Annotated in this window: 58 protein-coding genes and 1 pseudogene (2 of these 59 running past the window's edge); 22 read left to right on the plus strand and 37 right to left on the minus strand. The window is 53.4% G+C overall.

The window, feature by feature from the left end:
• From fabF to yceD, 8 genes are all read right to left on the minus strand, one after another.
• Positions 1-111, minus strand: partial view of a beta-ketoacyl-ACP synthase II gene (fabF, locus tag AAGR08_RS11200; RefSeq protein ID WP_097094246.1) — the 5' end (the start) only. It extends 1131 nt beyond the left edge of the window; only the first 111 of its 1242 coding nucleotides appear in the window; the start codon lies at positions 109-111; its stop codon lies beyond the left edge, outside the window.
• An 86-nt stretch (positions 112-197) separates the two neighbouring features.
• Positions 198-434 (minus strand): acyl carrier protein, encoded by a 237-nt coding sequence (gene acpP, locus AAGR08_RS11205; protein ID WP_097094247.1) that lies wholly within the window; start codon positions 432-434, stop codon positions 198-200.
• A 153-nt stretch (positions 435-587) separates the two neighbouring features.
• Positions 588-1322 (minus strand): 3-oxoacyl-ACP reductase FabG, encoded by a 735-nt coding sequence (gene fabG / locus AAGR08_RS11210; protein WP_097094248.1) that lies wholly within the window; start codon positions 1320-1322, stop codon positions 588-590.
• 10 nt (positions 1323-1332) lie between these two features.
• A complete protein-coding gene (fabD, locus tag AAGR08_RS11215) occupies positions 1333-2265 on the minus strand; it encodes an ACP S-malonyltransferase (RefSeq protein WP_345826883.1) in 933 nt (310 codons plus the stop codon).
• Between the two features lie 16 nt (positions 2266-2281).
• Entirely contained in the window at positions 2282-3235 is a 954-nt protein-coding gene (locus AAGR08_RS11220; RefSeq protein ID WP_345826884.1) for a beta-ketoacyl-ACP synthase III, read from the minus strand.
• The gene (gene plsX / locus AAGR08_RS11225; RefSeq protein WP_097094251.1) at positions 3236-4276 is read right to left on the minus strand and encodes a phosphate acyltransferase PlsX; all 1041 of its coding nucleotides are present in this window, start codon (positions 4274-4276) and stop codon (positions 3236-3238) included. It abuts the gene before it with no gap.
• A gap of 26 nt (positions 4277-4302) precedes the next feature.
• Positions 4303-4473, minus strand: a complete 171-nt coding sequence (gene rpmF / locus AAGR08_RS11230; protein ID WP_007885783.1) for a 50S ribosomal protein L32 — start codon at positions 4471-4473, stop codon at positions 4303-4305.
• A gap of 14 nt (positions 4474-4487) precedes the next feature.
• Entirely contained in the window at positions 4488-5009 is a 522-nt protein-coding gene (gene yceD, locus AAGR08_RS11235) for a 23S rRNA accumulation protein YceD (RefSeq protein WP_097094252.1), read from the minus strand.
• 140 nt (positions 5010-5149) lie between these two features.
• On the opposite strand from yceD, the gene AAGR08_RS11240 reads away from it, so the two are divergent.
• Positions 5150-5734 carry a nucleoside triphosphate pyrophosphatase gene (locus AAGR08_RS11240; protein ID WP_345826885.1) on the plus strand — a complete coding sequence of 195 codons (585 nt, stop codon included), beginning with the start codon at positions 5150-5152 and terminating at the stop codon, positions 5732-5734.
• Positions 5735-5745: 11 nt separating this feature from the next.
• On the opposite strand, the gene rluC is transcribed toward AAGR08_RS11240, so the two are convergent.
• Positions 5746-6702, minus strand: a complete 957-nt coding sequence (gene rluC / locus AAGR08_RS11245) for a 23S rRNA pseudouridine(955/2504/2580) synthase RluC (protein WP_097094254.1) — start codon at positions 6700-6702, stop codon at positions 5746-5748.
• 572 nt (positions 6703-7274) lie between these two features.
• Between rluC and rne the strand changes: the two genes are divergently transcribed.
• Positions 7275-10550, plus strand: a complete 3276-nt coding sequence (gene rne, locus AAGR08_RS11250) for a ribonuclease E (protein WP_345826886.1) — start codon at positions 7275-7277, stop codon at positions 10548-10550.
• 176 nt (positions 10551-10726) lie between these two features.
• Here rne and flgL read toward each other — a convergent pair whose 3' ends face one another.
• The 11 genes from flgL to flgB all read right to left on the minus strand — a co-directional run bounded on the left by flgL (position 10727) and on the right by flgB (position 20708).
• Positions 10727-11695, minus strand: a complete 969-nt coding sequence (gene flgL / locus AAGR08_RS11255; protein ID WP_097094256.1) for a flagellar hook-associated protein FlgL — start codon at positions 11693-11695, stop codon at positions 10727-10729.
• A gap of 18 nt (positions 11696-11713) precedes the next feature.
• On the minus strand, positions 11714-13357 hold the full coding sequence (flgK, locus tag AAGR08_RS11260; protein ID WP_097094257.1) for a flagellar hook-associated protein FlgK: 1644 nt from the start codon (positions 13355-13357) through the stop codon (positions 11714-11716).
• 119 nt (positions 13358-13476) lie between these two features.
• The gene (flgJ, locus tag AAGR08_RS11265) at positions 13477-14418 is read right to left on the minus strand and encodes a flagellar assembly peptidoglycan hydrolase FlgJ (protein ID WP_345826887.1); all 942 of its coding nucleotides are present in this window, start codon (positions 14416-14418) and stop codon (positions 13477-13479) included.
• Positions 14418-15524 (minus strand): flagellar basal body P-ring protein FlgI, encoded by a 1107-nt coding sequence (locus AAGR08_RS11270; RefSeq protein ID WP_097094259.1) that lies wholly within the window; start codon positions 15522-15524, stop codon positions 14418-14420. Before AAGR08_RS11270 ends, flgJ begins: the two co-directional genes overlap by 1 nt.
• 12 nt (positions 15525-15536) lie before the next feature.
• Complete coding sequence (locus AAGR08_RS11275; protein WP_097094260.1) at positions 15537-16247, minus strand: flagellar basal body L-ring protein FlgH; 711 nt, start codon at positions 16245-16247, stop codon at positions 15537-15539.
• A gap of 62 nt (positions 16248-16309) precedes the next feature.
• A complete protein-coding gene (flgG, locus tag AAGR08_RS11280) occupies positions 16310-17092 on the minus strand; it encodes a flagellar basal-body rod protein FlgG (RefSeq protein ID WP_097094261.1) in 783 nt (260 codons plus the stop codon).
• A gap of 17 nt (positions 17093-17109) precedes the next feature.
• Complete coding sequence (locus AAGR08_RS11285; protein WP_097094262.1) at positions 17110-17868, minus strand: flagellar basal body rod protein FlgF; 759 nt, start codon at positions 17866-17868, stop codon at positions 17110-17112.
• A gap of 20 nt (positions 17869-17888) precedes the next feature.
• Positions 17889-19178: a flagellar hook protein FlgE gene (flgE, locus tag AAGR08_RS11290; protein ID WP_097094263.1), complete on the minus strand. Its 1290-nt coding sequence runs from the start codon at positions 19176-19178 to the stop codon at positions 17889-17891.
• Positions 19179-19203: 25 nt separating this feature from the next.
• Positions 19204-19875 carry a flagellar hook assembly protein FlgD gene (flgD, locus tag AAGR08_RS11295; RefSeq protein WP_097094264.1) on the minus strand — a complete coding sequence of 224 codons (672 nt, stop codon included), beginning with the start codon at positions 19873-19875 and terminating at the stop codon, positions 19204-19206.
• 12 nt (positions 19876-19887) lie between these two features.
• Entirely contained in the window at positions 19888-20292 is a 405-nt protein-coding gene (gene flgC / locus AAGR08_RS11300) for a flagellar basal body rod protein FlgC (RefSeq protein ID WP_097094265.1), read from the minus strand.
• 2 nt (positions 20293-20294) lie between these two features.
• On the minus strand, positions 20295-20708 hold the full coding sequence (flgB, locus tag AAGR08_RS11305) for a flagellar basal body rod protein FlgB (protein ID WP_097094266.1): 414 nt from the start codon (positions 20706-20708) through the stop codon (positions 20295-20297).
• Between the two features lie 153 nt (positions 20709-20861).
• Here flgB and flgA point away from each other — a divergent pair, with 153 nt between their 5' ends.
• The 3 genes from flgA (at position 20862) to flgN (ending at position 22369) form a co-directional block, all read left to right on the plus strand.
• On the plus strand, positions 20862-21521 hold the full coding sequence (gene flgA / locus AAGR08_RS11310; protein WP_097094267.1) for a flagellar basal body P-ring formation chaperone FlgA: 660 nt from the start codon (positions 20862-20864) through the stop codon (positions 21519-21521).
• A gap of 105 nt (positions 21522-21626) precedes the next feature.
• Positions 21627-21932, plus strand: a complete 306-nt coding sequence (gene flgM, locus AAGR08_RS11315; protein WP_345826888.1) for a flagellar biosynthesis anti-sigma factor FlgM — start codon at positions 21627-21629, stop codon at positions 21930-21932.
• Between the two features lie 5 nt (positions 21933-21937).
• Positions 21938-22369 carry a flagellar export chaperone FlgN gene (flgN, locus tag AAGR08_RS11320; RefSeq protein WP_345826889.1) on the plus strand — a complete coding sequence of 144 codons (432 nt, stop codon included), beginning with the start codon at positions 21938-21940 and terminating at the stop codon, positions 22367-22369.
• A 32-nt stretch (positions 22370-22401) separates the two neighbouring features.
• Here the strand turns inward: flgN and murJ are convergent, their stop codons facing one another.
• The 4 genes from murJ to rimJ all read right to left on the minus strand — a co-directional run bounded on the left by murJ (position 22402) and on the right by rimJ (position 26234).
• Positions 22402-23940, minus strand: a complete 1539-nt coding sequence (gene murJ / locus AAGR08_RS11325) for a murein biosynthesis integral membrane protein MurJ (protein WP_345826890.1) — start codon at positions 23938-23940, stop codon at positions 22402-22404.
• A 163-nt stretch (positions 23941-24103) separates the two neighbouring features.
• Positions 24104-24982: a Gfo/Idh/MocA family oxidoreductase gene (locus tag AAGR08_RS11330; protein ID WP_345826891.1), complete on the minus strand. Its 879-nt coding sequence runs from the start codon at positions 24980-24982 to the stop codon at positions 24104-24106.
• Position 24983: 1 nt separating this feature from the next.
• Positions 24984-25625 (minus strand): DUF480 domain-containing protein, encoded by a 642-nt coding sequence (locus tag AAGR08_RS11335; protein ID WP_345826892.1) that lies wholly within the window; start codon positions 25623-25625, stop codon positions 24984-24986.
• 15 nt (positions 25626-25640) lie between these two features.
• Complete coding sequence (gene rimJ / locus AAGR08_RS11340) at positions 25641-26234, minus strand: ribosomal protein S5-alanine N-acetyltransferase (RefSeq protein WP_097094273.1); 594 nt, start codon at positions 26232-26234, stop codon at positions 25641-25643.
• Positions 26235-26479: 245 nt separating this feature from the next.
• Here rimJ and mdtH point away from each other — a divergent pair, with 245 nt between their 5' ends.
• The 9 genes from mdtH (at position 26480) to AAGR08_RS11385 (ending at position 33482) form a co-directional block, all read left to right on the plus strand.
• On the plus strand, positions 26480-27682 hold the full coding sequence (mdtH, locus tag AAGR08_RS11345) for a multidrug efflux MFS transporter MdtH (protein ID WP_345826893.1): 1203 nt from the start codon (positions 26480-26482) through the stop codon (positions 27680-27682).
• Between the two features lie 136 nt (positions 27683-27818).
• A complete protein-coding gene (locus AAGR08_RS11350; protein WP_097094275.1) occupies positions 27819-28382 on the plus strand; it encodes a lipoprotein in 564 nt (187 codons plus the stop codon).
• Positions 28383-28516: 134 nt separating this feature from the next.
• Complete coding sequence (gene pyrC, locus AAGR08_RS11355; RefSeq protein ID WP_345826894.1) at positions 28517-29563, plus strand: dihydroorotase; 1047 nt, start codon at positions 28517-28519, stop codon at positions 29561-29563.
• Positions 29564-29631: 68 nt separating this feature from the next.
• Complete coding sequence (gene dinI / locus AAGR08_RS11360; RefSeq protein WP_097094277.1) at positions 29632-29877, plus strand: DNA damage-inducible protein I; 246 nt, start codon at positions 29632-29634, stop codon at positions 29875-29877.
• A gap of 143 nt (positions 29878-30020) precedes the next feature.
• On the plus strand, positions 30021-30290 hold the full coding sequence (locus tag AAGR08_RS11365; protein ID WP_097094278.1) for a hypothetical protein: 270 nt from the start codon (positions 30021-30023) through the stop codon (positions 30288-30290).
• Positions 30291-30570: 280 nt separating this feature from the next.
• Positions 30571-30825 carry a biofilm formation regulator BssS gene (gene bssS, locus AAGR08_RS11370; RefSeq protein ID WP_097094279.1) on the plus strand — a complete coding sequence of 85 codons (255 nt, stop codon included), beginning with the start codon at positions 30571-30573 and terminating at the stop codon, positions 30823-30825.
• A 106-nt stretch (positions 30826-30931) separates the two neighbouring features.
• A complete protein-coding gene (solA, locus tag AAGR08_RS11375; protein WP_345826895.1) occupies positions 30932-32047 on the plus strand; it encodes an N-methyl-L-tryptophan oxidase in 1116 nt (371 codons plus the stop codon).
• A gap of 282 nt (positions 32048-32329) precedes the next feature.
• Complete coding sequence (locus AAGR08_RS11380; protein ID WP_345829902.1) at positions 32330-32905, plus strand: cytochrome b; 576 nt, start codon at positions 32330-32332, stop codon at positions 32903-32905.
• A gap of 1 nt (position 32906) precedes the next feature.
• A complete protein-coding gene (locus AAGR08_RS11385) occupies positions 32907-33482 on the plus strand; it encodes a YceI family protein (protein WP_345826896.1) in 576 nt (191 codons plus the stop codon).
• Positions 33483-33517: 35 nt separating this feature from the next.
• Here the strand turns inward: AAGR08_RS11385 and AAGR08_RS11390 are convergent, their stop codons facing one another.
• Positions 33518-34573: a rhodanese-related sulfurtransferase gene (locus tag AAGR08_RS11390; RefSeq protein WP_097094283.1), complete on the minus strand. Its 1056-nt coding sequence runs from the start codon at positions 34571-34573 to the stop codon at positions 33518-33520.
• A 266-nt stretch (positions 34574-34839) separates the two neighbouring features.
• Here AAGR08_RS11390 and AAGR08_RS11395 point away from each other — a divergent pair, with 266 nt between their 5' ends.
• The 3 genes from AAGR08_RS11395 (at position 34840) to AAGR08_RS11405 (ending at position 37106) form a co-directional block, all read left to right on the plus strand.
• A complete protein-coding gene (locus AAGR08_RS11395; RefSeq protein ID WP_097094285.1) occupies positions 34840-35763 on the plus strand; it encodes a Kdo(2)-lipid IV(A) acyltransferase in 924 nt (307 codons plus the stop codon).
• A gap of 558 nt (positions 35764-36321) precedes the next feature.
• The gene (locus AAGR08_RS11400) at positions 36322-36588 is read left to right on the plus strand and encodes a hypothetical protein (RefSeq protein WP_097094286.1); all 267 of its coding nucleotides are present in this window, start codon (positions 36322-36324) and stop codon (positions 36586-36588) included.
• A gap of 119 nt (positions 36589-36707) precedes the next feature.
• A complete protein-coding gene (locus AAGR08_RS11405) occupies positions 36708-37106 on the plus strand; it encodes a MysB family protein (RefSeq protein ID WP_097094287.1) in 399 nt (132 codons plus the stop codon).
• Between the two features lie 3 nt (positions 37107-37109).
• Here AAGR08_RS11405 and AAGR08_RS11410 read toward each other — a convergent pair whose 3' ends face one another.
• The 3 genes from AAGR08_RS11410 to AAGR08_RS11420 form a co-directional block, all read right to left on the minus strand.
• A complete protein-coding gene (locus AAGR08_RS11410) occupies positions 37110-37349 on the minus strand; it encodes a YceK/YidQ family lipoprotein (RefSeq protein WP_097094288.1) in 240 nt (79 codons plus the stop codon).
• Positions 37350-37493: 144 nt separating this feature from the next.
• Positions 37494-40043, minus strand: a complete 2550-nt coding sequence (gene mdoH, locus AAGR08_RS11415) for a glucans biosynthesis glucosyltransferase MdoH (protein WP_097094289.1) — start codon at positions 40041-40043, stop codon at positions 37494-37496.
• A complete protein-coding gene (locus AAGR08_RS11420) occupies positions 40036-41571 on the minus strand; it encodes a glucan biosynthesis protein (protein WP_176519187.1) in 1536 nt (511 codons plus the stop codon). Before AAGR08_RS11420 ends, mdoH begins: the two co-directional genes overlap by 8 nt.
• Positions 41572-41849: 278 nt before the next feature.
• Between AAGR08_RS11420 and mdoC the strand changes: the two genes are divergently transcribed.
• On the plus strand, positions 41850-42974 hold the full coding sequence (gene mdoC / locus AAGR08_RS11425) for a glucans biosynthesis protein MdoC (protein ID WP_345826897.1): 1125 nt from the start codon (positions 41850-41852) through the stop codon (positions 42972-42974).
• A 31-nt stretch (positions 42975-43005) separates the two neighbouring features.
• Here mdoC and AAGR08_RS11430 read toward each other — a convergent pair whose 3' ends face one another.
• Positions 43006-44469, minus strand: coding sequence for a phospholipase D family protein (locus AAGR08_RS11430; protein ID WP_345826898.1), 1464 nt, complete (start codon positions 44467-44469; stop codon positions 43006-43008).
• Positions 44470-44622: 153 nt separating this feature from the next.
• Between AAGR08_RS11430 and AAGR08_RS11435 the strand changes: the two genes are divergently transcribed.
• Positions 44623-45771: a beta-glucosidase gene (locus AAGR08_RS11435; RefSeq protein WP_345826899.1), complete on the plus strand. Its 1149-nt coding sequence runs from the start codon at positions 44623-44625 to the stop codon at positions 45769-45771.
• Here the strand turns inward: AAGR08_RS11435 and AAGR08_RS11440 are convergent.
• The 7 genes from AAGR08_RS11440 to AAGR08_RS11470 form a co-directional block, all read right to left on the minus strand.
• Positions 45768-45941: a hypothetical protein gene (locus AAGR08_RS11440; protein ID WP_176519118.1), complete on the minus strand. Its 174-nt coding sequence runs from the start codon at positions 45939-45941 to the stop codon at positions 45768-45770. The genes AAGR08_RS11435 and AAGR08_RS11440 overlap by 4 nt on opposite strands.
• 39 nt (positions 45942-45980) lie before the next feature.
• The gene (locus AAGR08_RS11445) at positions 45981-46124 is read right to left on the minus strand and encodes a hypothetical protein (RefSeq protein WP_007893692.1); all 144 of its coding nucleotides are present in this window, start codon (positions 46122-46124) and stop codon (positions 45981-45983) included.
• 130 nt (positions 46125-46254) lie between these two features.
• Complete coding sequence (locus tag AAGR08_RS11450) at positions 46255-48456, minus strand: TonB-dependent siderophore receptor (protein ID WP_345826900.1); 2202 nt, start codon at positions 48454-48456, stop codon at positions 46255-46257.
• A 232-nt stretch (positions 48457-48688) separates the two neighbouring features.
• The gene (locus AAGR08_RS11455; RefSeq protein ID WP_345826901.1) at positions 48689-50059 is read right to left on the minus strand and encodes an efflux transporter outer membrane subunit; all 1371 of its coding nucleotides are present in this window, start codon (positions 50057-50059) and stop codon (positions 48689-48691) included.
• On the minus strand, positions 50056-51147 hold the full coding sequence (locus AAGR08_RS11460) for an HlyD family secretion protein (RefSeq protein WP_345826902.1): 1092 nt from the start codon (positions 51145-51147) through the stop codon (positions 50056-50058). The genes AAGR08_RS11455 and AAGR08_RS11460 overlap by 4 nt, the downstream gene beginning before the upstream one ends.
• Positions 51144-52814 (minus strand): MFS transporter, encoded by a 1671-nt coding sequence (locus AAGR08_RS11465; protein ID WP_097097556.1) that lies wholly within the window; start codon positions 52812-52814, stop codon positions 51144-51146. Before AAGR08_RS11465 ends, AAGR08_RS11460 begins: the two co-directional genes overlap by 4 nt.
• Positions 52815-52816: 2 nt before the next feature.
• Entirely contained in the window at positions 52817-53248 is a 432-nt protein-coding gene (locus tag AAGR08_RS11470) for a MarR family transcriptional regulator (protein WP_097094297.1), read from the minus strand.
• Between the two features lie 485 nt (positions 53249-53733).
• Here AAGR08_RS11470 and AAGR08_RS11475 point away from each other — a divergent pair, with 485 nt between their 5' ends.
• The 3 genes from AAGR08_RS11475 (at position 53734) to AAGR08_RS11485 (ending at position 56183) form a co-directional block, all read left to right on the plus strand.
• The gene (locus tag AAGR08_RS11475; protein WP_097094298.1) at positions 53734-53991 is read left to right on the plus strand and encodes a biofilm/acid-resistance regulator YmgB/AriR; all 258 of its coding nucleotides are present in this window, start codon (positions 53734-53736) and stop codon (positions 53989-53991) included.
• A 151-nt stretch (positions 53992-54142) separates the two neighbouring features.
• Positions 54143-55642 (plus strand): SulP family inorganic anion transporter, encoded by a 1500-nt coding sequence (locus AAGR08_RS11480; protein ID WP_345826903.1) that lies wholly within the window; start codon positions 54143-54145, stop codon positions 55640-55642.
• Positions 55643-55904: 262 nt separating this feature from the next.
• Positions 55905-56183, plus strand: coding sequence for a hypothetical protein (locus AAGR08_RS11485; protein ID WP_345826904.1), 279 nt, complete (start codon positions 55905-55907; stop codon positions 56181-56183).
• Between the two features lie 335 nt (positions 56184-56518).
• On the opposite strand, the pseudogene AAGR08_RS11490 reads toward AAGR08_RS11485, so the two are convergent.
• A pseudogene (locus AAGR08_RS11490) lies at positions 56519-57671 on the minus strand (IS3 family transposase) (it continues 20 nt past the right edge of the window).

The following is a 57671-nucleotide window of genomic DNA, read 5'->3' on the forward strand; positions in this document are numbered from 1 at the left end:
CAGGCTAATGCCGCTCTGACCGGCAAGGAGAGCACTCCAGGTAGACTCTACGGTATTGCCGACAGGAGACAACATGCCAAGACCAGTCACAACTACACGACGCTTAGACACGCACGTCCTCCAGGGAGGGAAAAAATAACGCTATGTGGGGCAAACATAAAACTCAGGCGGTCGAGATGACCGCCTGAAGATATTCATTAGCCTTTATGGCTATTGATGTAGTCGATCGCTGCCTGAACGGTAGTGATTTTCTCAGCTTCTTCGTCTGGAATTTCAGTATCAAACTCTTCTTCCAGAGCCATTACCAGCTCAACGGTGTCAAGAGAATCTGCACCCAGGTCTTCTACGAAAGAAGCAGAGTTGATCACTTCGTCTTCTTTAACACCCAGCTGCTCAGCTACGATTTTCTTAACGCGTTGTTCGATATCGCTCATACTATTTAATTTCCTATCAAAACTCGCTTTCGCGATGGTTTTCGTAGTGTATAAAATGTTGAAAAAGATGCAACAAAATCCCGGCTGGTCTAACCACGATTTTGCGTTATTCTGCGGTGTTTACCGCAGATAAAGCAAATCATTTCGTGATTATCAGACCATGTACATACCGCCATTGACATGAAGCGTCTCACCCGTGATGTAGGCTGCTTCGTCAGAGGCTAAGAATGCAACAGCATTGGCAATCTCCTGCGGGTCGCCTAAACGGCCTGCTGGAACTTCTGCCAAAATACCCGAACGTTGATCATCGTTCAGTGCACGCGTCATGTCCGTCTCGATAAAGCCCGGAGCCACGACGTTTACAGTAATGCCACGTGACGCAATTTCTCGCGCCAGTGATTTGCTAAAGCCAATCAAACCTGCTTTTGCTGCCGCATAGTTTGCCTGACCCGCGTTACCCATGGTTCCAACTACAGAACCGATGGTAATGATACGGCCCACGCGTTTTTTCATCATGGCACGCATAACCGCCTTAGAAAGGCGGAACACCGATGTCAGGTTGGTATCAAGGATATCCGCCCACTCATCGTCTTTCATGCGCATCAACAGATTGTCACGCGTAATGCCTGCATTATTGACTAAAATGTCCACTTCGCCAAATTCAGCACGAACTTGTTCGAGCACGCTCTCAATTGAGGCCGCATCGGTTACGTTCAGCAGCAGGCCTTTGCCCTTGTCGCCGAGGTAAGCACTGATTGCTTCCGCACCGCTTGCACTGGTGGCGGTTCCGACCACTTTTGCACCGCGCGCAGCCAGCGTTTCCGCAATGGCGCGACCGATACCACGGCTTGCACCGGTAACCAGCGCTACTTTACCTTCAAAGCTCATGTTTTTCCTCTTATTCCTGTGAAAGGGCTGCGCTCAGTGAAGCAGGATCGTTCACTGCAGCAGCGCTCAGGCTATCCACAATACGTTTGGTCAAGCCGGTCAGCACTTTGCCTGGGCCAACCTCGAGCAGCTGCTCAACGCCCTGCGCAGCAATAAACTCGACCGATTCGGTCCAGCGCACTGGGCTGTAGAGCTGACGGACCAGCGCGCTACGAATTGCCGCGCTATCGGTTTCACATTGCACGTCAACATTGTTCACAACCGGTACGGTAGGCGCGTTGAAAGTGATAGCTTCTAATGCAACCGCCAGTTTATCCGCTGCGGGTTTCATTAGCGCGCAGTGCGACGGCACGCTAACCGGCAGCGGCAGCGCACGTTTGGCGCCTGCAGCCTTACACGCTGCGCCAGCACGTTCAACCGCTTCTTTATTACCGGCGATAACCACCTGGCCTGGCGAGTTGAAGTTAACCGGTGAAACCACCTGGCCTTGCGCACTTTCTTCGCAGGCTTTACGGATCGATGCATCGTCCAGGCCAATAATGGCTTGCATCGCGCCGGTACCTTCCGGTACGGCTTCCTGCATCAATTTCCCGCGCAGCTCAACCAGCTTGATAGCATCAGCGAAATTCAACACGCCGGCACAAACCAGCGCTGAGTATTCACCCAGGCTATGACCTGCCATCAGCGTGGGTTTTACCGCATTTTTGCTTTGCAATACGCGATAAATAGCCACAGAAGCGGCCAGCAACGCAGGTTGCGTCTGCCAGGTTTTATTCAATTCTTCAGCTGGCCCCTGCTGGACCAGCTGCCACAAGTCATAACCCAGCGCGGCGGAAGCTTCACCAAAAGTGGCTTCAACCTGCGGGTTTTCAGCAGCCAGGTCGGCTAACATGCCGACGGTCTGCGATCCCTGTCCAGGAAAAACATAAGCAAATTGCGTCATCTTTCGTTCCTGTCAATCAAAAGCGAACCAGTGCGGAACCCCAGGTGAAACCACCACCGAAGGCCTCCAGCAAAATCAGATGTCCCGGCTTGATACGGCCATCGCGCACCGCCTCGTCCAGTGCACTTGGCACGGAAGCGGCCGAGGTATTACCGTGACGATCCAGTGTGACTACGACTTTATCCATGCCCATACCGAGTTTTTTGGCCGTTGCGCTAATGATGCGCAGGTTCGCCTGATGCGGAACCAGCCAGTCGAGCATTTCACGATCAAGGTTGTTAGCCTGCAGGGTTTCGTCAACGATGTGTGCCAGTTCAGTTACGGCCACTTTGAAGACTTCATTACCCGCCATTGTCAGGTAAGCGGGCTCATCCTGATGGGCGCGATCCTGATACGGCAGCGTCAGCAATTTGCTGTAGCGTCCATCGGCATGCAGATGAGTAGAGAGGATACCCGGCTCTTCGCTCTGACTCAGAACCACAGCTCCCGCGCCATCGCCAAACAGAATGATAGTGCCACGATCGTTGGGATCGAGCGTACGTGCCAGCACATCTGCACCGATCACCAGCGCATGCTTAACCACGCCATTTTTAATGTATTGATCGGCAACGCTCAACGCATAGGTGAAGCCCGCGCAGGCGGCAGCCAAATCAAAAGCAGCACAATCTTCAATCTCCAGCATTTGCTGGATCATGCAGGCTGAGCTTGGGAAAGCGTGACTCGAGGACGTAGTGGCCACAATAATCAGGCCAACGTCATTCGCATGCACACCCGCCATCTCAAGCGCACGCTGTACTGCGGTGAAGCCCATGGTGGCAACCGTTTCTTCCGGAGCGGCAATACGACGCTCACGGATGCCGGTACGGGTGACAATCCACTCGTCCGTCGTCTCGACCATTTTTTCCAGATCCGCATTGGAGCGAATCTGCTCAGGCAAATAGCTGCCCGTACCGATAATTTTGGTAAACATCTACGCTTTGTCACTCCTGGCTAATACAGTGTCAAGGCGCGCCGCAATCCTCTCTGGGACTTGCTTTCGCACCGTCTGCTCTGCCTGCTCTATCGCCACGGCAAATGCACGTTGATTCGCCGCACCGTGGCTTTTGATCACTGTCCCGCGCAATCCTAACAGACAAGCGCCATTGTACTGGTCGGGGTTGAGGTGGCCGAAACGCGTTGCCAGACGCTTTTGAATCCAGCGCCCCAGCAATCTTAGCCACCAGGCCCGTTTTTTTCCTTCCTCTGACGATTTCAGCAGAGAGAGGAACATTCTTACCACGCCTTCCATGGTCTTCAACGTGACGTTACCCACGAAGCCATCACAGACCAGCACATCCGTTTTGCCGGTGAGGAGATCGTTCCCCTCAAGGTAACCAATATAGTTGATTTGCGGTGACGCTCGTAGCACCGCAGATGCGGCGCGGATTGTTTCCAATCCTTTGGTCTCTTCCTGACCAATGTTCAACAGTGCAACCCGAGGCTGAGCGATCTCCAGCACTTCTTCGGCCATGACCGCGCCCATAATGGCAAACTGCACCAGCATATCGCTATCAGACTCAACGTTAGCACCGAGATCAAGCACCACCGTTTTGCCATGCTGCTGATGCGGCAACACCGTCATCAACGCCGGACGCTCAATCCCATCCAGCGGCTTAAGCAACATTTTCGCCAGACCCATCAGCGCGCCGGTATTTCCCGCACTAACGCAGGCTTGCGCTTTACCTTCTTTGACCAACTCTAACGCCACACGCATCGAACTGCCGCGGCTATTACGAATTGCCTGAGAAGGTTTGGCATCACTTGCAATAACCGATTCGGCAGGAATGACCTGCACACGCCTCTGTAACGAGGAATCCGCTTTGGCAAGAAATGACGAGATGATGTCGGGATCGCCGACCAGAAGTAGAACCAGCTCCGAATGAGAGGCCAGTGCCTGCAAGGATGCAGGCACTGTCACGCAGGGACCGAAGTCCCCGCCCATGGCATCAACTGCCAGGGTCAAACGTGTCAAGGTATCGCCTTGTGTAATCGCGAGGATTACTTGGTGATAACCTTGCGACCGCGGTAGTAACCATCCGCAGTGATATGGTGACGCAGATGAGTTTCGCCAGAAACTTTATCTACTGACAGAGCAGCAGTGGTCAGAGCATCGTGTGAACGACGCATACCACGCTTGGAACGGGTTGGTTTATTCTGTTGTACGGCCATGGACCTTACTCCTATTACTTACGCTTTAAACTGGCTAATACGGCAAACGGATTTGGTTTTTCTGCCTCGGGAGGCAATTGACCAAATACCATGTCCGCGTCGGACACTTCACAGTGTTCAGAATCATGCACCGGAACCACGGGCAGCGCGAGGATGAGTTCATCTTCGATCACCGCCAGCAAGTCGATCTCACCAAAATCATTGACATCAACTGGCTCGTAGGCTTCCGGTAGTGCCTCGGCCTGCTCATCAGAAGAGACAGGACTGAAGCAATAGCTTACGTGAACATGACGTGGAAACGACTGGTTGCAGCGTTGACATGACAAAGTCACCTGCACTTCGGCTGTTCCTTGCAGAACGGCGAGGCGCTGGTTGTCAACCGCAAACGACATATCGCATTCAACATCACTGTCCACACTCACGACCGTTTCGGCCAAGCGCGCCACCAATTCAGGTGCATAAACACCATGATAATCAAGGCGTTTTTGCGCGGCGCGGACCGGATCGAGCGTCAGGGGTAATTTTACCTTTTGCATAGGGCGCGCATATTAACTTTGTAACGTCATAGAGTCAAAGAAAAAGGCCGGTTTACGGCATCTTTCACCCGTTAGTCGCATCCAGTGCGGCGCATAGTTTAAAATGACTGTCATCTTTACGCTATCTATTCTGAAAAAAAATGATGACACCTTTAGTTTTAGCATCCACCTCCCCTTTTCGTCAGGCATTGCTGGCCAAACTGGGTCTGCCTTTTATAACAGCCGCCCCCAACAGTGATGAAACGCCGTATCTCAATGAATCTGCGCCAGAACTGGTGCAGCGCCTGGCATTAGCCAAAGCTCAGGCGCTGGCTGAGCATTACCCTGATAGCTGGATTATCGGTTCAGATCAGGTGTGCGTTCTGGATGGTGAGATTGCGGGTAAGCCTTATACCGTGGAGCAGGCTTGTCGGCAGTTGGCGGCGGCGAGCGGCAATGCGATCACATTTTACACGGGTTTGGCGCTCATCCAGCCGCAGAGCGGCAAACAATCCGTGATTTGCGAACCTTTTACCGTACATTTTCGCACGTTAAGTCACGCAGAGATTCACGCGTATGTTGAGAAGGAGATGCCGCTTCAATGTGCAGGCAGTTTCAAAAGCGAAGGATTAGGTATTTGCCTGTTTGAAAGACTGGAAGGCCGCGATCCCAATACCTTAGTTGGCTTACCGCTGATTGCGTTAAACGAAATGTTAAGAAGTGCGGGCATCAACGCATTGAGTTGATACCCTGGTCATCAGGCTTTTTTCTGACGCAGCTGGGCAAGGCAGTGCTTCAAAGCGCCATCCAATGGCGCTTCCATTCGCAAGAGTTCGCCGGTATTAGGATGGGTAAAAGTCAGCGCGGCAGCATGTAAAAAAAGTCGCGATAGGCCGGTTGAGCCCAGTTGCGCATCAAATTCACGGTCGCCATAACGATCGTCAAAAGCGATCGGATGGCCGCCGTGCAGCGTATGGACGCGGATCTGGTGCGTACGGCCCGTTACCGGACTTGCTTTGACTAAGGTCGCAAAACCGAATCGCTCTTCAACTTTAAAACGCGTCTCCGAAGGCTTGCCTTCTGCACTCACGCGCACCACGCGTTCGCCGCTCTGCAAAATGTTTTTCAGCAGCGGTGCCTGAACAACTTTCAAATGCGATGGCCAATCACCGCGTACCAGCGCCAGATAATCCTTTTGCATGCCCTTCTCGCGCAGTTGCTCATGCAGCGAACGCAACGCCGAACGCTTTTTAGCCACCAGCAAGATGCCAGAAGTGTCGCGATCGAGTCGGTGAACCAGCTCAAGGAAGCGCGCTTCTGGACGTAAGGCGCGCAGTCCTTCAATCACGCCAAAACTTAAGCCGCTGCCACCGTGTACCGCCGTACCTGATGGTTTGTTCAACACCAGTAAATAATCATCCTCATAAAGGATGGCATTGGTGAGCGCAGCTACTTTATCCAGCTTAGGTGAAACCGCCTGCTCTTCGCGTTCAGCAACGCGCACCGGTGGAATACGGAGCTCATCGCCGTCTTCCAGCTTATATTCAGGTTTAACCCGCTTTTTATTCACCCGCACTTCGCCTTTACGCAAAATGCGATAAATCATGCTTTTCGGCACGCCCTTGAGCTGGGTACGCAGAAAATTATCAATACGTTGTCCGGCATTTTCAGCCGTGATGGCGACATACTGTACGCCCGGATTCTCTGTTTTCATGGCGGCGATTCTAAATAGTGTACCCGGATAGCGCCACCCCTTTTTCTGTGCTTAACTCTCTCTTTGTCGCACAGTTAAACGGTGAAAATGGCGACATTTTCACCGATGCGATGATTAGCCCTGCAAATGAACAGGTTATGGATGAATAAACTTCGCAGCTTGGCAAAAGTCGCCTTGCTATATGTTGGTGAGCAATGGAATAATGCAGGGGTTTCTGCCCTGGAAAGATTCAGGCAGGAAAAAGAGCGAAATAAGTCATTTTGCCGGATTGAACGGACACGCAGCAATGGCGTAAGACGTAATGTTAAATCAGGCACTTAGCGGGCTGCGGGTTGCGGCCTGGACGACAGACTAGGATGCGTGGATTTCTGAATACTCTGTAGCACTTCCACCTTCAGGCGCTGGATTTCCTTATGAAAAACAGGCCACCGACAAGATTTGCGCCCCTTTAGCCGCCGACAACCGTGAGGTTGACGTCAGTGCATTAAGACACGGGGCCATCGGTTGATTCTCGTCCAGGGTAACGATGCCCGCAGCTACATCACTCATGTGAGAATAACGAGTAAGTCACGATGAAAAGAATGTTAATAAACGCAACTCAGCAGGAGGAGTTGCGCGTTGCCCTGGTTGATGGACAACGTCTGTACGATCTGGATATTGAAAGTCCTGGACACGAACAGAAAAAAGCCAACATATACAAAGGTAAAATCACCCGCGTTGAACCGAGCCTTGAAGCTGCATTTGTCGATTACGGTGCAGAACGTCACGGTTTCCTCCCTCTAAAAGAAATTTCCCGCGAATATTTCCCATCCAACTACAACGCACATGGTCGTCCGAATATCAAAGATGTGCTGCGTGAAGGTCAGGAAGTTATCGTTCAAATTGATAAAGAGGAACGCGGTAATAAAGGTGCAGCACTGACAACCTTTATTTCGTTAGCCGGTAGCTATCTGGTATTGATGCCGAACAATCCTCGTGCTGGCGGCATTTCTCGCCGTATCGAGGGCGACGATCGTACCGAGTTGAAAGAAGCCCTCTCCGCGCTGGAACTGCCAGACGGTATGGGGTTAATCGTCCGCACCGCTGGCGTCGGTAAATCTGCCGAGTCGCTACAGTGGGATCTCAGCTTCCGTTTGAAACACTGGGAAGCAATCAAAAAAGCCGCAGACAGTCGCCCGGCACCTTTCCTGATCCATCAGGAAAGCAACGTGATCGTGCGCGCTTTCCGCGACTATCTGCGTCAAGATATTGGTGAAATCCTCATCGATAACCCGAAAGTTCTGGATCTGGCGCGTCAGCATATTGCTGCCCTCGGCCGTCCTGACTTTAGCAGCAAAATCAAACTGTACACCGGTGAAATCCCGCTGTTCAGCCATTACCAAATCGAATCGCAGATTGAATCTGCTTTCCAGCGTGAAGTTCGTCTGCCGTCAGGCGGTTCAATTGTTATTGATAGCACCGAAGCATTGACCGCTATTGATATCAACTCCGCACGCGCGACCCGCGGTGGCGATATCGAAGAAACGGCTTTCAATACCAATCTGGAAGCGGCCGATGAGATTGCGCGTCAGCTGCGTCTGCGCGATCTCGGCGGTTTAATTGTTATCGACTTCATTGATATGACGCCAGTGCGCCACCAGCGCGCCGTGGAAAATCGTCTGCGTGAAGCGGTGCGCCAGGATCGTGCTCGCATCCAGATCAGCCACATTTCCCGCTTCGGTTTGCTGGAGATGTCGCGTCAGCGTCTCAGCCCATCATTGGGTGAATCCAGCCATCACGTCTGCCCTCGCTGTAGCGGTACCGGCACCATCCGTGATAACGAATCACTGTCGCTGTCGATTCTGCGTCTGATTGAAGAAGAAGCGCTGAAAGACAACACCAAAGAAGTCCATGCGATTGTTCCCGTCCCGGTGGCGTCCTACCTGCTGAACGAAAAGCGTGATGCAGTCAGCGCCATTGAGAAACGCCAGGGCGGCGTGCGTGCCATCATCGTGCCAAACGATCAGATGGAAACGCCACACTACTCTGTGCTGCGCGTACGCAACGGCGAAGAGACGCAAACTCTTAGCTATCATCTGCCGAAACTGCACGAAGCGGAAATGGCGCTGCCTTCTGAAGAAGAGCACGCTGAGCGTCGTCGTCCGGAGCAGCCAGCACTGGCCGCTTTCGCAATGCCAGATGCACCGCCAGCACCGGTTGAAGTGGTGAAAGACGTTCAGCCTGCAGCGGAAGCGAAAACCAAACCCGCAGTTGCCGCTCCGGCTGTCACCAGCACTGGTTTCGTTGCCCGTCTGCTGAACGGTTTGAAGAAGATGTTCGCCGGTGATACACCAGCTGCAGCGCCTGCTGAAACTCAGCAAGAAGCACCAGCGGCGGCTGAATCTGAAAATACCCAGCAGCGTGGCGAACGTCGCAACAATAACAATCGTCGCAACAACCGTCGCGAACGCACTCCGCGCAATGGTGAGAATGGCCAGCAGGTGCGCGAAGGTCGTGAACCTCGCGAGCCGCGTGAAGCGCGTGAGCCACGTGAATCCCGCGAACCGCGTGACAATCAGGATAATCGTCGCAACAAGCGTCAAAATAGCGAGCCGCGTGAAGCTCGTCCTGTGCTGAGCGATGAAGCCCTTGAGCAGCGCGATGAGCAGCAGCAGCAGCGCCGCGAACAGCGCGCCGAGCGCCAGCGTCGTCGTCAGGAAGAGAAACGTGCGCAACAGCAGGATCAGAAAGTCGCTGAACCCGCAGTAAAAGCGGATGTCATCGATGAAAGCGTTGCTCAGGAAGAAGAACGTGTACAAGTGATGCCACGTCGTAAACAGCGTCAGCTGTCTCAACGTGTGCGGGTTGGCGAAAACAGTGAAATTGCAGCCGAAACGCCCGCTCCGGTTGTGCATGAAGCTGCTGTAGAAACTGCGCCACGTACCCAGTACCACGAGCAACCTGAAGCCAGTAATGACGAGCAAGATGATAGCGATAACCGTGACAACGCCAATATGCCGCGTCGTTCACGTCGTTCACCGCGTCACCTGCGCGTGAGTGGTCAGCGCCGCCGCCGTTATCGTGATGAGCGTTACCCAACGCAGTCTCCGATGCCGCTGGAGTCTGCTGCTGCCTCCCCAGAAATGGCCTCAGGAAAAGTGTGGCTTAACTATCCGGTGGCACAAGCGCAGGAAGAATACACCACGCAAGATGCCATGCATGAAGTATCGGATTATGGCTACCAACAAGCCGCAGCAACCGTGGAACAACCCGCTGAAGTTGCCGCTGTTGAACCGGCCGTTGAGCAGGCAGCTGCAGAAGAGGCAGTACATCAGGCTGAACCGCAGGCGCATATTGATGTGCCAGTGGTAAACACTGATGACGTCTCGCCAATTGCTGCGCCAGTCAACGAAGAGCCCGCGGTGATTACTGCTGCCGATGAACCTGTTGCACAGCAAATTGCTGCTGAAGCTGAGCCTGCGGCAATCGTTGAAGAAGCGAAGCCAGAAGCCAGTGAAGTGGCTGCGGTGGTTGAGCAGGCACCGGCAGATGTTTCGCCAGCAGTGGAAGCTCAGGTTGAAGAGGTTCTGGCTGCGCCAGTGGCGGCTGTTGCTGAAGTCACGCCGGTAACTGAACCTCATGCGCCAGTTGCGGCACGTGACACTGCAGTAACCACAGCTGAAACACGCTTTAAACATCATGCAACTGCACCGATGACCAAAGCGCCTGCACCAGCGTGGCAACCGGAGCCGGCTCGTCACAGCGAATGGGTTCGTCCACCGTTCGACTTTGATGGACGGGGTTCTGCGGGTGGTCATAGCGCCACGCATCAAGCCACCGCACCGGCAACACGCCCGGAAAGCGCGTAAGCTTTAGCAAGTCAGTAAACATCAAACCCCGGCGAGTCCGGGGTTTTTTATTGGCTGACATTCAACCCCTTCATCACTTAGCGTGTTTCTTACCGGCAAAAAAAATCCCACAGCCTCAAAGGCGGTGGGAGAAACTAAGCGCACCCGGTTAAAGTACGCTCAAAGATTCAGGTCAATCAGGAATTCAGTTGGAATAGCGACATCTTCGACATATCGGTAAACGTCTTATACGACGCCTGCAGAGCCGTTTGTTGCATGGTATAGCTGGAGATGGCCTGAGTGTAATCCACCTGCACCAGATCGGTCATTTGCGAAGCCATGATGGTGTCGCGATCGTCGCCCTGCGCATCCAGCGTATCCAGTTCAGCTAACTGTGAACCCACGGCAGAACGGACCGCCAGCACGTTATTCAGTGAGTTGCTCAGACCACGGTTGGACTTATCCATCGCGTCCTGGAAAACCTGTTTAGTCGCATCATCGGCATCATCCTGCGGCGTCTTTAACGCGGCAATCGCGCTATCGAGCATATTAAACAGGTTTTTTTCGCTGGCGCTGCCGTCCGGCTCCGCCTTTGAGTTGCTGGTGAGCGACATAAATACGGAAGATCCCGTGCTGCTGACGGCCATGGTACGCCCATCATCAACTTTTTGCGTGATGGGATCGGCGCCACCTACATAGGTCACGCCCGCCGGGGCGCCGGCATCACTAAAAGGCGCGACATCCGTTTGATAGCCCGCAAAGATGTAGCGACCATTACCGTCACGGCTGTTCGCCTGGTTCAACAGCTGGGAGCGAATACCTTCCAGTTTGGTGGCGATCGACGCGCGGTCGTCGTCACTCAGGGTGCCGGTAGAACCATAAACGATCATGGTTTGCGCATCCTGAATGCTGCTGGTAACGCTAGAAAGTGCATTCTCTTCCATCGACAAGCTTTGATCGGCAAAGCTGCGCGCCGTCGCATATTGACTACTTTTCGCCTGTGACTGCGACAGCACTACCGCACGCGAGGCCGCGATAGGATCGTCAGAAGGATTGTTAACGCGCAATCCGGTTGAGAGCTGCTGCCCCACTTTTAGCCAGGAGGATTGCGAATCGGTAATACCGCGCACCTGCTGGTCGAAAATCATATTGGTACTAAGACGCATGGTTTTTATCCTCTATGCTTAGCCGCGGATGTCCATCAGCGCATTAAAAATGGTACTCGCCGTTTGCAGCACTTGCGCATTTGCCATGTAGAACTGCTGATATTTCGTCAGGTTGGAGTACTCCTCATCGAGGTTAACGCCAGAAACGGATTGCTGACGATCGCTCAGCTGGGTTACTACGTTCTGCTGCGTCGTACTGGCGGTTTCCAGCGTGCTGGTTTTGTTACCCACGGTGCTGACAATACTGGCGTAGGCCTGCGCAATAGTGGCGTTGCCATTCACCAGCTTACTATCCTGAAGATCTAACAATTTCTGCGCGTTACGGTTATCACTTTCACCGCTGGTAGCGCTGGATGCCGCGGCAATCTGCGATTCATCGGTGATCGCCACCGACATGCCAGCAATCACATTCTGCACTGGCTTAACCAGGAAGCTGTCTTTGGCATTCGGTGCTGGCGTCGTGCTCACCGTCAGTTTCAGCCCGTCAAAGTTGAGCGTGCCATCGGTCGCATCCGGCGTAACGTTAAACTTTACGTTATCTGACATGCGGGTAACAGACCAATTACTGCCGTCATAACTCACGGTATAGTTGGAGGCCTTCATCGCGCTGGTGTCTGACCACGCCGCGGTTACCGTGGCCGATGAGGTGTTTTTGCTGTTACTCGCTACTGTGGGCGAGCCGATGTTAAAGAAATTGCCGCCAGCAGCGCCAGTACTATCAAAACCCTGGCTATGGACGGTGTTGAAGCTGGTGGTGAACGCTGCCGCTAACTGGCCAAGTTGGTTCTGCGCCGTATCCAGATCCTGAGTACGGAATGCCAGTAAACCGCCCAGTGAACCGGTAGTTAAGGTTTTCTCTGGGATCTCCACGTTGCCAGCTTGCTTATCCACGTAGCCAACGGTGGTGCGTGAGGGATCGCTGCTGGAAGGCATAGCCACCAGACTGGTGGCGTTTTTACCATTGACCAACGTCACGCTGCCCATGGAAACGATGTAACTGCCGTCCTGCTGGGAGACGTTTACGCCAACCACATTATTCAGGCTATTCACCAACTGATCGCGCTGGTCCAGCAGATTGTTAGGTGCCGCGCCACCGCCAGTGGTCAGCTTGGCAATCTGTGTATTCAGATCGGCAATCTGGCTGGTAAAGGTGTTGATTTGATCAACATTCGAAGCGATATCGGTGTTTACGCTGGTTTGCATGTTATTGAGATATTGCGCGGTGGTCTGGAACTGGTTTACCAGGCCTTGCGCATAGCTCAGCATTGACTGACGTGCCGACGGATCGTTGGCGTTACTCACCACGTTTTGTACGTTAGTGAAGAAGCTCTGGATCGACGTCGACAAGCTGGTGGTCGACGTCGACAGCAGGTCATCAATGTTGGAAATCTGATTATATTGGGTATTAACGGCGCTGTAGTTGGCGCTGGAGCCGCGCAGCTGAGCGGTGATGAACTCATCGTATTCACGCTGTACACCCGAAAGCGTGACGCCGTTGCCGTAATAGCTATTGCCCTGCAACGTGCTATTCGACTGCGACAAAATCGCCGTCTGACGCGAATAGCCCGCTACCGTATAATTGCTGATGTTGTTACTGGTGGTGCTTAATGCAGCCTGTGCGGCGCTCAGCCCACTCATCGCTGAGTTAATTATGCTGGACATCTCGGTTCCTTAATTTCCCGTTAACCGGGCTGGCAGTCATCAGTGCGATTGCGCGAACGATGAGCGCCCGCGGCATGTGATAGTTATCGGCTTGCTTAAGTGAAACTTGAGGCAAAAAATCAGAACAAATCAGTGATATCGTTGCTGTACGCCTTCATCACTTTTTCACCCATGTTTTTGAATTGTTGGATCATTCCTACCAGCTTCTGCGCATATTTCGGATCGGTGGCGTAACCGGCCGCCTGCAAGGCGCGCGCGCCCTGCTCGGCGCTTGGCGCGTTCGCTACGGCGGCATAACGCGGATTGCTGGAAAGCAATTTGACGTAGTCGCTGAGTGCTTCCATATAGGAGCCGTAGACGCGGAAGCTGGCACGTACTTTTTTCGCTTCGCCACCTTCGTATTCGGTGGTCATGATATCGGTGGTGGCGCCTTTCCAGTCGCTGCTCGCCTTGATACCAAATACGTTGTAGCTCGGCTTGCCGTCGCGCGTGAGGATTTGCCGCTGGCCCCAGCCAGACTCCAGCGCGGCCTGCGCCAGAATCAAATGATGTGGAATACCACTCTGTTGGCTTGCCACCTGCGCCGGTTGGGCGAGCTGCGCGATAAAATCGCTGCTATCACTGGGTAAACTGCCCGGAGAAATCGGTAGACGCGGCACCGCTTTTCGCACCATCTGCTCCAGCTGATTGGACGGCAGGTTGCTATAAATGAAGCTATTATCCAGTTTCATGGGCACCGTGCCGGCGGTTTCATCCGGTTCTTGCGCCGGCTGCATCTGTTTAACAATCAGATCGGCCATGCCCAGGCCGCGCTTACCGATCTCCTGCGCAATCTGCTGATCGTACATTGAGGTGAAAAGCCGCGTCTGGTCGTTACTCAGCAAACCATCTTGCGGTAGCGCTGCGCGCATGCTTTTCATCATCATCTGCACAAACATGCCTTCCACCTGTTTTGCCACCTGCATCGCCTTCCCTTTCGGGTCGGCGCTGGCTTCACGTTTCAGGTCGTTCAAAGAGCGGCTGTCGTAAGCCGCATTCATCAGCGATTGCGTATCGGTCATCAGATAATTTCCAGTTTGGCGCGCAAGCAACCCGCGCTTTCCATCGATTGCAAAATCGACATCAGCTCAATCGGTGACGCACCCAGCGCATTAAGCGCACGTACCACATTGTTCAGGTTGGCGCTGGAGTTCACGCGCTGCAGCGCGCCGCCGCTCTGGCGTAAATCAATCTGCGTGTTGTTGGTTGTCACTGTCTGCCCACCCGCCAATGGCGTATCGGGCTGACTAACGTTTTGCTGTTGATTAACCGTCACCGACAAATTACCTTGCGCCACCGCACAGGTATTCAGCGTCACTTCGCGGTTCATTACCACTGAACCGGTACGTGAGTTGATGATCACTTTGGCATCTTCCAGCGGCACGGAAACATCAAGGTTCTGAATCTCCGCTAGCAAACGCACCTGTGAACTGTTGTTCGGTGAAACGCGGATTTGCACGGTACGCGCGTCCAGCGGCTGAGCAGAACCAATGCCGCGTGCATTAATGGTGTCGGCAATGCGCTGCGCCATGGTGAAATCTTCACTGTTCAGCTGCAGGTTAATGGTGTTCTGGCTACCAAAGTTGCTCTGCAGCTCACGCTCTACCGTTGCACCACCGGTAATGCGGCCACCGTTAAGCTGGTTAACCTGAACGCTGCTGCCGCCGGCAGATGCACCGGCGCCACCAACCAGAATATTGCCCTGTGCCAGCGCATAAACCTGGTTATCCACCCCTTTCATCGGCGTCATGAGCAGCGTACCGCCGCGCAGACTTTTCGCATTACCGAGTGAAGAAACCACTACGTCGATGTTTTGTCCCTGACGTGCAAATGACGGCAGCTTGGCTGTCACCATCACCGCCGCCACGTTTTTCAGCTGCATGTTGGTGCCGGTTGGCACGGTAATACCCAGCTGAGAGAGCATGTTGCTGACCGTTTGCGTAGTAAACGGGGTTTGCGTGGTCTGGTCGCCGGTGCCATCCAGGCCGACGACCAGGCCGTAGCCAATGAGCTGGTTGTCGCGCACACCCTGCACGGAAGTCAGATCGCGGATGCGGTCAGCATGCGCCATAGCGCTGAAGCCGAGCAGTAAGCCCAGGCTCAGGCGGAGCAGAGTCGTCATATTCATTCTCATTACCTCTTACATCGGCGAGACGTTCAGGAAGAAGCGTTGGAACCAGCCCATCGTCTGCGCTTCATTGATATAACCATTTCCGACGTACTCAATACGTGCATCGGCCACCTGCGTTGACAACACGGCGTTGCTGGCGCTGATGGTGCGCGGGTTAACCACGCCAGAGAAGCGGATAAATTCCGTGCCCTGGTTAATTTCGATCTGTTTCTCACCCACCACGCGCAGGTTGCCGTTTGACAGCACCTGATTCACGGTGACGGTGATAGTGCCGGTAAAGGTGTTATTCGCCGTGGCGCCACCTTTACCTGCGAAGTCATTTTTGCCATTCGCATCAAGCGTGGCTTTTTCGCCGCCCGCACCCACCAAACCACTCAGGCCGGTTGGCACGCCCGTGACGCCGAAACTGTTGCTGCCATCGCGGCTGGCGTTGGCGGAAGAACTTTTGCTGGCGCTGACGTTTTCCTGCAAGGTGATCGTCAATGTGTCGCCAATGTTGCGTGGACGGCGATCCTCAAACAGCGGCTGATAGCCGTAGTTCAGCGGTGCGACGCCCTGGAAAATAGAACCGTTCACCACTGGCGGTGCGGATGGCGTCGGCTCTGCCGTTGTCGATCCTTGTACCAGCGGCGTGCGCGGAACCAGCGCACAACCGTTAAGCGTCAGTAGCAATGTGGCTACTAACCAATGACCAGGCTTGAGAATCACTTGCTTCGCCACGGAGTTATGACCTTTTTCATGTTCTTAATCGGGCCAGCAAAGCCGACCCAACGATACCAGGATTAAATCTGGGTTAACTTCGCCAGCATCTGATCGGAGGTACTGATCGCTTTGCTGTTAATTTCGTAAGCGCGCTGCGTCTGAATCATGGTCACCAACTCTTCCGCCACGTTGACGTTTGAGGTTTCGACATAACCCTGATACAGCAGACCGGCACCGTTTTGGCCCGGCGTACTCTGCGTGGCCGCACCCGATGCCTGCGTTTCCTGATAAAGGTTTTCGCCCTGGCTATTTAAGCCCGCATCATTCATGAAGGTGCTCAGCGTCAGCTGTCCCACCTGCGCCGGGTTGGTTTGGCCCTGTTGCGTCACGCTCACGACACCGTCACGCGAAATGGTGATGCTGGTGGCGTTAGCCGGGATGGTGATGCCTGGCTGCACCGGGTAACCGGCATTCGTCACCAGCTGTCCGTTTTGGTCAACCTGGAAAGAACCATCGCGGGTATACGCCGAGGTGCCGTCCGGCATCTGCACTTCAAAATAACCCTGGCCGTTGATGGCCACGTCTTTCGAGTTGCTGGTCTGCGACAGGTTACCCTGCTGATGCAGACGCTCGGTGGTGACTGGACGCACACCGGTACCGATCTGCAGGCCCGACGGCAGCGTGGTTTGCTCCGACGACTGCGTACCCGGCTGGCGCAGCGTTTGGTACATCAAATCTTCGAATACCGCGCGCGAACGTTTAAAGCCGTTGGTGCTAACGTTCGCGAGGTTGTTGGAGATGACGTCCATATTGGTTTGCTGAGCGTCAAGACCGGTTTTCGCGATCCATAAAGAACGAATCATGGTGTTTTCCTTACGCCTTAGCTGCTCATGTTGAGCAGCTGGTTGGCTTTTTGTTCGTTTTCATCAACGTTAGAGATCACTTTCATCTGCATCTCAAAACGTCGGGCGTTGGCGATCATATCGACCATGGTTTCCACGGGTTTGACGTTACTGCCTTCCAGCACGCCGGGCATGACGGTCACCGAGGCATCGTTCGCCAGCGCGGCGCCGCGCGTAGCCTGTGCTTGCTGGGTTGGACGGAACATACCGTCGTCACCGCGCTGTAACTCTTTACCTGTGGCACGAACCAGTTTCAGCTTGCCAATTTGCACCGTGGCGTTGGGCGCATCCCCTGCATTACGCGAAGTAATGGTGCCGTCGGCCGCGATGGTCAGCTCCGCCCCTTGCGGAATGGCGATTGGACCGCCATCGCCCATGACGGGATTGCCCTGAATGGTCAAAATACCGGTAGCGCTTATCTGCATGTTGCCGTTGCGGGTATAGGCTTCGGCACCGTCAGCGGTACGCACCGCCAGCCAGCCATCTTGCTGTACCGCTACATCCAGCGTACGGCCAGTGTTGTCCATGGTACCTGGCGTCATATCAGCGCCCGGCGTTGAAGCGGCAACCAGGGTACGCGTTGGCAGCGACCAACCGTTGACCGGCACCGCGCGCAACGCGTTGAGCTGAGCACGAAAGCCCGGCGTTGAAGCGTTGGCGAGGTTGCTGGCGGTCACCGATTGCTGGTCCATCGTCTGACTCGCCGCGCCCATCGCGGTATATATTGCGTGATCCATAAAGCAATCCCGTTAGCGAATTAACGTAAGTTAACCAGGGTGTTGAGAATCTGGTCCTGAGTTTTGATGGTTTGGCTGTTAGCCTGATAGTTACGCTGCGCAACGATCATGTTCACCAGTTCTTTACTCATGTCGACGTTCGATGCTTCCAGCGCACCTGAAGTCAGGTTGCCGTAGGTACCGGTGCCTGCCAGACCAACGGCCGCCTGACCTGACGAGCTGGTTGCGGACCAAACGTTGTCACCTTCAGATTTCAGACCTTCCGGGTTAGAGAAGCTCGCCAGCACGATCTGCCCCAGCAGCTGGGTTTTCTGGTTGGAGTAGGTGCCGGTGATGGTGCCATCATCGTTGATGGTGTAGCTGGTCAGGTCGCCTGGCTGGTAACCATCCTGCGTTGGGTTACCGAAAGTGCTGGTGCCGGTGTTCTGCTGCAGGCTACCCAACATGCTCAGGCTGATATTCATGCCATCCGCACCGTTGGTGCCACCTACAACCAGATTGGCCAGTGATGGACTGGTTGCCGTGGTAGATGGGATCGCGGTGCCAGGGTTAAGGGGATCATCAACCATTTTGGATACGCTAGTCAGCGTACCGCTGGCATTGAATTTCATCTGGAAACCCAAACCATCATCAGGATCGGCGTTGCCAATCTGCTTGCCGGTGGTGGAATCCATGATATGCACGGTCCAGGTGTTATCCGCCGTTTTGATGTAATACATATCCAGCTGGTGATCGTTACCCTGCGTGTCATACACCGTCATGGTGGTTTTCGCGTTGTAGCTATCAACATTGGAGGCATCAAACGTAGTGACGGTCGGCACGGTGCTGGTGGAGTTAAGGTTCGCCACCTGGGTCGCCGTGGTGGTCGCGCGTGCGCCCATCTGCGTGGTGGGGATGCTCAGGGCAACCGGGTTAGCGCCGCTCTGAATGGTTGGTGGCGTACCGCTGGCTGGATAGCCGGTTACGTTCAGGCCCTGGGTATTCACCAGATTACGGTTTGCATCCAGCGTGAACTGGCCGTTACGTGAATAGAACACGCCGCCGCTGGCGTCGGTCATACGGAAGAAGCCGTTGCCGCTCAGTGCCACGTCCAGCCCACGGCTGGTCGAGGTGGTGCTGCCATCACCAAAGTTCTGGATTACCGCTGCCACTTTGGTACCGAGACCAACGTTTGAACCGGCAAACATATCGGCAAAGGCGATGGTGCTGGATTTGAATCCGGCTGTGGCGGAGTTGGCAATGTTGTTACCAATCACATCCAGGTTGCTGGAAGCAGCATTCAGGCCGCTCACCGCTTGTGAAAAAGACATGTAATCTCTCCTGCTAAAAGGTTAATCAGAGAATCTGACGAATTTCATCGAGGGTCGCGGAGCCCATGGTGCCGAGATCCAGTTTCGTGGTGTTATCGGTGGTGCTGACGCCATTGACATAGGCATAGTTCAGCGGCTGCGCCACCAGTTGGGTGCTGCCATTGCTGGCGGCGAGTGATACAGAATATTTGCCATCTGCGGCGGTCGAGCCATCATCCAGTTTGCCGTCCCACGAGAAGGTGTGAACGCCTGCACTCAGCTTGCCGAGATCGATGGTACGCACGGTGGTGCCATTGCTGTCTTTAATCGTGACGCTGGTGGCGGTGGAAGCTGTTGCCAGCTCAACGCCAAATGGCGTGGTCGTACCGCTGCCCACCAACACCTGCGAACCGTTGATCATCACGCCATGCCCAATCAGTGTGGAACTCTGCAGCGACTGGCTGGTGGTGATTTGACCGGAAATCGACCCTAACGTGGTGTTCAGTTTCTCAATTCCGCTTAGGGTGTTGATCTGCGCCAGCTGCGTTGTGAGCTGGCTGTTATCCATTGGATTGGTGGGATCCTGATTTTTCAGCTGCGCCACCAGCATATTCAGAAACTGATTCTGCAAGTCCGCCGAGGTGTTACCACTCGACGCGCTGCTGGACGTCAGTACCGTGGGGTCCAGGTTGTCTTTAATCCCTACTGCTACGCTCATAATCGTTCTCCGTTACTGACCCATGGTGAGGGTTTTCATCATCATTGACTTCACCGTGTTCAGCACTTCGACGTTGGCCTGATAGCTGCGCGACGCAGACATGGTGTTAACGGTTTCGGCGACCACATCAACGTTAGGCATTTTGACGTAGCCCTTCTGATCGGCCATCGGATTGCCTGGGTCATACACCAGTTTGGCCGGGGTGGGATCGTTAACCACGCCAGCCACTTTGACGCCGCCAGTGGCTGCGCCCTGTGCGGCATCGGTCTGGAAAATCACCTGCTTTGCGATATAAGGCTGGCCATCAGGACCGGTTACGCTATCGGCGTTGGCCAGGTTACTGGCGCTGACGTTGAGGCGCTGCGATTGCGCTGTCATCGCCGAGCCGGCGATATCAAAAATATTCAGCAATGCCATGCTTATTGCCCCTGCAGAACGTTCATCATGCCTTTGATCTGGCTACTGATGAGGGTGAGATCGGTTTGGTATTTCAGGCTGTTATCAGCAAACTGCGTACGCTCGCGATCCATATCCACGGTGTTGCCATCCGCGGCGGGTTGATCGGGAATGCGGTACATCAGATCCAGCGATGGCTGAGAATTGGTTTGCGCTTCAATGTGGCGTGAGGACGTCACCTTCAGCGCCAGACTGCTGCCTTCCGCGCGACCGTTTTGCATCACCTTGCTCAGCTGGCTGGCAAAGTCGATATCCCGCGCCTGGTAACCCGGGGTATCGGCGTTGGCAATGTTTGACGCCAGGATCTCCTGACGCTGAGCACGTAGGTTTAACGCTTCTGTACCAAATCGCAGCGCGGCATCGAGTTTGTCGAGCATGCTTCCTCCGCGAATGAGAATTTCGAGCTGACAGCTTAAGTGGACAAAAGCAAGGGTGATCGTCTGAATAGCAGCAAAAATGACGGCTATTTTTGACATTGATTTTTTTGCGCGAGGCGTAGACTCAGTGCCATCTTCTCGTCAGGAGGCGTTATGCGCAGATATTCCACCTTGCTCACCACACTTTGGCTGGCACTGGCGCTACCCAGTCACGCGGCGGATCTTAATGCTCAGTTGACACAATTTTTTAAAGCCCGCGATCCGCAACATGCCGCGGGTATGAGCGTGGTGGTGCGCACGCCGCCGTCACAGTGGCCCACCTGCGATACCCCCGAATTACAGCTTCCGGGCAATAGCCGCCAGTGGGGCAACATCAGCATTGCGGCCAACTGCGATCAAAATCGTCGTTTCTTGCAGGTGCAGGTGCAGGTCACTGGACAATATTTAGTCGCTAGTCGTCAGGTGGCGCGTGGCAGCACACTCAGCCCAGATGACTTCAGATTGGAAACCGGTCGCCTTGATGAGCTGCCGGCGCGCGCGCTGATCGACAGTAGCGGCGTAACGGATGCCATTGCCTTGCGTGATATTCCGCCGGGACAAGCCGTGACGGCCTCCATGCTGCGCCAGGCATGGCGCGTGAAAGCAGGTCAAAATGTGATGGTAGTCGCCAGTGGAAATGGGTTTAATGCCAGTAGCGAAGGACGTGCGCTGAACAACGCTAGCGCAGCGCAAATGGTGCGTGTGCGTATGGGAAATGGTCAGGTTGTCAGTGGTCGCGTCGACGCGGATGGGAATATTCTGATATCGCTATAAAGCGTTAAAGAACCCTGCTGTTCTGCCGATAGAGATATCAACAAAGACATTACCCTATGCTGACTCAGTTGACTGACCCCCAACTGACCTTACAGGAGCCACACAATGAGCATCGACAGAACGCAACCTTTGAATCCGGTTAGCACTGTACAGACACGCGATACCAACGATAACAGCGCGAAAGTGCGCCAAAGCGCCACGCCAACCGCCAGCACCACCAGCGAAAGCGGCGCGGCAGTGAAGTTGAGTACTGCGCAGGCGCAGCTGATGCAGCCCGGCAGCCAGGACATTAATACAGCGCGCGTTGAGCAGCTGAAAACGGCCATTCGTAATGGCGAACTGAAAATGGATACCGGTAAGATCGCCGACGCGCTGATCGCCGATACCAAGGCGTATTTAGAGGGTAACTGATCCCAATGGACAATCTGCTGATCACCTTAGACAAAATGCAGGATGTGCTGGCGTCACTCGCCGTAGTAATGGATGAAGAACAACAGCAACTTTCTGCCGGTCAGGTTAATGGCAACATGCTACAGCGCATCTCTGAAGACAAAAGTGCGCTGCTGACCACGTTGAATTATCTGGACGACATGCGCCGCACCACCGAGAAAAGTCTCGGTACGCAGGCGCCCTATGGTGATCACAGCGATCGCGAAAGTCGCTGGATGCGCATTCAGCAGCATACACGCCGCCTGCGCGATACCAATATGCATAATGGGATTCTGCTGCAGCATCAGATTGGCTTCACAAATGAAGCATTGGCCGTGTTGCGCCCGCATCAAACCCAGGCATTTTACGGCCCCGATGGCTTAGGCAAGGGTCAAGCGACGCTGAGTCGTAAAGGGTAATCAATAAAAAATCCCGCCGCGGCGGGATTTTTTTATGCCATCGTACGGCGGGCGAAATCGCGGGGACGGAAGCCAAGCAGCCCGAGCATGACGAAATAGGCCCCGCCGCCGATGCCGCACACTGCCGCCAGGCGAAGCAGCCGCCACCACATTTGCCCCTCTTCCCATGACGGCATCACCTGCAAAATGCCCAGCAGCGCTACGGCCATTACCACCACCGCAATCAGCAAACGCGTCAGGAAACTGAACCAGCCAGGCTGCGGCTGGAAGATATCCTGCTTTCGCAGCTGCCAGTAAAGCAGCGCGGCATTCAGGCAAGCGGCCAGACCGATCGACAAGGATAAACCGGCGTGTTTCAGCGGTCCGATAAACGCCAGGTTCATCAACTGTGTGATAATCAGCGTCACTATGGCAATTTTCACCGGCGTTTTGATGTCCTGACGTGAGTAGAATCCCGGCGCCAGCACTTTCACCACAATCAGCCCCATCAACCCCACCGAATAAGCAATTAACGCGCGCTGCGTCATTAAGGCATCAAAGGCGGTAAATTTCCCGTACTGGAACAGCGCCACGGTGAGCGGACCGGACAAAATCCCCAAGGCCACCGCGCTCGGCAGAGCCAGCAGGAAACAAAGACGTAAGCCCCAATCCATCAGGCGTGAATACTCTTCCTGATTGCCGCTGGCAAAACTCTTCGCCAGCGAGGGCAACAGAATAGTGCCCAGCGCCACTCCTAAAACGCCAGACGGAAACTCCATCAGGCGATCGGCGTAATACATCCATGAAACCGACCCCGATACCAAAAAGGAGGCAAAAATGGTGTTGATGATCAGTGAAATCTGGCTGACCGACACGCCAAGAATCGCCGGGCCCATTTGGCGCATCACGCGCCAGACACCGGCATCGCGCAAGTTAAGGCGCGGCAATACCAGCATGCCAATCTTCTTCAGGTGCGGCAGCTGATAGAACAGCTGCAGCACACCACCCGCCACTACCGCCCAGGCCAGCGCCATCACCGGTGGATGAAAGTGCGGTGCCGCGAAAACCGCAAATCCGATCATGCTGATGTTCAATAGCGTCGGTGCAAATGCGGGCACTGAAAAACGATTCCAGGTATTAAGAATCGCCCCCGCCAGCGACGCCAGCGAGATCAGCAGAATATAAGGAAAGGTCACACGCAACAGCGCGCTGGTTAAGGCGAATTTATCCGGCGTATCGGCAAAGCCCGGTGCGGTTACCACAATCACCCAAGGCGCGGCGATCATGCCCAACACGGTGACCACCGCCAGCACCAGCGTTAATAAGCCGGAGACATAGGCAACAAACACGCGCGTAGCATCTTCGCCCTGCTTACTTTTATATTCTGCAAGGATTGGCACAAAGGCCTGGGAAAACGCGCCTTCGGCAAAAATGCGGCGTAATAGGTTAGGCAGCTTGAAGGCAACGAAGAAGGCATCGGTTGCCATCCCCGCACCGAACACACGCGCCACAATGGCATCGCGGGCAAAGCCCAGCACGCGGGAAAACAGGGTCATCGAACTGACCGCAGCCAGCGATTTCAACAAATTCATTTTGAGTGGCGCATCCTGAAAAGTGTCGGATAAATGAGCGACTTAGCGCGGACATCCCGTGATGTCCGGCGATAGTCTACTGCCGCGGCGGGAAATGACCAGCATTGAGTGTTACAAGGGATTATTCCTGTTCGGCATCACGCCACAGTTTTTCCACCAGACGCTACGCCGCCAGTGCTTGTTCACCGCTGGTTTCAGGCATCGTCTGATTTTCTACACACTGAATGAAATGGTGTGCCGCGCCGCTGAAACCGCGCTGGGTAAGATGGCTTTGCCAGGCGGGCGGCACATCACGCACGATTCCACTGCGGTTCTCCTGCTGCCAGTCTCGCATCTCATTAATTTCAATGTAATCGCCATCGCAAATAGCACTGACTACCTCGCGCTGCGTGCCGGCACGACGATGCATGCTGGTGGTGATTTGTAGCGATCCGGCGGCGAAGTGGTGCTCGGCATACAGCATAGCGCCGTCCTCGTTGGTCTCAATATGTCCCAACTCTTGCTTCAGGTTACCGCCAGCCAGCCACAATGCGGTATCGACCACGTGCAGATAGTCGTCGAGCAGAGTAAAACGCAGATCGTGTGGGCCAACGCTGTCTGCCCGATGCTTCTCAATGCGCAGTGAAGCAGCGCGCGCCATCTCATCTTTTAGCTGCTGATAGCGCGGTGCAAAGCGGCGATTGAACGCCACCATCAGCTTGCGTTTATGTTTGTCCGCCAGCGCCACCAGCGCTTCCGCCTGCTGCAGCGTTTCCGCTAACGGTTTATCGACGCACACATCCTTGCCAGCCAGCAAGAGTGCTTTGACGACATCGTAATGGCTCGCGGTGCTGCTGTGTACAAACACCGCATCGCTGGCCGCAGCGAGGGCATCGAGTTGGCCAAAGTAAGGCATACGATAGCTGTCGCAGATCGGTTGTGCCTTCGCCTGATTGGGAGAAAAAGCCCCGGCCAGCTGCCAGCTACTCGCCTGTGACAGCACCGGCAGCCACGCTTTTTGTGCGATGCCGCCTAACCCAACAATGCCAATGCGCAGCGTCATATTAGTTCTCCTTTTGCAGCAGCTGTTCCAGCTGCAACTGTAACTCAGCAACCGTTTCTTCCAGTTGCGCCACGCGCGCCACAAGATCGTCATTGTCCAAAGCGCTGTCGGCGGTAGCCCGCTCATCCACCACCTCGCCGCCGAACAGGTGCATATAACGGCTTTCGCGTTTGCCAGGCTCACGCGCTAAACGCACCACCATCGGGCCGTCTTCCCGCGTGCTCAACTGATTCAGCGTCTGCTCTACTTCGTTCATATCGCTGAACTCATGCAGACGGCCGCTGCGTGTGCGCAGCTCACCTGGCGTCTGGGCGCCGCGCAGAAACAGCAGCGTCAACACCGCCACTTCCGCACGACTCAGTTGCAGATTGCCGAAGGCCGAGTTGCAGAAGCGCTGCTCATACTTACTCACGCGCTGCCCAAAGCCATTATTAGCCGTCACCAGATGCTTTTTCACCAGCTCATCAAGCTGTGCCTGCACTTCCATTTCGCTGAGGTTAAGCACCGGTTCACGGTTAGATTTTTGATTGCAGGCGGTCACGACGCCATTCAGCGAGAGCGGATATTGATCCGGTGTAGTGACCTGCTTCTCCAGCAGGCAACCAATCACGCGCAACGCCTGCGCGGATAAGGCCATTTTCATTGGGTTAATCCTTGTTTATTGTCCACGGCGATCCGGGGTCCACTCCCGGTAGGTCAGTGCGGTCAACACGTGATCCTGCCAGCGCCCATCAATTAGCAGGTAATCTTTGGCATAGCCCTCTTTTTCAAATCCCAGCCGCGCCAGCAGATCGCCGCTGCGTTGATTATGCGGCATATAATTGGCCATGATGCGATGGATGCGTTGCTGCCGCTGCATATAACGAATGGTGGTGCTGAGCGCTTCATACATTAGACCCTGGCCCTGCCATTTCTCTCCTAGCGAATAGCCAAGGTAGCAAGCGTGGAACGAACCGCGCAGCACATTGCTGTAGTTAGCCACGCCACGCACTTCGCGCTCTTCTGGGTCCATCAGCACAAAATAGTAGGCTGAGCCCTGTTTATGCATGTCGGCGATTAGCCCAAGGCGGGCCTGCCAACCCGAAGGATAACAATGGCTCTCGTCGCGCACTGGCTCCCAGGGCTTAAGAAACGCGCGATTTTCAGCGTAATAATCCGCCAATCGCCAGGCATCGCGTTCGTGTACTAAACGGACCACTAAGCGATCGGTAGTGAGGCTCACGCGTGGGCCAGCAGAACGATAGCCAAACATCATGACTCCTGAAATCCATAACTTAAGAAAGATGTACGCCAGCGGCGATACTTCTCACTATAACCGTCGCCCCGCCTGCGGTAAAACCCCGCAACGCGTTCCAGGAGATTCATCCTGATTTAGGATTAATATTTCTGCGGATTCGATGAAAAAATATCATCCTCAGAAACCTGTTTTTAACCCTTCAGCAGGCGGAATATAGACCAATTGGTCTCTTCTCTGCTTCTATTTGCTTAGGAATTAGCATGTCTCGGGTTGCGCGGGCACGACGCCTCGGTAAAACATTTCTTTTAGTGGATAACATGTTGGTCGTGATGGGTTTTTTTGTGGTATTTCCTCTCATCTCCATACATTTTGTCGAACAGCTTGGCTGGGCAGCGCTGATGGTGGGCATTGCGCTCGGCTTACGTCAGTTTGTTCAGCAGGGGTTCGGCATATTCGGCGGAGCCATTGCTGATCGGTTTGGCGCGCGTCCGCTGATCGTCACGGGCATGTTGATGCGTGCGGCGGGCTTTGCCTGCATGGCGCTGGCTCATGAGCCCTGGCTGTTGTGGCTGGCCTGTTTACTTTCCGGTCTGGGGGGAACGCTCTTCGACCCACCGCGCAGTGCGCTGGTAATGAAGCTGGTGCGTGCGCGTGAACGCGGTCGTTTCTTCTCATTGCTGATGATGCAGGACAGCGCCGGCGCGGTACTTGGCGCGTTAATCGGGAGCTGGTTGCTGGCGTGGGATTTCCGTTTAGTCTGCTGGGTTGGCGCGGGCGTGTTTGTCTGTGCCGCCCTGTTTAACGCGATTTGGCTGCCGGCCTGGCGTATTTCGACCGAACGCATCGCAATGCGGGCGGGCATGCAGCGCGTCTGGCAGGACAAACGTTTCCGCCTGTATGTTCTTACGCTGACAGGCTATTACATCCTTGCCGTGCAGGTGATGCTGATGCTGCCGGTGATGGTGAATCAGGTCGCGGGTGCGCCGGCGGCGGTGAAGTGGATGTATGCCATTGAGGCGCTGTTGTCATTGAGCTTACTCTATCCGCTGGCGCGCTGGAGCGAGAAGCGCTTCCGCCTGGAAACCCGATTAATGGCGGGTTTATGCCTGATGACCTTCAGCCTGCTACCGGTGGGCTTGACCGATTCATTGCCGTCATTGTTTATGCTGATTGCCCTCTTTTATCTCGGCTCGATCATTGCCGAACCGGCACGCGAAACGCTCAGCGCTTCGCTGGCCAGCGCGCGCGCGCGCGGCAGCTATATGGGCTTTAGCCGCCTTGGCCTCGCCATTGGTGGTCTGATTGGCTACTCCGGCGGCGGCTGGATGTTCGACATGGGACAACAATGGGGATTGCCAGAGCTGCCGTGGATGTTGCTCAGCAGTATCGGCATGATCACCCTCTTTGCACTTTGGTGGCAATTTCAGCCCCGCCAGGTGGCACCGGCAATTTTCAGCAGTTAGTTTGCCCCCGTAACCGATCTCCTCTATCGCTGCAAGAGAAGCGCTACGGCGCTTCTCATCTCTCTCCTGGTGACACGGCTCGCTGAATCAGGCAGGCTAACGCCTGTTTTGCCGTATCGATCAGGATGAGGACAATATGAAAAAGGCGTTTTCCGGGCTGCTGGCCCTCTTTTTGGCCGTGCTTCTCAGTGGCTGTAATCAATTGACGCAATACACCATCAGCGAACAGGAAGTGAATCAGGCGCTGCAAAAGCGTAATAACTTCGAAAAAGACATTGGCGTTTCCGGATTGGTAAACGCACACATCGTGCTGAGCGATCTGAGCAGTCAGATTGGCCGTGAAGAGCCCGGTAAAATTACGCTCTCCGGCAAAGCCAATATCAATGTCAGCTCGCTGTTTGGTCCGCAACAGGCAGAAATGCAGCTGAAGATGAAGGCGCAGCCGGTGTATAACGCACAAGAAGGCGCAATTTATCTGCATGACATGGAGATTGTTGATGCGCAGGTGCAGCCAGAGAAAATGGCGTCGATTATGAAAACGCTCACGCCCTACCTCAATGAGTCTCTAAAGCGCTACTTTAACGAGAAGCCGGCCTATGTGCTGAGCGAAGACCGCAGCAAAACGGAAGCGCTGGCGAAAAAACTGGCGAAAGGTATTGAAGTCAAACCCGGCGAATTGGTGATTCCGTTTACCCATTGAGTCGCACAACCGCACCTTAGGGTGCGGTTTTTGTTTGTCACAATAAAATCCCGTGCAAACGGTTGCCTACATCCTTATGATTACTCCCCGGCCTAAACGCGCCTCTTCGTTTTCTTCTCTGCCGGAGTCTTTGAATGACAGCCCAACCTCAGCAAATTACCCTTCGCCGTCCTGACGATTGGCACATCCATCTGCGCGATGGCGCGATGCTTAACGCCGTGCTGCCTTATACCAGCGCGGTGAATGGTCGAGCTATCGTTATGCCAAATCTGGTTCCACCGGTCATTAGCGTGGCGGCGGCCGTAGCCTATCGCGAACGTATTCTGGCGGCGCTACCTGCTGAGCACGCATTTACTCCGCTAATGACCTGCTATCTTACAGATTCGCTCGATCCTGATGAGATTGAACGCGGTTTCCACGACGGCACCTTTACCGCCGCCAAACTCTATCCTGCGCACGCCACCACCAACTCGAGTCATGGTGTGACGAACATCGCCTCCATTGCCAAGGTGCTCGATCGCATGCAGAAAATTGGCATGCCGATGTTGGTACACGGGGAGGTGACCGATGCGCATATCGATATTTTTGACCGCGAAGCCCGCTTTATCGAAACCGTGCTTGAGCCGCTGCGTCAACAGTTTCCTGCCCTGAAAGTCGTGATGGAACATATCACCACGCAAGAAGCGGCAGAGTATCTGGCCGCAGGCAACGATTTGCTGGGCGCCACCATTACTCCACAGCATCTGATGTTTAACCGTAATCACATGCTGGTAGGCGGCGTCCGCCCGCATCTTTATTGCCTGCCGATTCTCAAGCGCAATATTCATCAGGAGGCGCTACGCAAGCTGGTTGCGAGCGGCAATCGCCGCGTATTCCTCGGTACCGATACCGCGCCCCATCTGCGTCACCTGAAAGAGGCGAGCTGTGGTTGTGCCGGCGTATTTAATGCGCCAACCTCACTGCCTGCGTACGCAACGGTATTTGAGGAGCTGAACGCGCTGGAGCATTTCGAAGCCTTCTGTTCTGAAAACGGTGCGAATTTCTATGGTCTGCCCCTCAACGAAGGGACAATAACGCTGGTACGCGAATCGTGGCAAGTTGAGGAAAGTATCGCGCTGGCGGATGATACGCTGGTGCCCTTCCTTGCGGGCGAGACACTGCACTGGCGCATCAAACAATAAGTAACCGGTACTTGCCTTTGGAATAAATATACTGTACAAATAAACAGTATATTATTCCGGAGGCTTCTATGCGTGTTGAAATTACCGTAGCAAAAACTCAGCCCCTTCCTGCGGGTGCCCTGGATGCGCTCAGCATCGAGCTTGTACGCCGCATTACTCAAGACTTTCCTGATGACGATCACCACGTCAAAGTCCGCTACGCGGGCGGCAATCAGCTCACCGTTTTTGGTGGCTGCAAAGCGTCACGCGATCGCATCACCGATATTCTACAAGAAACCTGGGAAAGCGCTGACGACTGGTTTAATAACGATTAACAGCCACTGTGCCGTTTTTGCCGGGTTTCGCTATCCGGCTTTTTTGTTTTTATTTCCCCCTCGCCAGAAAAACTTCCTGCATCTAGACTCATGCTAAGCAATCCCCTATTCTTGCCTCGTCATGCTTACAGGAGGTGTTTTACATGACTACTGAAAAACCAGAAGAGGCAATGACCTTTGGTGAATTGCTGGCATTCATTGCCGAGCAACAGCGCCGTTTAACGGTATTAGAAAATGCCTTTGCCAGCTTAACGTTTTGTCTTGACGATCGCGCTAATCAGCTGCTGGTACATAATCTGACGCTTGAAGCGCAAAACCAGAACCATGACGCACAGTTACAGCAGCATTTTACCCGGCTGGCCGAAGAGATTCAGAAACGCCATGGCCTGATTCCTGCAGCGCCTGCCGAATAGAGTTGCCGTGCTTTTCGGGCTAAAGTTTTAGCGTATAAACGTCGATAACATCTTTGACGCCCCACCCTTAGATTTCCCATAAAATGCCCTCTTCTGCGGGCATTTTATTATTCGTTAAAATTCGCTTTTTAAATGCGTTTATTTTTGCTGTGTTTAAGTTCGCCATATCTTTTAACTATTGAAGACGCTAATTCATGTTATAATTGTTTCGCTAGTGCACGATACAAGCCGCATTGAACCTCAAGAAGCACTTCGTTTAACGAGTAATACGGAGGTTATAATGGACAGAAATAAAGACGTCATTCAGACTCATCCGTTGGTAGGATGGGACATCAGCACCGTAGACAGCTATGACGCCATGATGATTCGCCTGCACTCGCTCTCCTCGCAGGGTCAGAAAGAAGAAGAAGCTGACGTGGGCCCGACCTACTGGCTGACAACCGATGTGGCCAGACAGTTTATCTCCATACTCGAAGCTGGCATTGCAAAGATAGAATCCACAGAGCAATACCTACGCGACAATCAGAAGCACTAATTTATACTATCGCGTGAAAGGGCACCCAACAGGGTGCCTTTTTCATGGCCATTATCTTTTGATATGCTGTTGAAAAATTTCGCCCTTTGCCTGGAGTGATGTCGTTATGGTTTATGATCTGATTGTAGTGGGAAGCGGTTCGGTCGGTGCTGCCGCCGGTTTTTACGCGACTCAAGCGGGCTTATCCGTGCTAATGATTGATAGCGCCCACCCACCGCATAATCAGGGCACACACCACGGCGAAACACGTCTAATTCGTCATGCGTACGGCGAAGGTGAGCGTTACGTGCCGCTGGTACTGCGCGCCCAAACATTATGGGATGAGCTGGAACGACAGAGCGGTGAACGCATTATGCATCGCAGCGGCATCCTGAATTTAGCACCCCACACCTCCTCCTTTATTCAAAATGTGATACAAAGCGCGAAAACCTGGCAGCTGACTGTCGAGATCCTGCAGGCAGAGGAAGTGCGCGCGCGTTGGCCGCAATTTACGGTACCCGACGGCTACCTCGGCGTATTCGAGCCTCACTCCGGTTTTCTCAAATGCGAGCAAGCGGTACGCAGTTGGGTGCAGCTGGCAGAACAGGCGGGCTGTGCGCAACTGTTTAACTGTCCGGTCACTCATATCGATCGCGATGGCGATCTGCAGCAGGTCACCACCAGCGATGGGATTTTCCGTGCACGCAAATTACTGATCAGTGCGGGTACTTGGGTGAGTCATTTAGTGGCCGACTTACCCGTGGCACCGGTACGCAAAGTATTTGCCTGGTATCAGGCCGATGGTCGCTACAGCGAGAACAACCAGTTCCCGGGTTTTACGGTTGAGATGATTGATGGCAGCCATTTCTATGGCTTCCCCGCCGATAACAATGCACTAAAAGTGGGACGTCACGACGGCGGCCAGCTGATGCAAACGCCTGAAGATCGTAAGCCCTTTGGCAGCATCGCGGTGGATGGTAATGAATCCTTTACCTTCCTGCGCAAGTTTTTACCGGGCGTGGGCGTCTGTTTGCATGGCGAGGCGTGTAGCTATGACAATACGCCGGATGAAGATTTCATTATTGATACACTGCCGGGTGAACCAAATCGTCTTATCATCACCGGCTTAAGTGGACATGGTTTCAAATTTGCCAGCGTGCTCGGTGAACTCGCCAGTGAGTTTGCCCAGGAAAAACCCTTCTCTTTCGATATCAAGCCCTTCTCGCTTGACCGTTTTAATTAATGCCATCGAGCCAACGCGGACATTGCGTTGGCTCTCTTGAAGCAAACTGACATTACCTTACGCTCATTGACCTTTTGTGCCGCATAAGAACACGTATTCGTACATGACTTAACCGCTACTCTAGCATTATGATTTAGCCCTTCAATTATCCTGATTAACTTCTCAATATTCCCTCATATAATCCGAATATTATTTTCAATATTATAGAAAAGTAAGGGTAATTGATTTTACATTTCAAAATGTAGATGCTCATTACCACTTATTTCATCCTGCTGGATAATTATTATGTGGCGCAATTCCACACAGCATTTCGGTATGGTTTCGATTTTATTGCACTGGCTAATGGCGCTGGCTATCTACGGCATGTTTGCGCTAGGCCTGTGGATGGTCGGATTAGGTTATTACGACAGCTGGTATCACGATGCACCAGAAATACACAAGGGCATCGGCCTTCTGCTGTTTGCTGCGCTACTCGCGCGCATCGGCTGGCGTTTTCTTTCGCCACCTCCTAAGCCGCTGCGGAGTGACTCCCTCTCAGTTCGTCGCGCCGCACGCGTTGCACATGGCTTGTTGTACGGATTGCTGCTGGTGCTGCTGTTGAGTGGTTACCTTATCTCTACCGCAGAGGGTAAACCCATCTCCGTATTCGGTTGGTTCAATGTGCCCGCCCTCTTCAGCGGTGCCGCTCAGCAGGCCGACCTTGCCGGCGATATTCATCTTTGGATGGCCTGGAGCCTGATTTTACTTTCAGCACTACATGCGTTGGCAGCCCTAAAACACCATTTCATCGACCGTGATGTGACATTGAAAAGGATGTTGAGTTACCGCATCCCGTTAACCTCTGAAAAGGAAAAGTAGCATGTTAAAAAAGACATTATTGGCAGTAGCGGCGGCGGGATTACTGAGCGTCAGCCTGACGGCCAACGCTGCGGACTACAAGTTTGATAAGGAAGGCCAGCATGCATTTGTCCAGTTCCGTATTCAGCATTTGGGTTACAGCTGGTTATACGGCACTTTCAAAGACTTTGACGGCAGCTTCACCTTTGATGAAGCCAATCCGTCGGCGGACAAGGTCAACGTTACGATTAATACCAATAGTCTCGATACCAATCATGCGGAACGCGATAAGCACCTGCGCAGCGCGGATTTCCTCAATACCGGCAAGTTCCCGCAGGCCACCTTTACTTCCACCAGCGTGAAGAAAGAGGGCAAAGAATACAAAGTTACCGGCGACCTGACGCTTAATGGCGTCACTAAACCGGTGACTTTGGAGGCAAAACTGATTGGTGAAGGCAAAGATCCGTGGGGCGGCTATCGCGCAGGATTTGAAGCCAGCGGGGAGATTGTGCTGAAAGAGTTTAACATCAGCAAAGATCTTGGCCCGGCAGCGCAGAAAGCGGAATTGATTATTTCAGTTGAAGGCGTGCGCCAGTAAGAAATGCAGCCTGAATCCTTCAGGCTGCAGTCAGATTACTTTTTATCGGGTGCCGGAATCGCCATTGTCATGTTCAGCAAACCACGCGATTTGTTGAACACTTTGTTACCGTTCTCGCGACCCGCACGGCGTGCGCGCTGCTCTTCAGGCGAAAGCATTGACTCTTCCATGCAGATTGGACTGCAGCAGTTTTTATACTTTTCCGCGCAGCTTGGGCACTGGATAAACAGCAGATGGCAGCCATCATTCACGCAGTTGGTGTGGCTGTCGCAAGGCGCACCGCACTGGTGGCAGCTGGAAAGAATATCGTCAGAGATCCTTTCGCCCATGCGCTCATCGAAGACAAAATTTTTGCCCTTGAAGCGCACCGGTAAACCCTGCTCACGCGCGCGGCGCGTGTACTCAATAATGCCGCCTTCAATATGATAAACATCATTGAAGCCGTTATGTTTCATCCAGGCGCTGGCCTTTTCGCAACGAATGCCGCCGGTGCAATACATGACGATCTTCTTATCTTTGCGATCCTGCAACATATCCACCGCCATCGGCAGCTGATCGCGGAAGGTATCCGCCGGGACTTCCATGGCGTTATCGAAGCGGCCCACTTCATATTCGTAGTGGTTACGCATATCCACAAATAGCGCATCTGGATCATCAAGCATCGCATTGACGTCAGCCGCTTTCAGGTAAGCACCGACATCGCTGGCATCAAAACTGGCGTCTTCAATGCCGTCCGCAACGATGCGCTCACGTACTTTCAAACGCAGTACCCAAAAGGATTTGCCATCATCATCCAACGCAATATTCATGCGCAGATTATTCAGCGCTGCGTCGAAAGCATACAATGTCGCCTTCATTTGTTCATAACGGCTGGCGGGCACGCTAATCTGTGCGTTGATGCCTTCGTGCGCCACGTAGACGCGACCAAACACCTTGAGTTTGGTTAACTCAACGTAAAGAGCATCACGGAACGCTTTGGGGTCGGCAATCTGGAAATATTTGTAAAAAGAGACTGTGGTACGTGGTTCGGTTTCCGCCAACATACGTTCCTTCAGCTCTTTATTGGAAACAAGGTTATGTAACACTGGCATGGTGTTCGTCCTGTTAGCAATCAGAGAAATTTAGCGCGCGTATCATACCCGAATTCAGCATGATTCGAAACGTTGGCGAGAAAAGCCTGACGGCGTGCAAAATGCACGCTTTTCTGCGCTGCAATTGCATTTTCGTGCGTATACCTGCTGTCGGATTTGGATCCGCCATCTATGCTTGATTTCAGCCAGGAGGAAAAAATGGCATAATCACACCCAATTACAGAAACCGGACTCTCTGGCATCAGACGCAGGATACTGACATTTCCATGACTCAACTTCCCCAACTCACCCGTGAACTCCTTCATCCTCGCTATTGGCCGACATGGATCGGCATTGGTTTTCTCTATGTGCTGGTGCTGCTGCCCTATCCCGTGCTGCATGCTATCGGCTGCGGACTTGGGCGTATTGCGATGCGCTTCATGAAGCGCCGCGTAGAAGTGGCGCAGCGCAATCTGGAAGTCTGTTTTCCCGCGATGCCAACAAATGAACGCCAGGCCATGGTGAAACACAATTTTGAATCGGTGGGCATGGGCCTCATTGAAACCGGCATGGCTTGGTTCTGGCCGGACTGGCGCATCCGTAAATGGGTTGCTACCAGCGGCTTAGAGCATGTTAGTCATGCGCTGGCAGAGAAACGCGGCATTCTTCTGATTGGTATGCACTTTCTGACGCTTGAACTGGGCGCGCGCGTGTTCGGTATGCACAATCCAGGCATTGGCGTGTATCGTCCTAACGACAACAAATTGCTCGACTGGCTGCAAACCTGGGGCCGTATGCGTTCCAACAAAAGTATGCTAGACCGTAAAGATCTGAAGGGCATGATCCGCGCGATGAAGAATAACGACATTATCTGGTATGCACCGGATCATGATTACGGCCCACGCAGCAGCGTATTTGCGCCGTTCTTTGCCGTGCCGGATGCCGCCACCACCAGCGGTACGCACATGCTGATTCGCCTGGCTAATCCGAGTGTTGTACCGTTTCTGGCACGACGTCTGCCCAATGGCCGTGGCTATGAGCTGAAAATGATGCCGGATATCCGCGATAAATTCTCGCTGGAATCAGAACTCGACACTGCAACGGTAATGAATAAAGTGGTGGAAGAGACCGTTCTGCTCGCACCAGAGCAATATATGTGGCTACATCGCCGCTTTAAAACCCGCCCTGAAGGGCAGCCATCCATTTATTAATTGTGATGAGGCACACGGGGTGCCTCATCAATTCCCGCTGTGATTTGGCTTATCTGAGACATCATTTGGCTATTTTAGCTTCCTTCCAGACCAGCCTGAACTTAGCCTGATAGTTTGGTTAGTACCACTTTTAAGCGAGTTTTTTTCATTGCGGCCACGCGTTTTAGGTTAAATATTAACCTTTACAGGCGAGGCGTGAACAAAACGGTTCGCTAGTGCTTGATTCCCGATTTTAATCCTCATTAACATTTATGGGTAAGAATGTATCTCATCGGATCTGATTACTATCATTTCCAGGGCTAATCCTATTTAATATTTGCAAACTCTTCTACCACTCTAATCAATGTAATAAAATTAACTTAATAAACAAGGCATTGTCTGATTAAAATCATCTATATTCCATTTTATTCAATTATCATAGACCCTTATATCATTATGGAATTTGTTCCCTATAATAAATCCAGTTAGTTTCGACAGTGTCAGCTATTTTAATAAGTTCAATTTTGAAAAAAATATAAAAAGATTACACACAGCAAATATATCTCAGGAAACTATAAAATGAATAAAGGCATCTATTACTATGTCACGATCAGTACCGATCATGAAGGCTATCATCTTCTACATCGCAAAGAGTGTAAACGCCTGCCGGTTAAAGAGGATATGGTTTTTATTGGCACCCTCTATAATTTAAATCAGGCGCTTTCGACAGCACGCATTAATTTCAAAAAAGTCAAACCCTGTATTAAATGTTGTATCCGCTACTCGGCTCCAATTATTCATGAATCAGTCCGTCCTGTATTACATTTTCCGCAGAAAATAGCCTGACCTGTTGGGCGGTTGAATTTCAATCAACCGCCCAATCAATATTTGCTCTTTGCCCTTCACTTCGTGATTTTTCGTCTATCCTTCTGTGAAATCCCTTTTTAACAGACATGGAGTTGATGATGAGCCTGTATAGCACCCTAGAAGAAGCCATTGAAGCCGCACGTGAAGAGTTTCTCGCCAGCCAACCTGACATCGCCGAAGACGATGCCAGCGTCAGCCAGTTTGCACTACAGAAGTATGTGATGCAGGACGGCGACATTATGTGGCAGGCAGAATTTTTCGCAGAAGAGGATGGGCAAGGTGAATGCCTGCCGATCTCCAGCGGAGAAGCCGCACAGGCGGTGTTTGACGGCGATTACGATGAAGTCGAACTGCGTCAGGAGTGGCAAGCAGAAAACACCCTGCATGAGTGGGATGAAGGCGAATTCCAGCTTGAACCACCGCGTGACCTGGAAGAAGGCGAAGCGGCGGCGCAAGAGTGGGAAGACGATAATAGCCCCTCGGACAACCTGTCTTAAAGGTTATTCGTACGGGCCATGGCTAGCATCAACGGGCAGCAAAAGTGTGTCCATTACTAATGAGAGCGGAAGATCGAGAATGGTTAGCACGCGCCAGGGTCCGTCACGAACATCCCATTGCACGCCGGGATAATATTGATTGCCGTGCCCCTGTCCGGGAATAGTACGGCTAATAATGCTGCCACAGCCGGTAAGTAATAGGATAGCGGCGCTAAGCGCGGCGACTTTTAGGAAATAATTCACAACGTTTACTCACAATGAACGGGTGCCAGTTTAAACGCCTGTGAGGTGAAATAACCACACCTTCAGACGTAAAGATTACGTTAATTCAGCCAGATTAAAGACGAAAAAAAAGCGGCATTTCTGCCGCTTTTTACTTTTCTATCCTTAACGCTGTGGCAGCGCTTCAGGATTGAGCTTCAGCTTTTGATAGCTTTCTACCCACTGATGATATTTGTCCGCACTTTCCCACAGGCGTGAGTGTACGCGTGCCAGAACCACCGGATCGCTGATCAGCTGCAAACGCTGCTCGCGGTTCAGTTTTTCTGGTGCGTCACTCAGTGCCTGATCAACACGACGATCGCGTGCATGGTCCAGCAAATCGCTCTGCTTGTGACGTGAGGTGGCCATTGCCGTCGCCAGAGCGTTAAACGCGGGATTGAACAGCGCGTGCATAAAGCCATTTTTCAGCGCACGTTGACGGTTAATCTGCAGATAATGATCGGTATCGACCAACTCTTTCGGCGGCTCGTACTCTTCCGGAATCAGGAACAGTTTGGCGTTCTTACTCTTCTGCCCTACCGTGGCACGGCTCGACATCACCGAAACAAACGGCGACAGAATAAGTGAGAAGACAATCGGCGACAGCCACCACAGGAAGTTGAGATCGAGCAAGCCCATGCCGCCCGCCCACACCAGACCTAATAGCATCTGCGAACCATGGCGACGGAAGGCTTCACCCCACGGCGTGGCATCGTCGTCACGCTGCGGCGAATTCCACACCACTTCCCAACCGAGGAACGCGCTGACCACGAATACGGTGTGGAACAGCATGCGCACCGGTGCTAACAGCACCGAGAACAGCATCTCCAGAATCAGCGAGCAGAACAAGCGGATGGCACCACCGTAAGGTTTTGCGCCTTTGAACCAGATCAGCACCACGCTCAGCAACTTCGGCAGGAACAGCAGAACCAGCGTAGTTGAGAACAGCGCAATCGCCAGGTCCGGTCGCCACTGCGGCCACACCGGGAACAATTGGCGCGGCTGCAGGAAGTAGGTCGGTTCCATCAGCGTATGCACCACCTGTAAGGCGGTGGAAAGCGCGAGGAACATAAACCATAGCGGCGCAGACAGATAGGACATCACGCCCGTCAGGAATACCGCGCGGTGAACCGGATGCATACCTTTCACTAGGAACAAGCGGAAGTTCATGAGGTTGCCGTGACACCAGCGACGGTCGCGCTTGAGCTCATCCAGCAGGTTCGGCGGCAATTCTTCATAGGAACCCGGCAGGTCGTAGGCGATCCATACACCCCAGCCTGCACGACGCATCAGCGCCGCCTCGACGAAGTCATGTGAAAGGATGGAACCGGCGAAAGAACCTTCTCCTGGCAGCGGTGCTAACGCACAGTGTTCGATGAAGGGCTTCACACGAATAATGGCGTTGTGGCCCCAGTAATGTGATTCACCCAGTTGCCAGAAGTGCAAGCCGGCGGTAAACAGCGGGCCATACACACGCGTAGCAAACTGCTGACAGCGCGCATACAGCGTATCCATGCCTGACGCTTTTGGCGACGACTGGATAATACCGGCGTTCGGGTTGGCTTCCATCATGCGTACCAGACCGGTAAGACACTCACCGCTCATCACGCTGTCGGCATCCAGCACCACCATGTAGCTGTAGTTGCTGCCCCAGCGGCGGCAGAAGTCATCGATGTTGCCGCTTTTACGCTTCACACGACGACGACGACGGCGATAGAAAATCTTACCTGCACCGCCGACATCACGCACCAGCTCCATCCAAGCTTTTTGCTCGGCGATAGCGATATCCGCATCGTAGCTGTCGCTCAGAATGTAAACGTCAAAGTGCTCGGCATTGCCGGTACGTTTGACCGATTCCCAGGTCGCACGCAGGCCGGCAAACACACGCTCAACGTCTTCATTACAGATTGGCATGATCAGTGCCGTACGGTGTTCCGGATTCAGCGGTTCATCACCGGTGGTTGAATACGAAATACTGTATTTATCACGCCCAATCAGCAACTGCAGGAAGCCCATCAGCGCGGTCCAGAAACCGGCAGAAACCCAGCAGAACAAAATGGCAAACAGGAACAGAATCCCGGTCTGCAAAATGTAAGGCAGGATCAGCTCAACTGACTGCAACCAGTTCTGGTTAAACATCTCGATGGGATCGATCAGCGTCCAGCCCTGATAGGGCAGAATGGTTTTCATGTACCAGGTAGCCACGACGGTTTGCAGAATCGTCAGAATCAGCAGCACGTAACGGCGCATGGAACCCACGTGACGCCACTTATCTTCGGTTTTCTGCTCTTCCACCGAAGCATAGCGCGGCGTGGATTTCTTACCACGTACCGAATCCCAGGCGCGCGCAATGGGGTTAGTACGCCACACCTCAGGAAACATCAGCGAACGCTTCACCTTTGGCATGGCCTTTAGCGTGGTGCGATCGAGATAATCCTTGCTCAGCTGTTGACCCTCCGCCAACGAGTCAGGCCAGGCCATTTGCACACGGGACGAGACCGATTTCAGCGGCGCATCGTCCGGACGCTCGCTGGCGGCGATATCCTGCCCCAGCGTCGAATGAATAGCGTGGAACGCCTGCGCATTCTGGAGTGAATCGCTCAGACGGGCACGCCCTGCCGCATCAAGCGGCAGGGCCTCCACGTAGGATTGAGGTAGAAATATCGATTTATTCATTGGCAGGTAGCTGATAGCTCCAGGTTTCCGTCAATGTCTTGTCGCCGCTCACCAGCGCTGCGCGCATCTCGGTTGGCTGCTTGTTATCTTTCACACGCAGACGCAACACTAAACGCCAGCCTTTGGTCACCGGATTGTAGCGAACGCTTTGCTCAACCACATCAGCGTTATTACCCACGCTAACCTGCGGAGCCACTTGCGTATCTTCCGGCAGCTTGCTCATCGCTTTGCCAACGAAATCCACGGTGAAGGCGATCGAACCGTCTGGCTGACGCACCAGATTCGACTGTTTAACATCGCCAGCGGAACGCAGCGTGTCTTTCACCCAGGCAATGTCGTCTGAGTGCAGCTGGTTCTCGTCACGGGTGAAGTGCAGACGATACTGGAAGTTCATCTCTTTGCCCGGCTCTGGCAGTTTTTCCGGCGTCCAGAAAGCAACGATATTATCGTTGGTTTCATCGGCGGTCGGAATCTCTACCAGCTCAACGCGGCCTTTACCCCAATCACCCTGCGGCTCAACCCAGCCACTTGGGCGCAGGTCGTAGCGATCGTCGAGATCCTGGAAACGGCTGAAGTCACGCGTGCGCTGCAGCAGACCAAAGCCTTTCGGGTTCTCAACGGTAAAGGTGCTCACCGCCAGATGTTTCGGGTTATTCAGCGGACGCCAAATCCACTCCCCATTACCCGCGTGAATGGAAAGACCGTTCGAATCGTGCAGCTCTGAACGGAAGTTGGTCACCGGCGATGGCTGGTTCGCACCAAACAGGAACATACTGGTCAGCGGCGCAACGCCAAGCTTGCCAACGTTATCACGTAGGTAAACTTTGGATTGCACATCAACGGTTGATTCTTTGCCCGGACGGATGGTGAAGCGATAGGCACCGGACGCACGTGGCGAATCCAGCAGCGCATAAATCACCAGCTGTTTATCCTGCGGTTTTGGACGCTCAATCCAGAACTCTTTAAAGCGCGGGAACTCTTCGCCGGAAGGCAGCGCGGTGTCAATCGCCAGACCACGCGCGGAAAGACCATACACTTGCCCTTCGCCAATCACACGGAAATAGCTGGCGCCAAGGAAGCTGGAAATTTCGTCGTCTTTTCCTTTTTTATTTAAAGGATACAACACCTTAAACCCAGCAAAGCCGAGGTTTTTGACTGAATCAGCATCGTGCTTTACGTTGCCGAAATTGAAATAGTCAGGGTTATATTTAATTTCACGCACGGAAGACGCGGTGACTTCATTAATTTTCACCGGCGTATCGAAATACATGCCCTGATGATAGAACTCAAGCTTAAACGGCGTGCGCAGTTTGCCCCAATAAGCTTTGTCGTGGTTAAACTGGATCTGCTGATAATCAGCAAATTTCATTTCACGAAACTGAGAGGGTAAATTGCTCTTTGGCGCTTCGAAACTTTTCCCTGCCAACGCCTTGGCTTGTTTTGCTACATCATCGATGTTAAACGCCCAACTATTGTTGGCATACATAGCCAGCAGAACTGCCGCGCCTACCCAGCGCATCTTTACCAGTCCCACTTTATTATTCACATTATTCAGCACATCCCCCCCTTTCGTGTGCTTAGATCAAACCCGCTTATCTTAAAGGATTATTCGGTTTTCCGACAGCGTATGTAAAAGATTGTTCCGCTGATTTGTAAGCTGAAAGTGTGCTTTTCGGATAATTAAACCCTGCAAAATCACCTACAGATTCACCTGATAGTATACCCTGTTTACAGCCGGTAGAATTTTCATTCGGCATAATCCGGTTTCAGGGCGAAACCGGCAAGTAAACTGACTATTGGAAGATTATGAGTTCAGCTAAACCCCAACGTGAATATTTCCTCGACTCGATTCGAGCGTATTTAATGTTATTAGGCGTGCCATTTCACGTCTCCCTGATTTACTCTACGCAACGATGGGCCGTCAACAGCCATGACGCCTCAATGTGGTTGACGGTATTGAATGATTTTATTCACGCCTTCCGCATGCAGGTGTTCTTTGTAATTTCAGGCTATTTTTCCTACATGCTTTACTTGCGCTATCAGCCGCAGCGCTGGCTGAAGGTGCGTCTGGAGCGCGTCGGCATTCCGCTGTTAACGGCGGTTCCGCTCATCACCCTGCCGCAGTTTTTCATCACCAAAAACCTCACCGATAAGATAGGTGACTGGAACCAATTTTCGCTCTACGACAAATACAACACGCTGATGTGGGAGCTGATCTCGCACCTGTGGTTCTTATTGGTCCTGGTGATCCTGACCACGTTCGGGATGTTGGCGTTTCGCTGGCTGAGCACACAGCAGCGTCGCATTGATTATCAGCAGATTGGCTGGGGGAAACTCACGCTGGCGCTGCTGGCTTACGCGCTGGTTTGGTGTATTTTCCGGCGCGTATTATTTATTGTGGCTCCGGCCGTATTCGCCGATGGCCTGTTTAGCATTGCCGTGATGCAAACGTTGATGTTCTTGCCGTTCTTCATGTTAGGCGCGCTCAGTTGGAAACATCAGGCATTGAAAGCGCTGTTTGTCCGCTTCAATCCCGTTGTGTGCTTTGGCGCCATTGCGGTATTCATTGCTTACAGCCTGAATCAGCGATACAGCAGCGGTGAGGGCTGGCTTTACGAAATTGATATGCTTGTTTCGACGTTGATGGGATTGTGCATGCTGAATGTCTGTTTTAGCTTCGGCCACAATCTGCTAAACAGTCACTCTCCGCGCATCATGTATCTGGTTAATGCTTCGCTGTTTATCTATCTGGTACACCATCCGCTGACCATTCTGTACGGCATCTACATTACGCCGCACATTGGCAGCAACACGCTTGGCTTCTTCCTTGGCTTGTTGATGGTATTTGGCGTGGCCTTTACGCTGTACGAAATTCATCTGCGTATTCCGCTGCTGCGCTTCCTGTTCTCAGGTAAGCCGCAGCGCAAATAGACGTCGGGCCAGCTAAGCTGGCCCGATTGCTTTAGAGCAACCACTCCACGGGTAATCGCCACACCAAACGCACCAGCAAACGCTGCATTAGCGTGCACTGCGGCTCATGTTTATGCACCACTTCGCCCTGCTCTCCGGCAAACTCTACCCAGTTAACGCGTCCCCATTTATCCAGACGTAGCGTCCAGGCACGATCGCGCATCCCAGCGATAAAACGCTGATGGGTTTGCTGCGCCAGGGCTTCACTCTCAATGACCAGTCCCATTTCGGTATTTAGCACCGCCGATCGTGGATCAAAATTAAACGATCCAATAAACACCTTACGTTTATCTACGGTAAACGTTTTGGCATGCAGACTTGAACCCGAGTTACCGGTTAACCCGCGGTCATGCGGTGCGCTTTGCTGGTTATCCTGCGGTTTTAGTTCATACAAAGCGATGCCGTGGCGCAGCAGCTTTTTACGCCAGCGCGCATAACCGGCGTGCACCACCGTAACGTCATTAGCCGCCAGTGAATTGGTCAGTACCGCAATTTTGACGCCGCGCCGCTTCAGCGCCAGCAGCTGTGCCACACCGGAACGCGTAGGAACAAAGTAGGCGGAGATAATATCAAACTGCTGCTGCGGCGTGCCGATGACCTCCAGCATACGCTGGGGCAGTAAATTGCGGCGTTTCGCCTTTCCAAGGCCTTTACGTGGATCGTCGCTCAGCAGTCGTGACGCCGCCCACGTCATATCCAGCTCGCCCTGCTCCATCTGGCTAATAAACGAAGAGTGCTTGAGTCGCGCCAGATAGCGCTCAACGGCTTCACTCTGCTGCCATTCAACCGGCAATCGCACCGCCTGATGCGCATCGCCGCTAACATCAACCACCTTGCGCAGCGGTGACACCGCTTTGCTGCGCCAATAGCGTTCAAAATCCTGCGTCACTTCATCGACGACTGGACCAATCGCCAGCACATCCAAATCGGTAAACAGCGGTTCATTGCCGGTACCAAAATACTCATCGCCGATATTACGACCGCCCACCAGCGTGGCAGCGCCATCCACCGTTAAACTTTTATTGTGCATACGCCGATTAAGGCGGGAAAAATCGGTGAGATAGCCAAGCGCACGTAGCGTACGGAATGAGAATGGGTTGAACAGACGCACGGCGATATTGGCATGCCGATCGAGTTCGGCCAGCGTTTCATCCAAACCCGGCGTGTTGTTGTCATCCAGCAACAAACGCACCTTCACACCGCGCTCGGCGGCATCCAGCAGCGCGCTAAACAATAAGCGCCCAGACATGTCGTTGTGCCATATGTAGTACTGCACATCAATGGTGTGCTGCGCCATGCTCATCAGTTGATAGCGCGCTGCAAAGGCATCCAACCCGTCGTTAAGCGGATGAATGCCGCTCTTGCCAGGATGTAAGGCGCAGCGCGCGTCGACACCTGGCTTTAGCCCCCTGCCCGCTGGTTCTTCGGGCGGCAAAGATGTTGCTGCTTCACTCATAGTGAATCCCTGAAAGCTGTGGACCTATAATTGTTAGTATCGCCGCGCAGAGAAGCAATCAGAGCCTTCCACTTCTGCCCACTGGCACAACGTTTATTTAGTCTAGACTTAGCCAAGCGTTCTGCATCCGGCCTTCATCGTGAGGAGAGGATTATGACTCAGCAAACCCTGCGCCATCACCCTCAGCTGTTCCAAAGCTTCTTTCAAGGCAGTTTTCCCTGTTCCACCGCCTGTCGGGCAGGCGGACGCAGGCTGGATATGGTGATCAGCAGCGGGCATGACATGCTGCTGGAAAAAGATTATGCCGCGCTAGCACAAGAAGGATTACGCACGGCGCGCGATGGTGCGCGCTGGCATCTGATTGAAGCCACACCCAATGAATATGACTGGCGCTCGTTTCTGCCCATGGTGCACGCAGCGGCGCGTCATGATGTGCAGATTATCTGGGAGCTGGCGCACTTCGGCTACCCCGATCATCTTGATATTTGGAAAGCCAGCTTTGTCGATCACTTTGAGCGCTTCGCGCGCGCGATGGCGCAGCTGATGCATGACGAAGGCGTTGAAAAACCGTTTTTTACACCGATTAATCAAATTTCATTCTGGTCGTGGGCAGGCGCCGACGTATCCTGGCTCGATCCTTATGCCAGCGATCGTGGCAGAGAATTAAAACGCCAGTTAGTCCGCGCCTCGCTGGCGGCGATGCACGCCATTCGAGACATTTATCCGGATGCACGCTTTGTGTTGACCGATCCGCTGGTACAGGTAGCAACGCATCCCGATAATCCTGACAGTAAACCTTACGCCGACGCGCAGCATCAGGCGCAATTTGAAGCCTGGGATTGGCTGGCCGGACGCGATGCACCGGAACTGGGAGGCCGCGAGGATTTTCTCGATATTCTTGGCCTCAATTATTACCCCGATAATCACTGGTTCTTTTCAGGTGAAACCATTCCGCTCGATCACCCAACGCGTCAACCGCTGCACCGTTTGCTGATGCAGTGCTGGCAACGCTATCAGCGCCCCATGCTGCTGGCAGAAACCGGGGCCGAAGGTGATGCGCGTGCGCCCTGGCTGCGTCAGGTGAGCGAAGAAGCGCGGCTGGCGTTAGAGCAAGGTGTGGCGCTGGAAGGTATTTCACTCTATCCGGTGGTGGAGTATCCGGCATGGGCCGACGATAGACGTTCACCAGGCGCGCTGTTTGGCCTGGGCGATCCTAACGGCAATCGCACTCTGCATGAAGCGCTGGCGCTGGAGTTACGCAGTCAACAGATTAAGTGGCAAAGTTGGCAGAAAAGGGATTAAGACTGCTGGGTGTTTACCCTGTTCTGAGGACAGGTTTGGACATCCAAGGTTGGATCCACCGGGTGACGCACGTCGGTGAGCCAGGTCATGGTGAAGAGAAACACCACGCCAATCAAACAGGCGGATAACAGGCCAATTATGGCGATCAGTTTGTCATCTCTGGATTCCATCGACATCTCCTCACAGACCTCCCTTTCCCGTTGCTGACGTTAACTCATCCACAGCGTAATCATCAGGACGAAGATTATAAGGGTAACCGACGTCACTGCAAGCACCACTATGGCGAAGAGCGCATCATCCAGCGGTTGGCGATAAGGTTCGTCGTGATCGTCAGGTGGTGCAGGTGAACTCATGGTGACTCAAACATAGGGCGAGTTTTCGAGCAGGATTGCCGAGGAGAGTGTAATGCAAAGTGCGGTAAGGTACAGGATTATTTCTCAACAGGATGATAACGGGGCGTGAAGACGCCCCGTTGGGTACAGATTAGAAATCGTAGCTCAATGAGACTTTCACGGTGCGTGGTTCGCCCTGTGACAAATAGGTGCCGCTGTCATCTACGTTTGCCCAATATTTCTCATTGGTCACGTTATCAACGCCCACACGCCACACCATATCGTTCTGATTAACTTTCATGCGATAACGCAGCCCTAAGTCCAGCGTAGTGTAATCGTCCAGTTTCATGTTATTCGCCAGGTCAGCGTACTGAGAGCCGGTGTAATTCAGCAAAGCGGTTGCCGTGAGTCCATCGACCGGTTTGATGTCGTACTCCGCGCCCAGCGCCGCAGTGAAGCGCGGCACGCCAATGGCATTCTTGCCATTTTGATCACTGTCGCCCGTTTTCGTCATGTCTGGATCAATCCAGGTCGCGCTACTGTTGAGGCGCAGGCCCAGCACCGGTTCACCGAAGACGTTCAGTTCCACGCCGCGATTACGCTGTTCACCATTCAGCTGGTATACGTTGTTATTTTTCACGCCAACCGGCTGTTTGATTTCAAATAGCGCCAACGATCCGCCTACGCGACCAAAGTCCGCTTTTACGCCCACTTCATTCTGTTTGGCATGCACAATCCCGGTTACGCTGCCGTAGTTGCTGGTACCAAACGGTGCAGCAGTACCCGGCGTCAATGATTCGGTATGGTTGGCATACAGCGAGATGTTTCCGGTGGCTTTATACAGCAGCCCATAAGCTGGCAACCAGCGACTGCTGTCAAAGCGGGTGCCGGCATCTTCCGCCCCGTCGTAACCATAGTTACGCACCACCACTTTCTGATGGCGAGCCCCCAGCGTTGCCAGCAAGGTGTCATCAAAGAAGCCCAGCGTATCGCTCAGCAGATAACCTTGTGAACGCGAGCGGTAAGTGGTCAAAGGATCGCTAAATTTGGTGCCGCCAGAGAAAACATTGTCCGGCTCGGTCACATCCTGCGGCTGGTAAATATTCACATCGGCATCATTACCCGACGACATGCGGTAACTGTTTTTGGCATTCGCGGTCATCGCCGAGTAACCAACGTTAACTTTATGCGTCACCGGACCGGTAGTGAAATCGCCACGCAGCCCCACCATGCCGCTCATATTGTCTTGCACACGGTTGGTTCTGAAACGGCCAATAGTGGCGTTGCCTGCGCTATCCAACACCTTTGGAATACCGTAGTTGCCCACCTCATGCGTGTGCTGCGCGCCAAGTCCCGCATAGGCGGTCCACTGATCGGTCAGATCGTACTCGGCTTTCGCCAATCCGAATTCTGATTGAATATCGCTGAACACCCAGTTCTGGCTGTAGTTTTTCGAGTTAGACGGCACATCAGGAATGAAATCAATATTGCTGATATTGATGCCATTACGCGCATCGTGGAAAGTTTTCTTCTGATAACCCACGTCCAGCGACGTGCGCAGACGATCGCCACGATAATCCAGACCAAGTGATGCCGCCGTAGTCCGTTTTTTCTCGCCGTCTATCTCGGTGCCGCCTTCACGATTCACCGCATTCAGACGCACGCCAAATTGGTTATTGTCGCCAAAACGACGGCCAATATCGGCACTGCCGCCGACCTGCGAACCCGAGGTATAATCCACGCCGATACGCGTCAGTGGCGTATCATCCGCATGCTTTGGTTCAAGATTAATCATGCCGCCAACGCCGCTCTCGGCCGAGCCGTTCAACAATGCGTTGGCACCTTTGAAAATTTCCACGCGGTCAATCAGCGAAGCATCCATTACCTGACGTGGCACAATGCCGGCCAGCCCGCCATAGGTCATGGCATCGCCATCCAGCTTGAAGCCACGAATGCGATAGCTTTCCGCGAAGTTGCCGTAGCCTTTCAGATTTTGCACGCCAGCATCGTTGCGCACCACGTCACCGATGGTTTGCGCCTGCTGGTCCTGAATCATCTTCGAAGTGAAGCCAATCACGTTGAACGGCACGTCCATCGCATTCTGTTCGCCCAGCATGCCAAGGCGGCCGCCGTGAGCCACCTGCCCATCAAGGTAAGCAGGTACCAGATCGTCGCCGCCTGGTTTGAAATCGGTTTGCGGTGCTGCGGTCACGGTCAGCGTCTGCTGTTCGTTCTTCGCATCAGTTGAAGTTGTGGTGTTGGTAGAAGCAGCCATCACTGGCAAACAACCGGCGCTGACCATTACGGCCAACAGCGTCGGTTTCAGTCCGGGATTGAAAGGCGTGTTGCGCATGGAGATCCCCTAATGCAAACGTATTGATAATCATTATTATTGCGGTTTGCGATTATGCGCAGTCGAACGGCGAAAGCAAGAAGTTTCCTGAACTTTCCAGTTAAAAAAAGGTCCGTGAGAAAATAAGGCGGTCGACATAACACGTGAGAAAAGGATTGTTAAGCAGGCTGTTATGCTGCCTGAGCTGACGCAGGCAGCTGAATAGCGGGGCCAAAATACACGATCAACGGCGTTACCCCTGCCAGCCTCCGCCCAACGCGCGATAAAGATCGATCTGTGCCAATAACAACGTATTTTTCACCGACACGATATTCAGCTGGGTGCTGAACAGCGTGCGCTGGGCATCCAGCTCATCAAGGTAGGATGCATAACCATTCTGATAACGGTTATGCGCAATGCGATACGCCTCCGCGACATAACTCTCCTGCTTCTGCAATTCTGCCAGCTGCTCCTGACTGCGGCGAATCGCATCCAGCGCATTATCCACCTCGGAGAAAGCGTTGCGAACCACCTTCTCATAGCCATAAAGCGCCTGGTTACGCGTTGCCATCGCCACGTCGACCTGCGCAGTAAGCGCTTCGCGATTGAGCAGCGGAGCCAGAATGCTGCCACCAATACTCCACAAGCGGAACGGATTATCCAATAGCTGATGCAGCTCGCTGCTTTGTAACGTGCCGCTGGCGGTGAGGTTGAGCGACGGGAGAAGCTTCGCCTGCGTTGACGCCAGCGAAGCATCCGCAGCCAGCAGTTGGCGCTGCGCTTGCACAATATCTGGCCGACGATTAAGCAACTGCGAAGGGAGCAGAGACGGCAAGATTTGCGGCTTGATATGATCGAACTGGCTGCTGCGCGCAATCTCACGTGGGTTCATACCCACCAGCACGCTGAGCGCGTTCTCCTGCTGCTCAATTTGATGCTGTAGCTGCGGAACCTGTGCTTTGGCCGTTTGGTATTCCGATGCTGCCTGCATCCATTCAAGGCGTGAGGTATAGCCAGTTTCAAACTGACGCTGCGCCAGATTAAGCGAATTTTCCCGCGTCGCCAGCGTGGCTTGCGTGACCCGCAGCTGTTCATCCAGCGCGCACAGGCTGAGATAGCCCGATGCCACCGAACTGGTGACGGTTAATTCGGCCGCTGAGGCGGCGGCACGCTGCGCATCCAACGACGCTGCGGCGGCACGGATGCTGCTGCTGCGACTGCCCCACAGATCAACCTCATAGTTAGCCTGCAGCAATCCCTGAAACACTGCGCTTTCATACGGCTGGCCGGTTGCCGCCGACAGTGTGCGCTGGTGAGTAGCGGCAACACCCGCTGACAGCGTGGGGAAATTATCGCCCTGCGCAGCACGCAACTCGGCGCGGTATTGATCGACGCGCGACCGCGCCATCAGGATATCGCTATTGTGCTGCAACGCCTGGCTAACGAGACGATTGAGGTTATCATCGCCGAAATGTTGCCACCAGCGCGCTTCTGGTGCCGCGTGCGGCCCCACCTGCTGACGCCAGTTATCCGGAATGGGTAAGGATGAAGGCGCTTTTTCGACCTCAGTGGCGCAGCCTGTCACCATCAGCGCCATGCAGGTGGCTAACAGTAGGCGCTTCATGGCGCTTCCTTATACGGCTCTGCGGCAGTATCAATCTCCACTTCCACCGACATGCCCGGGCGCAGCGCGTGCAGATCGTCGTTGAGAATCTTGATGCGCACCGGAATGCGCTGGGCAATTTTCACAAAATTGCCGGTGGCGTTATCTGGCGAGATAGCGCTGAACTCGGAACCGGCAGCGGGTGAAATAAACTCAACGCGGCCGTCATAATGCTTGCCGTCGAGCGCATCGACGCGAATGCTGACCGGCAAGCCGGGACGGACGCGCGCCAGCTGGGTCTCTTTCAGGTTAGCGATCACCCATTTGTTTTCAGGCACCACGGAGGTTAATCGCGTTCCGGCGGTGACGTAGGTCCCTTTGCGCACCGAGAGTTGACCAAGCTGCCCGCTATCCGGCGCGATAATGCGCGTGTTGGCCAAATCGATATTCGCCAGTTCTAACGCCGCCTGAGCGCTGGCAACATCCGCTTGCAGCGAGCCGCGATTGACCACCACGGTTTGCAGATTTTGCTGTGACACGGCTACCTGCGCCTCCGCCTGACGCAGCTGCGCTTCGGCCTGCGCGTTGGCGGCGCGTGCCGCATCGCGCTCGCGTACCGACAGCGAGCCGTCGGCTGCCAGATTCTCCACGCGCTTGAGATCGAGGCTGCTTTTCAGCGCCTGGGCCTTGGCATTCTCCAGTGCCGCTTTGTTGCTAACAATGGTGGCTTCAGCACTTTTGCGCTGCTGCTGGTTATTGTTTTGCGCCGCGATTTTCATCTCTAACTGCGCCTGCGCCTGATGCACCCGCTGACGATAAATACGATCGTCGATGGTCATCAGCAGCTGCCCTTTGGTCACCGGCTGTAAATCCACCACGTCAACCTCGGTGAGATAGCCGCTCACCTGCGGGCTGATAAAGGTGACCTGACCGCGTACATAGGCGTTTTCCGTGGCCTGCAGGGTGCTAGTGAACGGCCATAACTGCCAGGCATACAAAATCACCAGCACGCCAACAATCACAATGCCGCTGCCGGCAGCAATGGAAAGAATGCGTCGGCGGTTGGTGCGCTCGCGCTCCGCAGCCTGAATATCGTCCTGTTGGCTCATGAATTCTCCGTCGGGTTTACTGATGATTTTGCCGCATCCATTTTTGTCTGACGCCAGTTGATATAGCGTAACCGCGACAGGCGGTACAACACCCATATCAGCGTGATGAACGCCAACGCAGCGGTGAGATAATAGGTGTCGTTATAGGCCAGCACGTTGGCTTGCAGCGTGGCCACCGTTTGCAGTTGACTGCTGCTTTGCGCGCTGAGCAGTACGTTATCCGCTAGCTGGCTGCTAAACAGCGCGCTGTATTGGCTCAGTCGCTCAGTGACGTTCGGATCAAGCTGTGACAGCTGATCGCCCAGCAGACTGGAGTGATATTTTTCGCGCCACGTCTGGAAAGTGCCAAGGATCGCCGCACCAATGAGCCCGCCGAGATTTTGGCTCATCCCGAACAGCACCACGAAGCTCACCAGGTTTTTGGGCTGCGTAACCACGCCGCCAATCCCCAGCAGCATGGCGGGCGCGAGGAAGAACGCGCTGCCGAAGCCCAGCAAAAACTGACTAACATAAAGATTGTTGCCGCGCGTCAGCGGGCTGGATTGCGCATCCATCAACGAGGCAACGATCATCACCACCAGCGAGGCAACGATCGGCCAACTGAGATGCGTCGGTTTGATGGTTAAGGCGCTGGCAACCATGCCGCAAATCACGCCGGCGATGATGGCAAATGCCAGCCCGCGCATTTGATCGTTGAGCAAACCCAGCTGCTGCAGAAAGCCAACCGCGCCGGTGTTCTGTTCGGCCAGCAGGATGCGCATCATGATCATCACAATTCCCAGCCTTACAATCATGCCGTTGCTGAGCCAGCGCGTGTTAATTAACGGATTGGCGCGATTGTGCTCCACGACGATTGCCGCCACGATCAACACCAGCGCCAAAGCCAATGCCACGCCCAACCACGGCGTACTGAACCACCACTCGATACGTCCCAGCGACAGCACGGCGCACAGTAAAGCCATGCCGGGTGCCAGTAGCATGAAAGTGACAAAATCCATCTTCTCAAAGGCTTTGATCCGGTCGCCGGGCGGTAATTTAACCACCAGCACGCAACCCAGCGCAATCAGCGCCAGCCCAAGCTCAAACAGATACAATCCGCGCCACTCTTGCAGCTGCAACAGCTCGGTTGAAAATAAACGTGCCAGCGGAATCGCCAACTGCGACGCGGTGATACCGATCACCAGCGCTTTAAGCCGATGCTTTGCTGGCCACGCCTGAATCTGATAATAGATGCCGAGCGAGCTAAGCGCGGCCCCCACCATACCGTGTGCGGTGCGGACAATGATGGCTGAGCTGAGATCGTTGGCGAGAATATGGAAGAACGCCACAATGACGTACAGCACTAAAAACGCTTCGGTAAACAGTCGTAGGCCAAACTGCTGGCGAAACTTCACCAACAGCAGATTAATGGAGATATTGCCCATCACATAAACGGCGGGCAGCCAGGCGATCTCATTGCTGTAGGCCCCAAAAGTGCCCTGCAGATTGGTTAGATTGGCAGAAACCAGCGCGTTACTCAGGGCGCCGGTTATCGAGATCAACAGCCCAATAATACCGAAGGCGATTCGCTTCGCAGGGGAATGTAGCGGCGTGGAAGGCGAGCCAGGCAACATGGGTTTCTCGTGCGGCAGCCATTCGCGCTGGGCATAAGGATTGCGCTTCGCCACGGTCACACACTTCCCAGACGTTCAAGCAGCTGCTGCAAAACCTTTTCGGTCACCGCCAAAGATTCGGGTTCGATATCCGCCAGTAGCTGCGCCCGCAGTGCATCGGCTTGCGTTTTCACTTCGGCAAATGCCACGTGGCCTTGCTCCGTCAGGATCAGCAGGCGCTTGCGTCGATCTTCAGGTGGCTGGACGCGCGCCAGCAGCGCCTGCTTCACCAACCGATCAACCAGCGGAACGACGCTGGCTTCCTCCAGGCCGAGTAGCTGTGCCAATGCCTTTTGCGTGGGTGGCTCTGTGGCGGTAGCGACGCTGGCTATTGCCATCCAGCTGCTCATGCTGAGCCCACTCTCTTTTAAGCGACGGTCAACTGCCAGCCGCCATGCGTGAGCGGTAAGATGCAGTAAACGAGAAAAAGGTTGCGGATAGTCGCTCAAAACGTAGTGACCTAATGATTAGATATCTAACTAAATAAGTGCGTTATTATATGCGAAGGTGAGCTGCAATGGAAAGTGTGCTGGCATCAGCAGCGCTCCTCGACGCACCAAATAGCGTTCCATTTCTCACATTCAGTTGTACAACGTTGGCATGATTTTAGTTACGGCTGGCTGCTTGTATAGATTTTACAGAATAAATTTAAATATAATTTACTGATAAATAACGATTAGCACAAATAGCTTAATATCAACATTGTACAAGTTGAGCCATATTGTATAACTTTACGTCCCGAGAGCCAGCTGATGGCTCCGTAACGAATGATGCACTTTGCGTCGCCTCTGAAGGTGTTGTGGATTTCCACCTTCAGAGGTGTCTTTTTGCGTTGGTTGATGAGTTGGGTCTTGCGCGCCTGTCCGCGTGTAAGTTTTTCCATCATGAAGCTGAAGGCAAATTTGCCATCAGACCGATTTAAAGGGCCTCACATATGCAAAACGCCGCAGCCAGCAGCAACGCCATCGCTGATTACTTTACCCTCGCCGGTAACAGCGATAGCACTGAAATGGAAGTTTTCGGGCAAATCATTGCCGAAATCCTGCAAGCCGGTACGCCGGTTTCAAATAAAGCGATCATTTCATCCCTGATCAATCGCCTTGAAATGGAAAGTGATGTGATTCAGCTGGATATTTATCGCCATCTGCTCGAATTAGTTGTCAATAAAACACCTGACGATCTCGCGGTCTGAAACCGGATTCCAGGGATGGAATCACCTTCTCCTCTCCCATCTTGCTAGCATCAGATATCATTGCCCGGTAACATCCTTCCCTGAATATTCCAACTGGTTACTGCCGTACCGCGACGGTATGCGCAACATAATAAAAGAGCCTGCATAATCTATGAGCCAACCAACTGAGCGCACCCCTGCGGTGGAGAGCAATATCACCGTGGGGCACGTATTACGTTCGCCTGCCCTCTTAACCCGTGAATGTCTGGCGGGGATCATTACCGCACTGGCGCTGATTCCTGAAGTGATCTCATTTTCGGTGATTGCGGGCGTTGATCCTAAAGTGAGCCTGGTAGCGTCGGTCGTGCTGTGTCTGACGCTCTCGATTCTGGGCGGTCGTCCGGCGATGGTGACCGCTGCGGCTGGTTCAGTGGCGCTGGTCATTGGCCCAATGGTGCATGCGCACGGTGTGGAGTACATTCTGCCGGCGGTGATTATGGGCGGGCTCATCCAGATCATTTTTGGTTTCGCCGGCTTATCGCGCATGATGCGCTATATCCCACGTTCAGTGATGATTGGCTTCGTTAACGCGCTTGGCATTTTGATTTTCTTTGCGCAAGTCCCGCACGTTTGGGGACAATCCACGCTGGTGTGGGGGCTGTTTGCCGTCACGCTGGCGATCGTCGTCCTGCTGCCTAAAGTATTGAAAAGCGTGCCGTCACCGCTGGTAGCAATTGTGGTGGTCACCGCCGTCGCACTGCTGCTTGGCTATCGCGTGCCTAATGTTGGCGATGAAGGCCCTATGACCGCCGGTTTGCCGGGCTTTACCACGCTATTGGTGCCGATCAATCTTCAAACGTTGCAAATTATCTGGCCCACCGCGCTGAGCATCGCTTTTGTTGGTCTGATGGAGTCGCTGCTGACCGCCAAACTGGTGGATGACATTACCGATACGCCATCCGGCAAGCGCCGTGAATCCTGGGCGCTGGGCGTCGGCAATATTCTTGCGGGCTTTTATGGTGGCATTGCAGGGTGTGCGATGATCGGCCAGACCATCGTCAATGTTGAGCTAGGCAGAGCGCGGACGCGCGTTTCCACGCTGGCGGCAGGTATTGTTTTGCTGCTGCTGGTTACCGGACTTAGCCAGATTATGGCGCAGATTCCAATGGTGGTACTGGCAGGTATTATGATGGTAGTTGCGGTGAAAACCGTTAACTGGCACAGCCTGCAACCCGCGACGCTGAAACGCATGCCGTGGTCAGAAACCTTTGTGATGCTGCTTACCGTTGCCGTCACCGTGTGGACCGGCAACCTGGCCATTGGCGTGCTGGTTGGCGTGATTCTGGCAATGATGCTATTCGCGCGTCGCATTGCCCACGTTATCCATGCTGAACGTCAGCTGAGCGACGACGGAAAGCAGGTCAGTTACATCGTGCGTGGCCCACTGTTCTTCGGCAGCAGTAATGACCTGTTCGAACACTTTAATTACGGTCACGATCCTAAAACCGTCACCATTGACCTCACCCACGCGCAGATTTGGGATGCATCCAGCGTGGCGGCTCTCGATGCCATCGAGTACCGCTATCAGCGCCACGGGGCGACCGTGACGTTTGTTGGTCTGGATAATCGCAGCAGTGATTTTCATGAACGATTAACCGGTAATCTTGGGTAAAATTAGGATTGAGATGAAAAACGCCGAAAATTCGGCGTTTTTTAGTATTTTGCCAGCATTTAACTTGCGTAATTCGCCGCGGCTGCTTTTCTTATCTTGAGGGTCAATACGTTGATCTCTTTAAGATTGGTTAGCTAAGCGCTTATTAATAAGGAGCTACAGATGCAGGTTTTAACCAAAGCAGTATTGGTAACATTAACATTGGTATCGCTTGCGGGCTGTATGCATAAAAGTGACGCGGTCGGCGGTGATGGACGTCCACATGCACCAAGTAATCAGCCTGTTCCGGGGGCCAGCGAAGGCGCAGGACCGGTGGGACAACCGCAATCGTAACAAGGCGCCCGGCTTAGCCGGGTTTTTTATGGGTAAAAGGCAGACAACAAAAACAAAAAAACCGCCCTTGGGCGGTTACGACATTACTGCATATTGCTTTTTTATTCGTTTTATTCAACTTCAAATATGGTGCCCGGGGCGGGACTTGAACCCGCACAGCCATAAGCCGAGGGATTTTAAATCAGGTGTTTTTGTTATCAAAGCATAAAGATTCTTTTCATGAAATAAGATTAAAAATTGCACAAAGTCTATCAAGGGTCTATATGCACTACAACATAGATAATATGAAGCTTTTCGTGGGTGTCTTGCCGCTTCAATAGAATTTGATCAGAATTAGTCGTTTTAATGTCTCGCTAGGGAATTTCCTAGAGCTTTTAGTGAGTATATGAATTTTTCTGGCAGGAACGAAGTGAACGGCTAACCTTTGGTGAGCCACTCTCCGGTCTACTAAAAATGGTTGCGGCACATGTCTGCCGCCTAGACGGCTGATTTGATTACCTGGTCATAATCTTAGCATTTTCCCCTTAGTATCTTAGTCATACCTTAACCGGTGCCAGAATCTCCCAGAATCACCACAGATAACCTAGACACTCCGAGCCGTTGATAATATTGATTTGCATATCCTGTGGGTGACATCTGATTGCTCGAACCACGCCGACTCTTACTGTTATAAAACATATTAATGTAATCCAAAAGCTCGCTGCGGGCTTCTTCACGCGTTCCTTGCATCTTTTTCTTTATTCTTTCGCGTTTCAGTAGCTGGAAAAAGCTTTCTGCTATCGCATTATAGTGACAGTTAACGCGGCGACTCATCCTACCTACAATAAAATGCGACTCAAGGAATGACTGCCACTCGTGACATATGTAATGACTGCCCTGATCTGAGTGAACAAGTACCTCTTTTTGGGGATTACGTCGCCATACGGTCATAATCCGTGCTTTCAAGACAATGTTCTTCGTCATCCGGGATTGCATTGACCAGCCGATAATTTTGCGCGAGAAAAGGTTAACAACCACGGCCAGATACAGCCAGCCCTCGTGAGTCCTGATGTATGTTATGTCCGTCACTCAACGCTCATCCGGAGCATATGGATTGAACTGTCGCTGTATCCTGTAGGTGACATGACACTGGTCTCGCCTCTGCGTACCCGTGGGCTTAGGTACCCGACCTGAGCCTTTATCCCGGCAAACTTCATCAGCCGCACCACTCCGTTCACTCCACACTGCTGCCCGCTATCTCGCAGATCATGATGGATTTCGCTATAGCCATAAACGCATCCCGATTCCAGCCAAAACTGTTTTATCTGTCCTGTCTGTCTCAGGTCCAGCTGATGGCGCTGTGAGTACGGCTGTTGAAGCCACTGGGATGAGCACCCAGCACCCTGCAGAGCAGACGAACAGGCCAGCAAAGGACATTTTCACGGATAAAGGCATACCCCAGTCGTACAGCTTTGCGGAGTAGGCCGCGGCTTTTTTTAATTTGTCCCGTTTGTCGGTTACCCGTTTCAGCTCCTTCTGAAGCCGACGAATCTCGTTCTGAACATCTGACTGCTCATTATTAGCGGAAGAATTCTGACCGTACTTCTTTATCCGGGCGTAAAGACTGTGGGTGTTGATATCGAGACGTGATTCAGCCCTGGAAACAGAATGGCCACGATCAACAACCTGTTTCACTGCTTCAATTTTAAAGACTTCG

Origin of the sequence: Pantoea sp. BRR-3P (assembly GCF_039621635.1) — a bacterium.
Lineage (GTDB): Bacteria > Pseudomonadota > Gammaproteobacteria > Enterobacterales > Enterobacteriaceae > Pantoea > Pantoea floridensis.

Bases quoted from the DNA above. Each gene is read 5' to 3' on its own strand.
- flgA (WP_097094267.1), top strand. From the start codon at position 20,862: ATGCGCAGATATTCCACCTTGCTCACCACACTTTGGCTGGCACTGGCG.
- AAGR08_RS11285 (WP_097094262.1), bottom strand. From the start codon at position 17,868: ATGGATCACGCAATATATACCGCGATGGGCGCGGCGAGTCAGACGATG.
- flgD (WP_097094264.1), bottom strand. From the start codon at position 19,875: ATGAGCGTAGCAGTAGGGATTAAAGACAACCTGGACCCCACGGTACTG.
- flgK (WP_097094257.1), bottom strand. From the start codon at position 13,357: ATGTCCAGCATAATTAACTCAGCGATGAGTGGGCTGAGCGCCGCACAG.
- rpmF (WP_007885783.1), bottom strand. From the start codon at position 4,473: ATGGCCGTACAACAGAATAAACCAACCCGTTCCAAGCGTGGTATGCGT.
- rluC (WP_097094254.1), bottom strand. From the start codon at position 6,702: ATGAAAACAGAGAATCCGGGCGTACAGTATGTCGCCATCACGGCTGAA.
- AAGR08_RS11365 (WP_097094278.1), top strand. From the start codon at position 30,021: ATGACTACTGAAAAACCAGAAGAGGCAATGACCTTTGGTGAATTGCTG.
- AAGR08_RS11475 (WP_097094298.1), top strand. From the start codon at position 53,734: ATGCAAAACGCCGCAGCCAGCAGCAACGCCATCGCTGATTACTTTACC.
- AAGR08_RS11385 (WP_345826896.1), top strand. From the start codon at position 32,907: ATGTTAAAAAAGACATTATTGGCAGTAGCGGCGGCGGGATTACTGAGC.
- AAGR08_RS11240 (WP_345826885.1), top strand. From the start codon at position 5,150: ATGATGACACCTTTAGTTTTAGCATCCACCTCCCCTTTTCGTCAGGCA.
- flgG (WP_097094261.1), bottom strand. From the start codon at position 17,092: ATGATTCGTTCTTTATGGATCGCGAAAACCGGTCTTGACGCTCAGCAA.
- mdoH (WP_097094289.1), bottom strand. From the start codon at position 40,043: ATGAATAAATCGATATTTCTACCTCAATCCTACGTGGAGGCCCTGCCG.
- AAGR08_RS11400 (WP_097094286.1), top strand. From the start codon at position 36,322: ATGAATAAAGGCATCTATTACTATGTCACGATCAGTACCGATCATGAA.
- AAGR08_RS11455 (WP_345826901.1), bottom strand. From the start codon at position 50,059: ATGAAGCGCCTACTGTTAGCCACCTGCATGGCGCTGATGGTGACAGGC.
- AAGR08_RS11270 (WP_097094259.1), bottom strand. From the start codon at position 15,524: ATGAATATGACGACTCTGCTCCGCCTGAGCCTGGGCTTACTGCTCGGC.
- dinI (WP_097094277.1), top strand. From the start codon at position 29,632: ATGCGTGTTGAAATTACCGTAGCAAAAACTCAGCCCCTTCCTGCGGGT.
- AAGR08_RS11330 (WP_345826891.1), bottom strand. From the start codon at position 24,982: ATGACGCTGCGCATTGGCATTGTTGGGTTAGGCGGCATCGCACAAAAA.
- pyrC (WP_345826894.1), top strand. From the start codon at position 28,517: ATGACAGCCCAACCTCAGCAAATTACCCTTCGCCGTCCTGACGATTGG.
- flgC (WP_097094265.1), bottom strand. From the start codon at position 20,292: ATGGCATTGCTGAATATTTTTGATATCGCCGGCTCGGCGATGACAGCG.
- bssS (WP_097094279.1), top strand. From the start codon at position 30,571: ATGGACAGAAATAAAGACGTCATTCAGACTCATCCGTTGGTAGGATGG.
- flgB (WP_097094266.1), bottom strand. From the start codon at position 20,708: ATGCTCGACAAACTCGATGCCGCGCTGCGATTTGGTACAGAAGCGTTA.
- flgM (WP_345826888.1), top strand. From the start codon at position 21,627: ATGAGCATCGACAGAACGCAACCTTTGAATCCGGTTAGCACTGTACAG.
- AAGR08_RS11450 (WP_345826900.1), bottom strand. From the start codon at position 48,456: ATGCGCAACACGCCTTTCAATCCCGGACTGAAACCGACGCTGTTGGCC.
- AAGR08_RS11460 (WP_345826902.1), bottom strand. From the start codon at position 51,147: ATGAGCCAACAGGACGATATTCAGGCTGCGGAGCGCGAGCGCACCAAC.
- solA (WP_345826895.1), top strand. From the start codon at position 30,932: ATGGTTTATGATCTGATTGTAGTGGGAAGCGGTTCGGTCGGTGCTGCC.
- AAGR08_RS11335 (WP_345826892.1), bottom strand. From the start codon at position 25,625: ATGAAAATGGCCTTATCCGCGCAGGCGTTGCGCGTGATTGGTTGCCTG.
- acpP (WP_097094247.1), bottom strand. From the start codon at position 434: ATGAGCGATATCGAACAACGCGTTAAGAAAATCGTAGCTGAGCAGCTG.
- flgN (WP_345826889.1), top strand. From the start codon at position 21,938: ATGGACAATCTGCTGATCACCTTAGACAAAATGCAGGATGTGCTGGCG.
- AAGR08_RS11430 (WP_345826898.1), bottom strand. From the start codon at position 44,469: ATGAGTGAAGCAGCAACATCTTTGCCGCCCGAAGAACCAGCGGGCAGG.
- AAGR08_RS11350 (WP_097094275.1), top strand. From the start codon at position 27,819: ATGAAAAAGGCGTTTTCCGGGCTGCTGGCCCTCTTTTTGGCCGTGCTT.
- fabG (WP_097094248.1), bottom strand. From the start codon at position 1,322: ATGAGCTTTGAAGGTAAAGTAGCGCTGGTTACCGGTGCAAGCCGTGGT.
- rne (WP_345826886.1), top strand. From the start codon at position 7,275: ATGAAAAGAATGTTAATAAACGCAACTCAGCAGGAGGAGTTGCGCGTT.
- AAGR08_RS11445 (WP_007893692.1), bottom strand. From the start codon at position 46,124: ATGAGTTCACCTGCACCACCTGACGATCACGACGAACCTTATCGCCAA.
- AAGR08_RS11390 (WP_097094283.1), bottom strand. From the start codon at position 34,573: ATGCCAGTGTTACATAACCTTGTTTCCAATAAAGAGCTGAAGGAACGT.
- mdtH (WP_345826893.1), top strand. From the start codon at position 26,480: ATGTCTCGGGTTGCGCGGGCACGACGCCTCGGTAAAACATTTCTTTTA.
- yceD (WP_097094252.1), bottom strand. From the start codon at position 5,009: ATGCAAAAGGTAAAATTACCCCTGACGCTCGATCCGGTCCGCGCCGCG.
- flgL (WP_097094256.1), bottom strand. From the start codon at position 11,695: ATGCGTCTTAGTACCAATATGATTTTCGACCAGCAGGTGCGCGGTATT.
- AAGR08_RS11440 (WP_176519118.1), bottom strand. From the start codon at position 45,941: ATGGAATCCAGAGATGACAAACTGATCGCCATAATTGGCCTGTTATCC.
- rimJ (WP_097094273.1), bottom strand. From the start codon at position 26,234: ATGTTTGGCTATCGTTCTGCTGGCCCACGCGTGAGCCTCACTACCGAT.
- AAGR08_RS11435 (WP_345826899.1), top strand. From the start codon at position 44,623: ATGACTCAGCAAACCCTGCGCCATCACCCTCAGCTGTTCCAAAGCTTC.
- AAGR08_RS11395 (WP_097094285.1), top strand. From the start codon at position 34,840: ATGACTCAACTTCCCCAACTCACCCGTGAACTCCTTCATCCTCGCTAT.
- flgJ (WP_345826887.1), bottom strand. From the start codon at position 14,418: ATGACCGATACGCAATCGCTGATGAATGCGGCTTACGACAGCCGCTCT.
- flgE (WP_097094263.1), bottom strand. From the start codon at position 19,178: ATGTCTTTTTCACAAGCGGTGAGCGGCCTGAATGCTGCTTCCAGCAAC.
- AAGR08_RS11485 (WP_345826904.1), top strand. From the start codon at position 55,905: ATGCACCAAGTAATCAGCCTGTTCCGGGGGCCAGCGAAGGCGCAGGAC.
- AAGR08_RS11220 (WP_345826884.1), bottom strand. From the start codon at position 3,235: ATGTTTACCAAAATTATCGGTACGGGCAGCTATTTGCCTGAGCAGATT.
- murJ (WP_345826890.1), bottom strand. From the start codon at position 23,940: ATGAATTTGTTGAAATCGCTGGCTGCGGTCAGTTCGATGACCCTGTTT.
- AAGR08_RS11480 (WP_345826903.1), top strand. From the start codon at position 54,143: ATGAGCCAACCAACTGAGCGCACCCCTGCGGTGGAGAGCAATATCACC.
- mdoC (WP_345826897.1), top strand. From the start codon at position 41,850: ATGAGTTCAGCTAAACCCCAACGTGAATATTTCCTCGACTCGATTCGA.
- fabD (WP_345826883.1), bottom strand. From the start codon at position 2,265: ATGACGCAATTTGCTTATGTTTTTCCTGGACAGGGATCGCAGACCGTC.
- AAGR08_RS11405 (WP_097094287.1), top strand. From the start codon at position 36,708: ATGAGCCTGTATAGCACCCTAGAAGAAGCCATTGAAGCCGCACGTGAA.